We start from the raw sequence: 57,133 nt of genomic DNA on the forward strand, positions 1-57,133 counted from the left end.
GATATTCGAAACAAAAACAGCCGAAAACCTGTGTTTAGGTTTCGGCTGTTGGGGGAAAGGAATTTTGCAAAGGTCTCGGCCTGTGTATATCAGCCTTAAGCTTCCGTTGCTGGAGTAGCGGTTTCTTCCAGTTCGGCTGCTGCTTTGGCGGCTTCCAAAGCAGCCAACTGGGTGGCTACGCCTTGTTCGATTTGAGCGAGGCCGGCAGATTTGGCTTCGTGGTAGGCTTCTTCCAAAGCATAACGGAAGCCGACTTCGTCGGTTCCGCCATGGCTCTTAATCACGATACCGCGTAAACCAAGCAGGATGGCGCCGTTAAATTTGCGCGGATCCAGTTTGCCTTTCAAGCCTTTGAGTGCGGGCAGGGCGGCAATGGCGGCAAGTTTGTTGAACAGGGTGCTTTGGAATTCACGGCGGATGGCGCCGCTCATGAATTTAACCGCGCCTTCGATGGTTTTGAGCATAACGTTGCCAACAAAACCGTCTGCGACAACGACATCAGCTTCGCCATACAAAACGCTGTTGCTTTCGATATTGCCGATGAAGTTGAGTTTGCTGCTGCTCAACAGTTTAAAGGTTTGTTTGACGGCATCCGTACCTTTGATGTCTTCTGTGCCGACGTTCAAAAGAGCGACACGCGGACTGCCTTTTTCTGGATGCAATGCGTGTACCAGCTCGCTGCCGATGATGGCAAATTGAACCAGTTGTTCGGGCGTACAGTCAACGTTGGCACCCAAATCCAAAGCTAAAGTAACGTGTTCGCTGTCGGATGGCAGGAATTTGGCGATGGCAGGACGCTCAATGCCGGGAATGGTTTTGAGGACGAATCGGGCGGTCGCCATCAGTGCGCCGGTATTGCCTGCCGATACGGCGGCTTGCGCGTTGCCTTCTTTGACTTGGTTGATGGCGATGCGCATGGATGATTCTTTTTTATTTTTCAGCGCAGATTGTGGCGCTTCATCCATTTCGACGACTTGCGCTGCATGGCAGACGGTAATGCGGTCCATAGGCGCACCAGCAGAGCTTAATGCTTGGCGGACTGCTGCTTCATCTCCGACCATAATCAGATGTACGTCGGATTGTTGTTTCAGGAAATCCACTGCACCGGGGACGGTAATCGCAAGGCCTGCATCTCCGCCCATGGCATCTACGGCCAGTGTAATCATGTTGTTCTCCGGTTTGTGTGTTTCAGACGGCCTCAGACAATCGGACAAGCACGCTCATCTGATTTTCAGGAGATTGAATTGAAAATCAGATGAAAAGGTTTGTTGCGATGGTCGTACCAAATTTATTGGTTTTGCGCGGCCAATTTGTTGTGTTCGTCGATGTCCAGCGCGTCCCAAGGATAGTTGATCCACCAGTCTTCAACGGTAATGCCGCTGAAATAAGGGACACCTTCGGGAATTTTGCCGACTTTGGCTTTGATTTTTTCATGCAATACTGCCACGCCGATGGTGCCGAAATCTTCTTTCAACAATTCGTTCAGGCAGAACTCCATGGTAACGCGGCTGTCGTCCACTTCGTCAACAACCAGTACGTTTTTGCCTTTCAGTACATCGGGAACGGGATCGAGCCATTGGACTTTTTTCACTTCCTCGGTCACTTGACCTTCGTTATCGCTGTCGTAGTAGGCTGTGGTGACGGCGTAAATCGGAATTTCCAAGAAGCAGCGCAACATGCGGGCAGGGATAAAACCGCCGCCGCCAATGGCAATCATGGCATCGTATTTAGTGCCAGAGTTTTGGATTTTTTCCGCCAATCCTTTGATTACGCGGTGGATGTCGTCGTAGGTGTACCAGATTTTACGTTTCATGGTGTGCTTCCGAAGAGGAAAATACAGGGTGCAATGCAAAAAAGCCAGTCATTGCATGGCAATATTCTGGCTTTTTCAGTCAGACGAACGGATTATTCGCCTTTAGCTTTTACCACTTTACGGCCACGGTACATACCGTTTGGAGAAATGTGGTGTGGACGATGTACTTCGCCGGTTGCGCTGTCAACAGACAGAGAAGGCGCAGTCAGAGCGTCGTGTGAACGGTGCATACCGCGTTTAGAAGGGGATTTTTTGTTTTGTTGAACGGCCATTTCAAGCTCCTAGATAAATAAACTGTGTCCTAATTAACTGCTTTTCAAACCTGCTAAAACAGCGAAGGGGTTTGGTTTGTCCCGATTGACTTCGTCCAGTGTTCCATTGTTGCCGCAGTCTTCGTGTCGAGGGGAGAAAGGGAGCGACATCAGGATTTGGTCTTCAACCAGAGTCCGCACGTCAAGCTCTTTTTCGAGCAGCATGCCTTCCAATTCTTCATCGGCAAGCATGGCTTCGTCCAAACTCTCTTCATCGGCAAACAGGACGATACGGCTGGTTTCATCGAGTAGAAACGGCATGGGCGTAATGCAACGCTGGCAAATCAGGGGCATGTCGGCTTTGACGTTTAAATCGAGAAACAGACGGTGCAGCCGGTCACGACCGCCTTGCAGCGTAAACGACACGCGTGTCTGTTTGTCGGCCGGATAATCGTGCGAACTGACTCGTTCATCCAATTCTTCGAGCAGGAAGCTGCCTTGCAGATTCTGCCCTTCGGCGGCGAAAACTTCTGGGTCAATCAAATTAGGGTATGACATAAACGGAGTATGATATAATTTCAGCAGTCTAACGTCAATGTTTTTAAGTAAAAATATGGAAGTAAAACTGCCTTTGGTTTTAGGGTCGAGTTCGGTTTTCCGCTGCGGACAGCTTCGCCGTTTGGGTATCGATTTTCAGACGGCATCGCCTGATTTTGACGAAACGCCTATTGAGGGCGAGCATGCAGGCGAGACGGCGCTGCGTTTGGCGGAAGGCAAAGCCCGTTCATTGGCGGCAACTTTCCCTGCCGCGCTGATTATCGGCGCAGACCAAGTCGCATGGTGCGAAGGACGGCAGTTGGGTAAACCGATGAACGTCGCAAATGCACAACAGATGCTGGCGGACTTAAGCGGAAAACGGATTGAATTTTACAGTGCAATCGTGCTTTTGAATACTGCTACGGGCAAGGTTCAGCATCATGTCGATCATACGGCGGTTGCCATGCGACAGTTGACGCAGGCGCAAATCAGCCGATATTTGGAACGAGAGCCGGATGCGGTTTATTGTGCCGGTGCGGCGAAGAGCGAGGGTTTGGGAGCTGCTTTGTTGGAGCGGATTGAAAGTACGGACCCGAATGCTTTGATCGGTCTGCCGATTTTCCGTCTGATTGATTTTTTGAAAAACGAAGGTGTGGAAGTTTTATAGTTTGAAGCCGTCTGAATGTGTTCAGACGGCCTGAGATTTTTGGGAGTTGCAAGAATGAAACCGATTTTGTATTTGATTCCTACCCCTTTGGGTGTGCCTGATACGCCATGCCTGTTGCCGCATGAGCAACAGGCGATTGTCGGGCTGACGGATTTTGTCGTGGAAGCGGAAAAAACAGCGCGTGCGCATTTGAAACATTTGGGCGTGACTACGCCTATCCGCGAACTGAATTTGCAAACGCTGAATGAACACACGGATTTCAAGACTTTGCCGGAATTACTGAAACCTTTGCAAGAAGGGCGCAGTATGGGCATTGTCAGCGAGGCGGGTTGCCCGGCTGTTGCCGATCCAGGCGCGAATTTGGTGGCGTTGGCGCATAAACACGGTTTTGAAGTACGGCCTTTGGTCGGCCCGTCCAGCTTGTTGCTGGCGCTGATGGCTTCGGGTGCGAATGGGCAAAACTTTGCGTTTAAGGGGTATCTGCCGTCTGAAAAAAATGAGCGCATTCAGCGTTTGAAGGCTTTGGAGCAACGTTCGCGCCAGCAGAATGAAACGCAGCTGTTTATCGAAACGCCGTATCGCAACGATGCGTTGTTGGCTGATGCGGTGGAAAACCTGCATCCCGAAACGCGCTTGTGCGTGGCCACGGATTTGACTTTGCCGACACAGGAAATCATCAGCCAGACGATTGCGCAGTGGAGAAAAAGAAAAGAAATGCCGAATTTGAAAAAACGCCCGACAATTTTTGTGTTGCATGCCGCTTAAAACTGTATTGGGTTCAATCTCAAACTATATTAGTTTGAGGAAATAAAAAAGGCCGTCTGAACAACAGACGGCCTTTTTGTTGCCTAAACCTTTATCAAGAAACGACTTCGCCTTGGGCGCGTTGTTTTTCGATGCTGCGGTTGATGTGCCATTGTTGGGCGATGGTCAAGAGGTTGTTGACTACCCAGTACAGAACCAAACCGGCAGGGAAGAAGAAGAACATGATGGAGAAAACCAAAGGCATGATTTTCATCATTTTCGCCTGCATAGGGTCGGTTGACGGCGGATTCAGATAAGTTTGTGCAAACATGGTTGCCGCCATAATCAAAGGCAGGATGTAGAAAGGATCCGGACGGCTCAAGTCGGTAATCCAACCCAACCAAGGCGCTTGGCGCAATTCTACGGAGGCGAACAATGCCCAGTACAGACCGATGAAGACGGGGATTTGTAACAGCATAGGCAGACAGCCGCCCAGCGGATTGATTTTCTCGTCTTTATAAAGCTGCATCATGGCTTGTTGTTGCGCCATGCGGTCATCGCCGTATTTCTCTTTGATGGCTTGCAATTTAGGTGCGGCAGCACGCATTTTTGCCATAGAGCGGTAAGAGGCGTTGGTCAATGGATACAGTACGGCTTTGACGATGATGGTCAAAACGATGATTGCCCAACCCCAGTTGCCGATGATGTTGTGCAGTTGGTTCAAGAGCCAGAAGAGTGGGGAGGCGAACCAGTGTACTTTGCCGTAGTCTTTGGCCAGTTGCAGTTTGTCGGCGATGTTGGCGATAACGGAAGTGGTTTGCGGACCGGCATACAGGTTGATGGCGGTTTCAGCTTTTGCGCCGGCTTGGATGGCGGCTAAAGGCACGCTGACGCTTGCGCTGTACAGGTTGTCGCCGCGACGTTTGATGTCGATGTTGCATTCGCCTGCAGAGCATACGCTTTGGCCGTCTTTAGGCTGCAAAATCCAAGTGGACATGAAGTGGTGTTCAATCATGCCGAGCCAGCCGGTCGGGGTTTTGCGGATGTATTCGGCTTCGGATTTGCCGGATTTGGCATCGTCGTCCAAATCAGAGAAGCTGACTTTTTGGAAGCCGCCTTCAGGGGTGTAAACCACCGGGCCGACGTAAGAGCGGGTGAAGTAGCCTTGGCCTTCAGGTTCGCTGTGGTCGCGAACGATGCGGTAGTCTGCGCTCAGGTTGACGGGTTGGCCGTTGCTGTTGGTAATGTCAAAGCGGACGTTAACCAAGTAACTGCCTTTGGTGAAAGTATAAACTTTGTCGATTTTCAGGCCGTTGGTTTCAGGTGCGCTCAGGCGGACTTCAACTTTGTCGCCCTCCAAACTGTATTGTTTTTGCGGAGCGGTAAAGCTGATGCCTTTCAGAACGTTGTTGCCTTGTGCGTCTAAAAGCTCGGATTGGGCAACGTAGGTGTATTCTTTGCCGTCGTTAAACAGGACGAAAGGTTTGTGTTCGTCGCCGGTTGCTTTGTATTGCAAGAGGGTCAGCTGACGCAGGTCGCCGCTTTTTTCATCGATGACGGCTTTAACCGTGTCTGTGGTAACGGTAATGGGAGAGGCCGGGGCAAGCGCGGCTTCGGTAGCGGCTTTTGCCGGAGCGGCAGCCGTTTGCTGTTGCGCGGCTTGTTGCGCCGGATTAGGTTTGGGGCTGGGGAAAAAATGTTCCCAGCCGGCAAAGATTGCCACTGAAATGGCAAAAAACGCCATTAGTCTTTTAAAATCCATAAGAGATTCCTGGAATTGACGGATAGGTAATCGAGATGAAAACTGCTTCAGACGGCATTATATAGAAACCGACGGGAAATTAAAGGAAATCGTGTTCTTTAAATGGTTGACAGCAGCATTATGGAACAGGGTCATGTCCGTGTCCGCCGAAAGGATGGCATCGTGCGATGCGTTTGATTGCCAGCCATCCGCCTTTGAATGCGCCGTATTTTTTGACGGCTTCGACTGCATATTGTGAACAGGTCGGGGTATAGCGGCAGCGCGGCGGAATGAGGGGGCTGATGCAGTATTGGTAAAAGCGGATGAGTGCAAGGAAGAGCTTGGAAAGCAGGGTATTCATCGGCGTTTTTTCATCAGCTGGGCAAGTTGGTTTCGGGCTTCCGGAGCAGTTTCCCGATTAAACGCCTGACGCACGCGCACAACAAAATCATGCGGCGGCAGCTGGTGTTGATTCAGTCTGAACCAGTCGCGGATGACGCGCTTCATATAATTGCGGTCGTGGGCGCGTTTGGCGGTCTTTTTGCTGATGACCAGGCCAAGGCGCGGATGGCCGAGCGCGTTGTCTGCGGACTGGGAGACTTGCAGCAAATCGCGGCTGCGTCGGTTTTTCAACGCAAAAACGGATGAAAAATCATCCGTTTTTAATAAGCGATACTGCTTCGAGAAGCCGTAATTCAAAATTATACAGCCAGGCGTTTGCGGCCTTTGGCACGACGGGCAGCCAATACTGCGCGACCACCGCGGGTTTTGGAGCGAACCAAGAAGCCGTGGGTGCGTTTGCGTTTGGTAACGGAAGGTTGATAAGTGCGTTTCATGATGTTTCCTAAAAATTGGTAGATAATTAAACCGTGAATTACACTCCAATTTGCTGCTTTTGTCAATCGATATAAAAACTTTTCGTTGGCCAAAGTGTGACAACGGGTTTTATGCATTGATAGAATTTGTGGATAAAATTTTGCGGCGGTTGTGGATAAAAAAGAGCGGAATGGGTATAATCGCCCAACCTTCTTTTCACTGTGCGCAAGGCCGTCTGAAAGTAGCGGGAGTATCGTAAAAATTTGATTTTTATCGGATTGCCTGTCTGCTCTGCCTTCTTGTATTTCCCAAATCTTCCATTTTCCGAGCTTAATCTCATGACGTTAGCTGAATTTTGGCCGCTGTGCCTTCGCCGCCTTCACGAAATGTTGCCTGCCGGGCAGTTTGCGCAATGGATTGCGCCTTTGACCGTGGGTGAAGAAAACGGCGTATGGGTGGTGTATGGTAAAAACCAATTTGCCTGCAATATGCTCAAAAGCCAGTTTGCAGCCAAAATTGACGCCGTGCGTGCTGAGTTGGTACCCCAGCAGGCTGCTTTCGCGTTTAAGCCGGGCGTAGGTACGCATTATGAAATGGCGACTCAGGCTGTTGCGCCGGTGCAAGTGCAAGAAGTCATTGAAGTTGAAGAATTTGTAGAGCCTGTTCAAATGTCTTTGCAAACTGCTGCAATAGAAGAAGATAGGCCGTCTGAAACGGTTTCCAAGCCTGCCACTACCATGACGGCTGCCGAGATTTTGGCGCAACGCATGAAAAACCTGCCGCATGAACCTCAAGTGCAAACTGCTGCTCCGGCTGAGTCTAAAGCAGTTACCAAAGCCAAAATTGACGCGCAACACGATGCGGAAGAAGCGCGCTACGAACAGACCAATTTGTCGCGCGACTATACATTTGAAACTTTGGTAGAAGGTAAGGGCAACCGCCTTGCTGCCGCAGCCGCCCAGGCGATTGCTGAAAATCCGGGGCAGGGCTACAACCCGTTTTTCTTATACGGCAGTACCGGTTTGGGTAAAACCCACTTGGTGCAAGCCATCGGCAACGAATTGCTGAAAAACCGTCCTGATGCCAAAGTGCGCTATATGCACTCGGACGACTATATCCGCAGCTTTATGAAGGCTGTGCGCAACAACACTTATGATGTGTTCAAGCAACAATACAAACAATATGACCTGCTGATTATCGACGATATTCAGTTTATCAAAGGCAAAGACCGTACGATGGAAGAGTTCTTCTATCTGTACAACCATTTCCACAACGAGAAAAAACAGCTGATTCTGACGTGCGACGTATTACCTGCCAAAATCGAGGGCATGGACGACCGTCTCAAATCTCGTTTCTCATGGGGTTTGACTTTGGAACTCGAGCCGCCCGAATTGGAAATGCGCGTGGCGATTTTGCAGAAAAAGGCAGAAGCAGCCGGCATCAGTATCGAAGACGAAGCCGCTCTGTTTATCGCCAATCTGATCCGCTCCAATGTGCGTGAGCTGGAAGGCGCGTTCAACCGTGTCAGCGCCAGCAGCCGTTTTATGAACCGTCCTGTCATCGACATGGATTTGGCGCGTACGGCTTTGCAGGATATTATTGCCGAGAAACACAAAGTCATTACTGCCGACATCATCATAGATGCGACAGCCAAATACTACCGTATTAAAATCAGCGATATATTAGGCAAAAAACGTACGCGCAACATCGCCCGTCCGCGCCAAGTTGCCATGAGCCTGACCAAAGAGCTGACCACGCTCAGTCTGCCTTCTATTGGCGATGCCTTTGGCGGCCGCGACCACACGACTGTGATGCACGGTGTTAAAGCGGTGGCGAAACTGCGTGAAGAAGATCCCGAATTGGCGCAAGACTACGAAAAACTGCTGATTTTGATTCAGAACTGACCCAATGCAATATTCAGACGGCCTGATGTCAATGTGAGGCCGTCTGAAAACAAAAAATATTTTAAAATACCCAAATCAACCGATTTCAAATTCAAAGGAATGGAACATGCTGATTTTACAAGCCGATCGCGACAGTCTGCTCAAGCCGTTGCAAGCCGTTACCGGTATTGTCGAACGTCGCCATACTCTGCCGATTTTGTCCAATGTGTTGCTGGAAAGCAAAGACGGACAAACCAAACTTTTGGCAACCGACTTGGAAATCCAAATCAATACCGCCGGCCCTGAAAGTCAGGCAGGCGATTTCCGTATTACGACCAACGCTAAAAAATTCCAAGACATTTTGCGCGCCCTGCCTGACAGTGCGCTGGTGTCACTGGATTGGGCGGACAACCGTTTGACTCTGCGCGCGGGCAAATCCCGTTTTGCCCTGCAAACCCTGCCGGCTGAAGACTTTCCGTTGATGAACGTCGGCAGCGACGTCAGCGCGACTTTCTCGCTGACTCAAGAAACCTTCAAAACCATGCTTTCGCAAGTGCAATACAGCATGGCGGTTCAAGATATCCGCTATTACCTCAACGGCTTGCTGATGCAGGTTGAAGGAAACCAATTGCGCCTTGTTGCAACCGACGGTCACCGCCTTGCTTATGCGGCCAGCCAAATTGAAGCAGAACTGCCGAAAACGGAAGTAATCCTGCCGCGCAAAACGGTATTGGAACTCTTCAAGCTGTTAAATAATCCGTCCGAGTCCATCACCGTTGAGCTTTTGGACAATCAAGTACGCTTCCAATGCAATGGCACGACCATTGTCAGCAAAGTCATCGATGGCAAATTCCCTGACTTTAACCGCGTGATTCCTTTGGATAACGACAAGATTTTCCTCGTATCCCGTACCCAGCTTTTGGGTGCGCTCGAACGTGCGGCCATTCTTGCCAATGAAAAATTCCGCGGCGCGCGACTGTTCCTGCAGCCTGGTTTGCTGAGTGTCGTATGTAGCAACAATGAGCAGGAAGAAGCGCGCGAAGAGCTGGAAATCGCTTACCAGGGCGGAGAACTCGAAGTCGGTTTCAATATTGGCTACTTGATGGATGTGTTGCGTAACATCCACTCCGACGATATGCAGCTTGCTTTCGGCGATGCCAACCGTTCAACGCTGTTTACCGTGCCGAACAATCCGAATTTCAAATACATCGTAATGCCGATGCGTATTTAATTGGTGTGTGAACAAACAAAAAGAGCGTGTATGGTACACGCTCTTTTTTATAGGATTGAATCAAAAGGCCGTCTGAAAATTGTTTTTCAGACGGCCTTTTGATTAAACCGGGATGATTCGGTTAAATAGGAAAACTGGGATTAACGTGGACGTGGTTCGCAGTTTTTCACCAGGAATGAGCCGTTAGGGGCGTTCACGCCAACTACTTCAGAAGTAGTGTGGGTGTTTTTGTCGATGAAACCGGCAGACATTGCATAACCTTGACGGTTGGTGAAAGTAGTGCCAGTGCTGTCAGAACGTTTTTTGTTGACAACCAAAGAGGCTTTTTTGCCACCGGCGTTTACGTCAGCAGTAACTGCACGGCCGCTACGGTCAAAGCCGTACATCACGTTCAGTGATTTGCCACCGTCACAATGGTAAGAAACGAAGCCGGCAGGTGCAGCGGCAGCAGAGAAGGAAACAGTAGCCAATGCGGCTGCAGTGATAACAGAAAGTAATTTCATGATCTAAGCTCCATATGAGGGTTGTGTGTTATCTTGCAAAATGAGAAAGGGTTTCCGTTTGCAGATGAAGCGTATTTTAGGCGTTTTGTCGGTAGTGGCAATTAGGTAAATTGCAAAACAGTGTTTACTTATGCTTACCCGATTGTTTATTAATAGAAAGTTGTTTGTAATTTGGTGTTGCAAAGTGGTTATGCGGATTGTTGCGGAATATATACATTAATGATTCTTTAAGAAATATAGCAAAAGAATACAAAAAAGGCCGTCTGAATATTCAGACGGCCTTTGATATGAAGCGGTTTACAAGAAGAAAATTGAAGCGATAGTCACGGCGATGACACCATAGATGCTCATCGGGATGACAGTTTTCTTGATGATCGCGCCTTCGGCGTTGTTTACGTTCAACACGCTGCATACGGCGATGATGTTGTTGATGCAGACCATGTTACCCATTGCGCCGCCTACGGATTGCAGGGCGAGGATGAGGGTAACGGACAGGCCGGTATCAAGCGCGATTTGTTGTTGAATCGGACCAAAGGTCAAGTTGGATACAGTGTTGGAGCCGGAGAAGAATGCACCGATTGCACCCAGGTATGGGGAGAAGTACACCCAGTGTTCGCCAGCCATATTGGCAAATTCTTTACCGATGATTTTCACCATGGAGTCGTCGCCGCCAACCATCATCAGTTGAACCATAATCAGCGCACCCATCAGGGCAAGCAGAGGTTTTTTGGTTTGGTTGAAGGTTGCAGCGTAGAAAGACCACGCATCTTTGAATTTGGTTTTGTACAGCAGGATGCAAATCCAAACGGTGAAGACAAACGGAATCCAAGCCGGAACGTAGAGGGTTTGGTAGGAAGCGTTTACGCCTTGGCCGAAGATGTTGCCGAAGGTGATGGTCAGGGAGTCGCTGACGGTGATTTTGGACAAATCAAACGGCAGTTGGAAGCTGAACCATTCTTCTTTGCTGGTCAGCAGGCCTTTGATGCCCAGCTGTTTGATACGGGTTATCACCAGCATGCCGATCAGCATACCCAAAGGAGCCAGTGCTTTGGCAACTTGTGCGAAAGGTACTTTTTCTGCGTTCGGGTCTTTGGCGTAATCTTTGCTCAAGCCCCAGCCGCGGTTTGCGGCGAATACGGATACCATCAGGCCGATTGCGCCGGCAACCAGAGATGGGAATTCTTCATTGACCATCGCCAATGCAACGTAAGGAAGGGTACAGGAGAATACGGCGATACCGATGAAGCCCAAGTTTTTGCGGATTTCAGCCCAAGGTACGATGAAGCTCAAGCCGATCACAGGGATGATGAAACCAGCAAAGAAGTGCATTACGCCGGTTTGCATACCGATTTCCATAATGCTCTTTTGATCCAAGCCCAAAGGAGCGAAGCCGAACCAAGTCGGGGTACCTACTGCACCGAAGGATACGGGTACGGAGTTCATGACCAAAGTGAAGATGGCTACTTTTAATGGGTTGAAGCCCAAGCTCATCAGGATTGGCGCGGCAATGGCGGCAGGTGTGCCGAAACCGGATGCGCCTTCAATCATAAAGGCGAAAGACCAGCCGATGATCATCAACTGGGCAATCGGATTCGGGCTGATGGTGGCCAGCCATTTGCGGATGACATCGATACAGCCGGTGGTTTCCATCATGCGGTTAAACATAATGGCACCGAAAATTACGGTAATCGGGGTCAGGGTAGAGACGAGGCCGGACGCGGCTGTTGCGTTGAGCAACATGGCGTCGTCGCCGAAATAAAACAGTTTGATGGCATAAATCAGCGCGGCGGTAATCGGCAACGCGACGTAGGACGGCATACTGTTTTTCTTAACCATCAGCCAGATCAGCAGCACGATGGGAAAAATACTGAGAAAGAGAGCCATGGGATTATCCTCGGGGCAACAAGCATCATAACCGTCAATCAATGGCGGTTTGATGCGATGTGTTGAGTAGTTAATGTTTTTCGAATAAGGATTGCTATTTTTTTTAGATGCAACCAGTTATCAGGTAAATTGGTTTTACCAATTTATGAAAACTGTTGCACACTTTACGTAATCTTATGTAATCGGTCAAGTGGTTTGTAATAAAAAGGCCGTCTGAAATAGGGTTTTCAGACGGCCTGAGAGCTTTGCCAGTAGTTCATTTGGTCGAATATCGAATGGTATTTACATTCAATATTTTGTAAAGATTTTGTTTTTAATTGATTTCAAACGAATTATTCTATTCCTGCCCATTTATGCGTTTGTACGCTCAATTGCCAATGGACGGGGGCATCGGGTCGGCTGTTTAATACGCCGATTTGGCGGATGGTGTCGTAGATATTCATCACACCATCTTGCTCGCAAGGCGAGAGGTAGTAATGTTGGGCGCGGATTTTGCGTTCCATCTCTTGGCAAAACGCAATGACATCGCCGTCGGCAACAATGCGCACTTCGTCGGCTTTCTCAATGCAACTAGATTCATATTTGGCGGCATAGCAGGCCTTAGGGCTGGTAGCAACATAGTCGATTTGCGGCGGCGCATGGTTGAGGCCGTTGGTTTCGAGACACAGAAAATAGCCTTCGGCTTTGAGTGCATTGAGCAGGGTATCCAAATGCGGTTGGATGGTGGGTTCGCCGCCGGTAATGATGATGTTGCGCGCCGTGTAGGTTTTCAGACGGCCTAAAATATCGGACAGGCTCATCATGCCGAATTTGAGGTAGTCGGTGTCGCACCAGCTGCACGCGAGATTGCATTTGCCCAGGCGGATGAAAATGGCGGGCATGCCTGTATTCCAGCCTTCGCCTTGCAGGCTTTCAAAGATTTCGACAATGCGGTATTGGGGATTGTTCGGAGTGATTTGAATGGTCATGAATGTCGGGTGTGCGGGTTTTAATTGTTGTGGTGAAGCGTTTTGAGAAATCGGGTGAGGCAGCCATTCTTTCTGTTAGTTCGAGTGGAAAGAACGGCTGGTGTGTTTAAGCGGCAATGACGGCTGCGGCGGCCAAAAATGCCGGCAAGCCTTGTTTGAGCAAAATGCCTTTGTTGCCGGATGAAAACGCGCCCCATGCGGCGGCGATGAGGACAAAGCCGAGGAACAGGATGGTCACGCCGTAAACCGCGTTGTCAGGTGCGGCAAAGCGAGCCCATACCAAGCCGATGGCAAGGAAGCCGTTGTACAGGCCTTGGTTGGAAAACAGGGTTTGTACGCGTTTTTGTTCCATAAATTCGTAAGGCATATTGAACAGCTCTGACGCTTTTTCGCTTGGGATTTGCGTCATTTCGAGCCAGGCGATGTAGAAATGTTCGACAGCGACGAAGAGGACGAGGAGGGTGGAGATGATTTTCATGAAGATTCCTTTTGATGTTTAGCGGATGGGTGTGTTTGGGGAACAGGCCGTCTGAAAAATACAAAATGCCGGTTTATTCCCCTTCATATTCCGCACACGAAGTCGGCGTTTCCCATAGTTTCACGCTGCACACTTTGACACCGGCGTTTTTCAGACGGCCATACATTTCTACGCTCATGTTTTCGGCGGTGGTGCGGCAGGGCAGGCGCAGGGTTTTCATGTTCCAGCCTTCCAAAAGCGCGGCAATTTGGCTTTCGCGTTCGTTGTTGCCGTGATAGATGAAGGCATGGTCGAACGGGTCGGTAATATGTTGTTTGACGATGGCTTTCAGGTCGGTAAAGTCCATCACCATGCCGTCTTTTGCACCGCCTCGGATAACGGGTGCGGAGACGGTGATTTCGAGTTTGTAGGTGTGGCCGTGAAGGTTTTGGCACTTGCCGTCATGCCCGTCGAGCATGTGCGAGGAATCGAAGGTAAAGATTTTGGTGATTTTCATGAGATGAAGGAAGCCGATGAGGCCGTCTGAACGGTGTAAAACCTATTTCAGACGGCCTTAAGATTATTGTTCGGAAGGGAGTTTGAGGAAATGCTCACGATAATGGCGCATTTCTTCAATGCTTTCGAGAATGTCGTCCAATGCCTTGTGAGAACCGCGTTTGACCACGCTTTTGGCAACGGCCGGATTCCAGCGTTTGGCCAATTCTTTCAGCGTGGATACGTCTAAGTTACGGTAGTGGAAATAGGTTTCCAAACGCGGCATGTATTTGACCATGAAGCGGCGGTCTTGATGGATGGAGTTGCCGCACATGGGCGTGGATTTCTCGGGTATCCATGCGGACATGAAGTCCAACAGGTTTTGCTCGACTTCGGCTTCGGTCAGTTTGGATTCGCGCACGCGTTGGGTCAGGCCGGTGCGGCCGTGGGTGGCGGTGTTCCACTCGTCCATGCCGTCGAGCAACTCGTCGCTTTGATGGATGACGTAAACGTCCGACTGCGCCAGTACGTTCAAATCGGAATCGGTAATGATCATGGCGACTTCGATAATGCGGTCGTGTTCCGGGTTGAGGCCGGTCATTTCCATATCGATCCAGCAGAGATTGTTTGCGTTTTGGGTCATTTCAGACGGCCTTGTGTTTTCAGTTGGCAGTATTATAAAGGATAAAGGTTCGGGCCGTCTGAAAGCATTTGTAACAAGTTGTGCAATCTCTTGATATAATCGTCCGTTACACAAAAATTCACCGCCAAAAATCATGAACCCAAGCCCTTTGCTCGATATTATCGATACGCCTCAGGATTTGCGCCGTCTGGAGAAAAAACAGCTGCCGCAAGTCGCCGCCGAATTGCGCGAATTTCTGTTGGATTCCGTCGGTAAGACGGGCGGCCATTTCGCCAGTAACTTGGGCGCGGTCGAGCTGACGGTGGCACTGCATTATGTGTACGACACGCCCGAAGACCATCTGGTCTGGGATGTCGGCCATCAAAGCTATCCGCACAAAATCCTAACCGGCCGCAAAAATCAAATGCACACCATGCGCCAATACGGCGGTTTGGCGGGTTTTCCGAAACGCAGCGAGTCGGAATACGACGCGTTCGGCGTAGGACATTCTTCCACATCCATCGGCGCGGCATTGGGTATGGCCGTTGCCGACAAACAGTTGGGCAACAACCGCCGCAGCGTCGCCATCATCGGCGATGGAGCCATGACGGCAGGTCAGGCGTTTGAAGCCCTGAACTGCGCAGGCGATATGGATGTCGATTTGCTGGTCATCCTCAACGACAACGAAATGTCGATTTCCCCCAATGTCGGCGCGCTGCCGAAATATCTTGCCAGCAACGTCGTGCGCGATATGCACGGCCTATTGAGCACCATCAAAGCCCAATCGAGCAAAGTATTGGATAAATTGCCCGGCGCGATGGAGCTTGCCCAAAAAGTCGAAAACAAAATCAAAACCTTGGCAGGAGAAGCGGAACACGCCAAACAGTCGCTGTCTTTGTTTGAAAACTTCGGTTTCCGTTACACCGGCCCGGTTGACGGCCACAACGTTGAAAATCTGGTGGACGTATTAAAAGACTTGCGTGGCCGCAAAGGCCCTCAGTTGCTGCACGTCATCACCAAAAAAGGCAACGGCTACAAATTCGCCGAAAACGATCCTGTCAAATACCACGCTGTTGCCAAGCTGCCGAGCGAAGTGCCTGCGCCGGAAGTCAAACCTGCCGCGGCCAAACCAACTTATACGCAAGTTTTCGGCCAATGGCTGTGCGACCAAGCGGCGGCTGACGAGCGTTTGGTTGCCATCACGCCTGCCATGCGCGAGGGCAGCGGCTTGGTTGAGTTTGAACAGCAATTCCCCGACCGCTATTTCGACGTTGGAATCGCCGAGCAACACGCCGTTACCTTTGCGGGCGGTTTAGCATGCGAAGGCATTAAGCCTGTCGTGGCGATTTACTCCACTTTCCTGCAACGCGCTTACGACCAGTTGGTACACGACGTTGCCTTGCAAAACCTGCCTGTTTTGTTCGCTATCGACCGCGCCGGTATTGTTGGTGCAGACGGCCCGACCCATGCCGGTTTATACGACTTGAGCTTTTTGCGTTGCGTGCCGAACATGATTATTGCCGCACCAAGTGACGAAAACGAATGCCGCCTGCTGCTCTCAACCTGCTATCAAGCAAACTCTCCGTCCTCAGTCCGTTATCCGCGCGGTACAGGCACGGGCGCAACCATTTCAGACGGCCTGGAAACCGTTGAAATCGGCAAAGGCATTATCCGTCGCAAAGGCGAGAAAATTGCCGTTATCGCCTTTGGCAGCATGGTTGCCCCATCATTGACCGTCGCCGACAAGCTGAATGCGACCGTTGCCGATATGCGCTTTGTCAAACCGATAGATGAAGAACTAATCGTCAGTCTTGCCCGAAGCCATGACTACATCGTTACTGTCGAAGAAAATGCCGAACAAGGTGGCGCAGGCAGCGCGGTGTTGGAAGTGTTGGCGAAACACGGCATCTGCAAACCGGTATTGCTGCTGGGTGTAGAAGACAAAGTTACCGAACACGGCGACCCGAAAAAACTCTTAGCCGATTTGGGGCTGAATGCCGAATCCGTTGAAAAACGGATTGCCGGTTGGATAGAGGCCGTCTGAAAAATATTAAAACATCTCAATACATTGCGTAATTTATGGGAAAAAAATTAATCAGCATCAGTATGGTGCGCAACGAAAACGACGTTATCGAATCGTTTGTCCGTCATAATCTCGAGCTGATGGATGAAATGCACATCATCGATCACGGCAGCAGCGATGGAACAAGGGAAATCCTGATTCAATTGAAAGAAGAAGGTTTACCGGTATTTATCTATCAATATCAAGCGCTCAAGTTTAATCATGAGCAATTGGTCAACCAGCTGATGAAGCAGCTTGTAGCAAAAGATGAAGCGATAGATTTCGTTTTTCCGCTGGATGCGGACGAATTTATTTCATGTCCTAGCCGTACCATGCTGGAACAACTCTTGGATGTCATCGGCGAAAATAGGATCGGCATGTACCTTTGGCGCGGCTATTTGCCGACATCGTTGCAATACAATCCCGATTTCACCACTCAATTTACCGAGCAACGCCTCGAAACGCTCTTTACCCCTAAAGTCATTATTCCCAGATGGGCTGCCGAATCTTGCAGCGTGATTATCGGCTGCCATTACATGTTGGATAAAGATGGCAACAAGGTTGAATCAACCCTGTTTCATTCGCCGAATTATCGAGGTTTACATTCCTGGTTTATCGAGCAGTTTTCCGCACAATTTGCAGAGACCGATTTGTTGTGGCTGGGGCATTTCCCAATCCGATCCTTGAACCAGCACATCAAAAAAATCCTCGAAAAGTCCATCTTGATTGCCATTAAAGACGGAAGCAATGATATTGCCTGGGAAAACCAGTTGCGCGAATTGTTGGACAACGGCATGAAGATGGACTTGAACAATTTACGGCTGTTGGCATACAGATACCGCGCCGGTTCTACAAGTTTGGAAGACCCGCATTGTAAAGTCAGCCGTTACGAACCCTTGCGTAAAAAACCGCTGATGCTGAAATACACCTCGCTGGAAGCAGGTGATCCTTTGATGACTGTCGGACATCTGGTACTTGCATTGGCAAGCGGCGCACAAGATTCCTCTTTAGGCCTTAAGGCCGTCTGAAAAACACAGACCGCACACACAATAATAGGAAAATTATGATCAGCATCTTTGATATTTTCAAAATCGGCATCGGCCCGTCCAGCTCGCACACCGTCGGCCCGATGAAGGCAGCGGCCGCTTTTGCTGATTTGCTGAATGCCGAAAACTTGGATACACAAGTGGCGCGCATTGTCATTGAAGTGTACGGCTCGCTTGCTTTGACCGGTATCGGACACGGTACATTCGACGCATTATTGCTCGGTTTGGAAGGCAGCCTGCCGCACGATATCCCGCTTGCAGACATCCCTCAACGCTTGGAATGTATCCGCACGCAGCACGTTTTAAAGCTCAACGGCCGCGAAATGGTCTTCGATCCCGAAAAAGATTTGGATATCCGCGGCGACAAAGTGTTGCCCAAACATCCGAACGGTTTGAACTTTATCGCCTACCATTCAGACGGCCTGAAGCTGAAAGAGCAGATTTATTATTCGGTTGGCGGCGGTTTTATCGTAACAGACGAGGGATTTGCACAAGAAGCGCAGGAAAATTCGGACGTGCCATATCCTTACAAAAACTGCGACGAGTTGTTGGCACAATGCCGTCTGAACCAGTTGAATATTTCCGAAGTTGTGTTGGCCAATGAGGCGGCGTTGGCAGGTTGCGATGAGGTGGAAGTGCGCCGCCGTGTGGCTGCCGTGGCAGATGTGATGGAAAACTGCATCAAGCGCGGCTTGGGTGCGGAAGGGCAGTTGCCGGGCGGCTTGAACGTCCGCCGCCGTGCGCCGCAGTTGGCGGCCAAACTCAAAGTCCTGCGCGAGAGCGAAATCGTCAATACCCAACTTTGGCCGATGGTGTACGCCATGGCGGTCAATGAAGAAAATGCCGCCGGCGGACGTGTCGTCACCGCACCGACCAACGGCGCGGCAGGCATTATTCCTGCCGTATTGCACTATTTCCGCAAATTTAATCCGCACGCTAACCAATCGCGTGTCGAAGATTTCCTGCTGACTGCCGGCGCTATCGGTATTTTGTATAAAACCAACGCGTCGATTTCTGGCGCGGACGTCGGTTGCCAAGGTGAAGTCGGCGTGGCGTGTTCCATGGCGGCAGGCGCATACGCCGAAGTTATCGGCGGTACCCCGAAACAAGTGGAAAACGCCGCCGAAATGGCCATGGAACACCACTTGGGCCTGACCTGCGACCCTGTCGGTGGCTTGGTGCAAATCCCCTGTATCGAGCGCAACGGCATCGCCGCCGAAAAAGCCCTCAAGCTCGCTACCCTCGCGCTTTTGGAAGACGGCACAGACAAAAAAGTCTCACTTGATGAAGTGATTCAAACCATGCTGCAAACCGGCCGCGATATGAAGGCAACCTACAAAGAAACCTCACTCGCAGGCCTGGCCGTTACCTTGCAGAAAAAAGCCGTGCCGGTATCCGTGCGCGTGGTGGAATGTTAGAAATAGGGTAGGAGATCTGCCCAATAAAAAAGGCCGTCTGAAAAACTTTCAGACGGCCTTTTTTTGTATGAATCGAATCACTAACCGTTTTTTTGATAAGGGTTTTCCAGTCCGGCCATTAAGTCGCGGAAGTATTCGCGCAACTGTTTTTCGGAGCAACCCATCAGTAACGCGTCTTCAAATGCGTCCTGCGCTATTTGGTACAGTTCGTTCAAGTTTTCGGTCATGACTTTGACTTTTTCGGTGCAGGAAACAATCTGACCGTCGTCGTCATACCATTTGGGCATTTGCGGCATCGCCATCGTGCACCTCAATTCAAGAAACGGGATGGGTCGTTTTTCTTCACGCGGCGGGCAAAGGCGTATTTTCCGTTCCAATATTTGTGGCCGAGGCTGGTAATTTCGATACGTTTGCCCGTTCTCGGTGCGTGAATGAAATTGTTGTTGCCGATGTAAAGGCCGACGTGGGAAATACGGCCGCGGCCCATGGTGCGGAAAAAGACCATGTCGCCCGGCTGCAACTCGGAACGGTTCACGGCAACGCCCATTTGTGCCTGTTCGGCAGAGGTGCGCGGCAGGTTTACACCCATGGCGCGTTTAAAGATGTGTTGCATGAAGCCGCTGCAGTCAAAGCCGGTAGAGGCTGATGTGCCGCCGTAGCGGTAGGCCACGCCGAGCAAGCCCATGGCGCTGCCGATCAATTCGTCTGAATTACCTGAAGGTGCGCGCGTATTGTTGCTTGGGGCTGGACGTGTATTGACGGGGTGGACAGGGGTTGCCTGACGCGTATTGCCGTAAACGTTGGCGTTGTCGTTGAATTGGTTTAAAACATGCTGACGGGTGGTAATCAGGTTTTCCAAATCATCGGCGTAAGAAAAATTGACGCTCGCGAGCATGGCGACCGAAGTCCAAACTGCTGCGAGCCGGAGTAAAAAATTCATTATAAAAACTTCCGTTTCAGAAGGCATTCCCTGCCGATTGCAGGCACATTGCCGGTTTCTGAGATGTTATCCCGTATCATTCTCTTGTTATCTGCTTGATTGTATTCAAAAACCGTCTTTTTGGCAAAAAAACTGCTGTTATTTTGCGTTAAACCCTTGTTTCCAAACAAACTAGAAAAACATTAAACGCGGTTTCGCTTGATTTATCCGCCGCTGCAACCATATAAGCGGCATTCATTGATTTATTTTCAGAGACTGACATGACACAAAATCACAGCGATATCCGTACACGCTTTATCTTTGACGATATGCCTATCCGCGGTATGCACATCCGCCTTGAAAAGGTTTGGCACCACATCGTCAACCAAAAACATTATCCTGTCGCCATCCGTCGCGCATTGGGCGAATTGTTGGCCGCCGGTGCTTTATTGTCTGCCAACCTTAAAAATGAAGGCGCGCTGATTGTTCAGGTTCAAGGTCAGGGCCGTCTGAAAATGTTGGTGGTGGAAGCGACTTCTGAAAATACTGTCCGTGCTACCGCGCGTTGGGACGAAACTGCTGAAATCCGTGATGATGAAAGCCTGACTGCGCTGTTGGGCGAAAACAGCGTGTTCGTTTTGACCCATCAGCCTAAAGATGCCGACCCATGGCAAGGTGTTGTCCCTCTAGAAGGCGACAGCATTGCGCAAATGCTGGTTAACTATATGAAACGTTCCGAGCAGCTCGATACCTATATTACGCTTGCTGCCGATGACCAAGCCGCAGGTGCATTATTGCTGCAACGTCTGCCGGAAGAAGAATTGGATGATGCCGCGTGGGAGCATGTGACTACGCTTGCGCAAACGCTTACTCCGCAAGAATTGACCGGTTTGGATGCGCATCACGCCCTTTACCGCCTTTACCATGAAACCCCGCCCCGTGTTTTTGAACCGGAAGCCATTGAATTTGCCTGCACCTGCTCTCGCGGCAAAGTCAGCGATATGCTACTGATGCTTGGAGGTCAGGAAGTCGGCGGCGTGGTGGCAGAACAAGGCAGCATTCAAATCGATTGCGATTTCTGCCATAGCAAGTATGTGTTTGATGAAACCGATGTCAACGCTTTGTTTGGCGCGGATGTGGTGAATGCCGTCCGTCAGGAAAATGAGCGTTTGCAGTAAGCACGGGATAAAAGTTTCTTAAGGAAATTGGCTTAATAGAAGGGCAGGTGCAAAACCTGCCCTTTCTTTTTGGGAAATTGAATACCATCAATAGAAAAGGCCGTCTGAAAAAAGCGTGGCTGATTTCAGACGGCCTTTTGTTTTTAAACGATGCGTTTAAAGATTATTTCCAAACCAACAAAGCATGGTTGCGTTTGCCGCGGCGGACGATGGTGTATTTACCGAAACGTTTGTGTTCGTCGGTCAGCATGTAGGCATCGTCAGGTTTTTCAGCGGCATGGTTCGGATTATTGGCTTCAGCAGGTTTGCCGTTGAGCAAAACCGCTTTGCTGTTTACAAAACCGCGCGCTTCTTTGTTGGAAGATGCCAAACCGGTTTTCACCAAAGTCTCAACCACGTTGAGGCTCTCGGAAACTTCAAAAGTCGGCAGGCCGTCGAGTGCCAGCTGCTCGAAGTCGCTTTCGGTGAGATGGCTTTGGTCTTCGGCAAACAGGCTTTCTGAAATACGTTGGGCGGCGGCAAGGGCTTCTTCGCCGTGAATCAGGCGGGTCATTTCTTCGGCGAGAATGCGTTGCGCTTCTGGCTTGGTACCGCTGGCTTTGTCTTTGGCTTCGATGGCATCGATTTCTTCGATAGACAGGAAGGTAAAGTATTTCAGGAATTTATACACATCGGCATCGGCCACTTTCAGCCAGAATTGGTAGAACTGGTACGGAGAAGTTTTCTTCGCGTTCAGCCATACCGCGCCGCCTTCGGTTTTGCCGAATTTGGTGCCGTCGGATTTGGTTACCAAAGGCAGGGTCAGACCGAATACTTGTTTTTGGTGCAGACGGCGGGTCAAGTCGATACCGGCAGTGATGTTGCCCCATTGGTCGGAACCGCCGATTTCCAAAACTGCGCCATGGCGTTTGTTCAATTCGGCAAAGTCGTAGCCTTGCAGTAGGGAATAGGCGAACTCAGTAAAGGAAATACCCACATCGTCGCGCTCGATACGCTGTTTGACGGATTCTTTATTCAGCATGGCATTGACGGAGAAATGCTTGCCGATGTCGCGCAGGAAGTCGAGGCAGTTCATGCTGCCGAACCAGTCGGCATTGTTGGCCATAATGGCTGCGTTATCGCCGTCAAAGCTTAAGAAAGGGGTCAGTTGGTTGCGGATGCTTTCTACCCATCCGGCAACGGTTTCGGCAGAATTCAAGCTGCGTTCGGCGGCTTTAAAGCTTGGGTCGCCAATCATGCCGGTCGCACCGCCCACCAGAGCAATCGGCGTATGGCCGGCTTGTTGGAAACGGCGCAATGCCAATACAGGCAGCAAGTGGCCGATGTGCAGGCTGTCGGCTGTCGGGTCAAAACCGCAATAGAGGGAAATTTTTTGTTCGTTTAGCAAAGCGTCTAAGGCTTCGATGTCGGTAGTTTGCGCGATTAAGCCACGCGATTGTAGGTCTTTGATGACGCTCATTGTTATCTTCCAAAAAAATTAGCAGTTTTACAAACTGCTAATTGTAACAAATTTCATCGGATGAATGGCTATGGCTTACTGAAGAAGCGTGTGTTTTTCAGAAAAACGCTTGGCCAGTTCTCTGCCGCCGTAAGGGTTGATGTGGTCTCTATCGGAATAAACCGGCAATCCGTTGATTTTGAAATTTTCCGGAATATAGGCAGTGGCATCGATAATGTGCACATTGGCATATTTTTCTGCCAATTCTTTGATGCGTTCATTTCCTTTTGAAGTGACTGTTTCATCAATGGCAAGATTCTGACTAAATCCCGGTATGCGGTAAGACAGAATATAGGCGCGCAAGCCGTTGTATGACAGATTAGGGTTGTCTATCATCAGGTAAACCGCTTGTTTTTCCGAAGAAAGTTTTTGCAACATGAGGTCGAATTTTTTGAAAAAATCGGCATCGTAAGCAAGGGAGTTGCTGTTTTCAGGCATTTGGCTGCCCCAGCGCATGGCCAAAAGCACTTTTGAGTATTGGGGCAGATGCTCTTTGGCATACTGATAAACGGCACGGCAGGAGGCGTTTTTCTTGAATACGGGTGCGGCATAATCTTCTACATAGGCGCAACTGTCCGCAGAAACCATCGTTGCCGACCATTTTTCTTTTTTGCCGACGGTATCAAAAAACGTTTTATATTGGTCGGCATGCGAATCGCCTAGAATCAGTAATTCCGGCTGTTTGTCTGTATCGCCCCAAATACATTGTTTGTCGGTATTGTTGTGACAAGAAGTGTAGGAACGTGCCAATCCCATACGGTCGTATTGCTGCATAAACGGGAGCTTCATGGCAAGAAAAGGCGTAATGGCCAAAACAAGCATGGGGACGGCATAAACCCATGTCACAGATTGTGCAAAAGAGCCTTTCCAGTTTTTAAACGGCTTCTCGACAAAATAATAAGAAAGCAGGGAGAGTGCAAACATTAAGACAATCGCGGCTGCAGTCGAATAAGAAGGCAGATTGTTTGAACCGATGTATCTCATAAAAGCCAATACAGGCCAATGCCACAGATACAGTGAATAGGAAATCAAGCCTATACCGACAGTAATCTTCCATTGGAAAAATTTTTTCAGCCGGTGTTCAAATTGATTGAAATAAATGAATGCGGCGGCGGCCAAACAAGGAATCATGGCGGCAGGCCCCGGGAAATAGGCAGTTTTTTCTGTATAGGTAAACAGGCAGGCAAACAGTACGCATAAGGAAAGTAATGCGCCTGCCGCCGCATATTGTTTGCCGGTATCCAGCCCTTGTTGTTGCCGATATTGCATCCACACTGCCGTCAACGAGCCGATCAGCATTTCGCAGGCGCGCAGATGGGGAAGGTAATATTTATCCAGCGCAGTCGGCATAAAAGAAGCCAAAATACTGAATACGCATAGCGTGATGAGGAAAGCAAACTGGGTGCGCCAGCTTTTGCGGACAACCAATAACAGCAATATCGGGAAGACGAAATAATATTGTTCTTCGACCGATAAAGACCAAATGTGAAGCAAAGGTTTTTCTTCTTGTATGGGATCGAAATAGCCCTGACCCTTGGCAAAAAAGATATTGGAGATGAACCCCAAGGTGGACAGGGCTGTCCTCCATAAAAGGGAAAAATCATCTTTGGTGAATAAAAGAAAGCCGCATATCAGCGTTACCGTCAATACGGTAAAAAATGCGGGCAGTATCCGCTTGATACGGCGGATGTAAAATTTTTTGAACGAGAAAATCCCGCTGCTCATTTCACGATGAATAATCATCGTGATCAGAAAGCCGGAAATGACAAAAAAGATATCGACACCAAGAAAGCCGCCAGGCAGCCAGTTTTTTTCAATATGGAAAACGACAACGGATAGAACAGCAACGGCACGCAATGTATCAATATCTGGGCGGTAAGATAAAACTTTGCTCATAATATTTTGATTTTAATTAGTTTATTTTAATGGCGCCGTCTGAAAAGTGATTCCTGCCGAGAGTGGGGGCATTTCGGAGGTCGGCCATCGTTTGTCAGTACTGGGCAGTTTGTTTGCCTTCTTAGAATGATTGCTGATGATATGTGTTTGAATAGTAATAGATTAGAGTAGGAATACGGTTGATAGTTTCAACATAATGTTTAATATGTTGTTTTTATAATGAATCAATACGATGTGGTATTGTTTAATTGTTTATTGTCATATCAATGGTATTGTTATTGATGATGTAACCTTGCGCTATTTTTAGGTAAGGCGTCGGTAAGAAATGAGAGATTTTAAGAGAGAAAAATTACGGGCCATGCCCGCATTTATTATGGAGATGATGTTTTGTTTTGTTGATATTTCAAGACATGAGGCCGTCTGAAAATAAATTCAGACGGCCTTAATCTTAGAAAAGGCCGTCTGAAAAAGCGTTACGCTGGGTTTATACGTTAAAGAGGAAGTGCATCACATCGCCGTCTTGTACGACGTATTCTTTGCCTTCCACACGCATTTTGCCAGCTTCTTTGGCTTTTGCTTCGCCGCCTAAAGCGATGAAGTCTTCGTAGGAGATAACTTGGGCACGGATGAAGCCGCGTTCAAAGTCGGTGTGAATCACGCCGGCGGCTTGTGGCGCGGTGTCGCCTTTGTGGATGGTCCAAGCGCGGACTTCTTTGACACCGGCGGTGAAGTAGGTTTGCAGGCCCAAGAGGTCGTAGCCGGCACGAATGAGGCGGTTCAGGCCCGGTTCTTCCAAGCCCATTTCGGCGAGGAATTCGGCTTTTTCGTCGTCTTCCAATTCGGCGATTTCGCTTTCCATCGCGGCGCAAACGGCCACAACCGGTGCGTTTTCTTTTGCAGCTAATTCTTTCAGACGGTCGAGGTGCGGGTTGTTTTCAAAACCGTCTTCGGAAACGTTGCCGACGTACATGGCAGGTTTGGCAGTCAGTAGGAACAGCGGTTTGAGCATGGCAAGTTCTTCTGCGTCCAACCTGAAAGCGCGTACAGGCTTACCTTCGTCTAGATGAGGCAGCAGTTTTTTGCACAGATCGACCAGCTTTTGCGCGTCTTTGTCGCCTGAGCGTGCGCGTTTTTCTTCGCGGACGATGGCTTTTTCGACGCTGGCCAAGTCAGCCAGTGCCAACTCGGTGCCGATGGTTTCGATGTCGGCAATCGGATCAACTTTGCCTGCAACGTGGACGATGTTGTCATCGTCAAAGCAACGTACAACGTTAACAATCGCGTCAGTCTCGCGGATGTTGGCGAGGAACTGGTTGCCCAAGCCTTCGCCTTTGCTCGCGCCTGCAACCAAACCGGCGATGTCGACAAATTCGACGATGGCAGGCTGCATTTTTTGCGGATTGACGATTTTTGCCAATTCGGCCATACGTGGATCGGGGACTTCAACGATGCCGACGTTGGGTTCGATGGTACAGAAAGGATAGTTTGCCGCTTCGATACCCGATTGGGTCAGCGCGTTAAAGAGGGTGGATTTGCCGACGTTGGGCAAACCGACGATGCCGCATTTCAAGCTCATGGTTTTTCCTGAAAAGATAAAAGTTTAACGGCGAATTATAGCATATTGTGGAGGTACTCAAAACAGCCGCAATGCTGGTGTGTTCTTATAATAAAAGGCCGTCTGAAAAAAGAGGGGCAGGCATTCAGCTTATTGTGCTTCCGAAGAATGAGTAAATGAATAAAGCCGTTAAATAAAACAATTTTTCAGACAGGAGGCTTAAGATCAAACCCAAAAGAATGCCCAGTACCCAATAAATCATCTGCCGGTATTTCGGGTCGGATGTGGTACGCAACATTTTAAAATACAAAACTAGACAGCCGAACATGCAGATTGTTTGAAACAGAATGAGGGGGAGGCTGTTAATGGCTTTGGAAATCGAATCATGAACGATGATTGTCCCTATGCGTATGCATAAATAAATTAAAGCCGAGCCTACCGCCGAATGCCCAAAAGGGACGGGCGTGTCGGATGAGTCGGGTGTTTTGTGGGGCTGAAGCCTGCCGAATAACAAGATAAATACAATGTCAAACATAATGATAGTTGCCTTGGCGTAAGATGTTTTCGTTTTTCAGACGGCCTCAGGGTGTCTGAAAGCTTATTGTGCGGCGATATGGGGTGGTGCCGCAGTAAGGTATGTCAGTAGGCCGACCATCCATCATGCTGAAGTGGTTGTCATGCTTAAGTGAACACTTTGATTTAGCAGAGGGTTATCTGCTATTTCTCCAAATAGTCTGAAATACAGGGTAAGTTAAATGAATAGGGTCAGAGTGGCAAGCAGGTTGAGAAACAGTATGGAGTTTGTGGGTAAAACCTTTGCCGCGGTTCGCAGTTAGTTTAAAGGCCGTCTGAAAAACTGTTTCAGACGGCCTTTTTTCCGTACTGACTTAACCGGTATTACGCAAACCTTGCGCCACGCCGTTGATGGTCAGGTGAACCATCAGCAGTGCGTGCGGATTATCGGGCTCTTTGCGCAGGCGTTTGAGCATGGCGACTTGCAGGCCATTGAGGGCGTTCAGGTATGGAATCCTCAAGGCAAGCGAACGGGCGAGGCTGCGGTTGTCGCGCAGGAGCTCTTCGGTTTGCAGCAGGTCGAGCAGTGCTTTGCGGCTGCGTTGGTATTCTTCCTTGATCATGCCGAAGATGACTTTTGCTTTATCGGGCGATTCACTCAAGCCGGCATAGTTTTCCGCCAAGGTGATGTCGGTTTTCGCCATCACTTGTTCCATGTTGGAGAGCATGGCTTGGAAGAACGGGTTGCTTTGGGCGTGTTCGCGCAGGGCGGCCAGTGTGTCGGGTTTGCCTTCGCACAAGGTTTCCACTGCGCTGCCGAAACCGTACCAAGCCGGCAGCATGAGGCGGTTTTGCATCCATGAGAATACCCACGGAATTGCGCGCAAGTCCTGAATCCGCGCCAGGGTTTTGCGGCTGGCGGGGCGGCTGCCGAGGTTGAGGGTGGCGATTTCCTGAATCGGGCTGGTTTGCAGGAAGTAGTCGATGAAGTCGGGGTGGGTAATCAGTTCGCGGTAGTATTTGAACGATACGTCCGACAAATCCTGCATCAGTTTGGCATCAGGGTCTTTTTTGTCCGGCAGGATGCTGGCTTCCAAAGTCGCGGCAACCAAGGTTTCCAAGTTGCGTTGGGCATTGCCCGGGTCAGCGTATTTGGCGGTAATGACTTCGCCTTGCTCGGTAATGCGGATTTGTCCGGCAACGCTGCCTGCAGGTTGCGCCAAAATAGCTTGGTAAGATGGGCCGCCGCCGCGACCTACGCTGCCGCCGCGGCCGTGGAACAGGCGCATGCGGACATCGTATTTTTTGAAGAGTTCGACCAAGCCCAACTCTGCCTGATACAGACACCACGAGCTGGTAACGTAGCCGCCGTCTTTGTTGGAGTCGGAGTAGCCCAGCATGATTTCTTGGATATTGCCGCGGCTTTCGAGCAGGGCATCATACCAGTCGAGGCGGAACATGGTTTCCATGACCGGACAGGCGTTTTCGAGCGCTTCGATGGTTTCAAACAGAGGCACGATATTGATGCGGCTGTGCGGTTTGCCGTTTTCCACCACCAGCAGGCCGCTTTCTTTCAGCAGCAATGCCAAGGCGAGCAGGTCGCTGGGTTGTTCGCAGTTGGAAATAATGCTTTGTGTAACGGCATCTTCGCCGAATTCGTCTTTGATTTTGCGCGCTTCGTTGAAAATCGCCAGTTCGTGACGGGTATGGTCGCTGTATGTGATGAACGGGCTGTACAGCGGGCGTTGATGGCTCAATTCGCGCAACAGGGCGGCTTGTTTTTGCTCTTCGTTCAGGCTGTTGTAGTCTTCCAAACCTGCGTGTTGGAAAAGCTCGGCAACCACATCGGCGTGTTTGCCTGCGTGTTGGCGCAGGTCGAGCGGCATCATGTGGAAGCCGAACACGGACACACTGCGGATAATGTCGGCCAGACGGCCTTCTGCCAGCAGTTGGCTGCCGTTTTCGTGGAGCGAGCGTTGCAGTTTTTTCAGGTCGTTGAGGAACTCTTCAACCGTGGCATAAGGCTCGAGGAAGCCGAATTTGCAGCCCATGCCCAAACCGAGTGAACGTGCCTTGCCCATAGCGCGTGCCATGATGTAGGCGATGGCGCGGCGGTAGGGTTCTTCAGTGCGGGCGATTTCTTCATCGGGAGACTGGGCGGAAAGTGCCATTACATCGTCGTTGACTTTGACGCGGCGGATGGAGAGCGGCAATTCGCGGTAGAGTTTGTCGAGTTCGCCGCGATAGAAACGGAATACGGCGTCGGCATGCCGTCTGAACGCAAAACGCAAGGTTTCGGCAGAAACGAACGGGTTGCCGTCGCGGTCGCCGCCGATCCAGCCGCCGATTTTGAGAATATTCGGAACGCGGACACCGGGATAGGCCGTCTGAAAATCGCGTTCCATTGTGCGGTAGAGTTTAGGCAGGGCTTCAAAGAAGCTCATCGGGAAGATGGATACACCGTTGTTGATCTCGTCGTTGACGCTGAGTTTGTGGCGGCGCGTTTCGCTGGTCTGCCACAAGCCCAAAAGGACTGTGTCGATTTCGCGGCGCAATTGAGCCAGTGCATCAGGATTAGTGCAGCGTTCGCGTTGCGGCAGTAGCGCGCGGATGCGGCGGTTGAAGCTCAAGACGGTTTGGCGTTGCACTTCGGTCGGGTGCGCGGTCAAAACGGCGGTAACGACCGTGTTGTCCAGTTGTTGTTGCACCGCTTTGCCGTTGACTTTTCCGGCTTTGAGCTTGCGCACGGTTTCCGTCAGGCTGCCTTCGGCGCTGTTGTGTCCTGCCTCTTCGTGGATTTGGCGGCGGCGTTCGTGGTGCACGTCTTCGGCGATGTTCAGAATTTGTGCGAACAGGCCGCAGGCCAGGGTTAAATCGTGGGTTTGCTGTTCGTCCAGTTGCGGCAACACCTTCTCAATCAAGGCGGCGCTGTCGTCTGAAGTCGATAACAACTTAACGGTTTCGACCACTAAAGGCGATGCTTCCTCATGCAGCAGATTGAACAGAGACTGTTTTAAAAATTCCGCATCCGCTGCCAAAGCGGCATCTTTGGGATTGTTTAAGATATGCAGTTGCATGATTTTTCTCTTATTTAAATGTTAATTTGGGTTTGTCCTGAATCCATTGTATAGCAAATTTTTGTAAACTGCCAATGCTGCCGTCCGATACATTTCAAACCGGAAAACAGCCGTCCGTATCCGCCGCGTGGCCGGTGTCTGTAAAATGCTGTAAAATATTGACTATCCAAACAGAGGCGAGAACCCCATGATCGAATTCCCCAACCAGCCCGATTTTCCTGAACAACACACCGCCGTCGCCGTCGGCACCGTCAACATGAGCCAGCAGGCGATACGGGTGTTGATAGAGAATGCCACCGAAAAGGCAAGTATCCTGACCATCGCCCGCGTTGCCGCCATTCAGAGCATCAAACAGACCGCCAACCTGATTCCGCTGCACCTGCCCGGCCGCATCATCGGCGTGCAGGTTGATTTCGATATTAACGTCGAGCTGGCCTGCCTGAAAGCCACATTGACCGTCCAAGCGAACAGCAACGGCAGCATTGCCACCGAAGCCCTGACCGGCCTCAATTTGGCACTCTTGAGCGTTTACGACATGATGAAAGACGTTGACCGCAATATGATGCTCAGCGGCATCCGCCTCGAATCCGAAACCAGCAGCGAAGGCCGTCCTTTCCTGTTTGACAACGCATACGAAAATATTAATTTCTAAACCACTCAGGCCGTCTGAACGTTGGGTTTTAGACGGCCTTATTGTTATGATGAACGATCAACAACTCTTGCGGTTCAGCCGCCATATCCTGCTTGACGAAATCGGTATCGAAGGCCAAGAAAAACTTTTGGCCGCCCATGCGCTCGTTGTCGGTTGCGGCGGGCTGGGTGCGGCGGCCTTGCCGTATCTTGCCGCCGCCGGTATCGGCCGCCTGACGATTGCCGATGCCGATACCGTCGACGAGACCAACCTTCAACGCCAAATCACGTTTACCGAAGCCGACATCGGCAAAAACAAGGCTTTGGTCATGCAAGGCCGTCTGAAACAGATCAGCAGCCAAACACACATTACCGCCATGGCCGAATTTCTCGATGAGGCCAAGCTTGTCGAATTGGCAAACGCCGCCGACATCATCCTTGATTGTTCCGACAACTATCCCACGCGCCAGGCGGTCAACCGCGCCGCCGTTGCCACGCGCACGCCTTTGGTTTCCGCCGCGGCCGTCCGCTTCGACGGACAAATCGCCGTGTACCGCCCCGACCTTCCCGATACGCCTTGTTATGCCTGCCTGTTTGACGGCGAACAAGCCGACGACGGCGCTTGTGCATTGTTCGGCGTTTTTTCGCCCTTGGTCGGCGTTATCGGAACGACCCAAGCCGCCGAAGCGCTCAAAGTGCTGCTCGGTATCGGCACGCCGTCGCACGGCAAACTTTCCACCTACAACGCATTGAGCGGACAATGGCGGCAATACGGGGTAAGGCGCAATCCCGAATGTCCGGTTTGCGGCGGCCGTTAAAGACAAAAGCAGGGCAAAGGTTTCACTACTCCGAAGCCAATCCGCCGGAGCAATCATGCTTATCTTTCATTAAACTTGAAAGAAGGCGTTTCTTCCCTTTTCAGACGGCCTGTGACACGATATGATTCAATGATTAATAAATTTTTTGAGGCCGTCTGAAAAAGGATAAGGAGAAACCGGCTTAATGAATATTATTCGTGCCTTATTGGTGGTATTGGGTTGCTTGGCTTTGGGCGAGGCAACCGTTTGGATTTTGGGGTTGAAGCTGCCGGGCAGCATTGTCGGCATGGGTTTGCTGTTTGCCGCGCTTCAGGCTGGCTGGGTCAAATTGTCTTGGGTGGAAGAGCTGGCGGACATTTTGATGGCGAACCTGACTTTGTTTTTGGTGCCGCCTTGCGTGGCCGTCATCAGCTATTTGGATGTGATTGCAAACGACTGGTTTTCGATTTTGACGGCCACAATCGGCAGTACGATCTGCGTATTGTTGGTGACCGGCAAAGTGCATGAGTGGGTCAGGAGGCGGATGTGATGAATATAGACGGGCTGTTGCGCATGCCCTCGGTCATGCTGTTCCTGACTTTGGCAGTATATGCTTTGGCGGTGCAGATTCGGACGCGCACGGGGAATGTGCTGTGTAATCCGGTATTGATCAGTACGCTGGTGTTGATGGGGTATTTGAAGGTATTTGCCATTGATTACGAGCTGTACCATTCTGCCTCGCACTTTATTGATTTTTGGTTGAAACCGGCAGTCGTTTTGCTGGCGGTGCCGCTTTATCGAAATTGGGACCGTATCCGCAGCCAGTGGTTGCCGGTGGTGTTGTCGCAGTTGGCGGGCAGCGTGACAGGCATTGTTACGGGCGTGTATTTTGCCAAATGGCTGGGCGCTTCTCGCGAAGTGATTTTGTCGCTGGCTTCCAAATCCGTGACCAACCCGATTGCGATTGAAATCACGGCGTCTATCGGCGGTATTCCGGCGATTACGGCGGCAACGGTGATTATTGCCGGACTTTTTGGACAGATGGCCGGATATAAAGTGTTGAAAGGGGCGTTGTATATGCCTTCTTCAGTGGGAATGTCTTTGGGTACGGCCTCACATGCGATGGGTATTGCGGCGTCTTTGGAATACGGCCGCCGTATGGCCGCATATGCCGGCTTGGGCTTGACGCTCAACGGCGTGTTGACGGCGATATTGGTGCCTATCTTGATTCCCTTATTGGGCGTATAGCGTTTGGGCCGTCTGAAAATAGTGTAAACAGGAGAAAATGATATGGCTGTAAATTTGACTGAAAAACGTGCAGACGAATTGTTGGAAATCGACGGCATCCGTCTGTTTACAGGACGTGCCGGCATCAAGCAACAAGACCGCGACGATTTGACGCTGATGGTGTTGGGTGGCGGACATACGGTGGGTGCGGTGTTTACGCAAAACCGTTTCTGCGCCGCGCCGGTGCATATCGCCAAGTCGCATCTGTTTGACCAAGACGGCGTGTGTGCCTTAGTCATCAATACGGGTAATGCCAATGCGGGTACCGGTGCACAAGGCCGTCTGGACGCGATTAAAGTGTGCGCGGCCGTGGCGGAACAGGTCGGCTGCCAATCCAATCAGGTGATGCCGTTTTCGACCGGCGTGATTTTGGAGCCGCTGCCTGTGGATAAAATCGTGGCCGCTTTGCCGCAAGTGCGCCCTGCATTCTGGTCGGACGCGGCGCGTGCCATCATGACGACGGACACTGTACCGAAAGCCGCTTCGCGCCGAGGCTTGGTCGGAGAAAAACACACAGTCCGCGCCACCGGCATCGCCAAAGGTTCGGGCATGATTCATCCGAACATGGCGACCATGTTGTCGTTTATCGCCACCGATGCCAAAGTGTCCCAGCCGATTTTACAGCTGATGACGCAAGAAATCGCAGACGAAAGTTTCAATACGATTACCGTGGACGGCGATACCAGCACCAACGACAGCTTCGTGATTATGGCGACAGGCCGTTGCGGTCAGAGCGAAATCGACAATACCGCCGATCCGCGTTATGCGCAGCTCAAAGCCTTGCTCGGTTCGCTGGCTCTGGAACTGGCGCAGGCGATTGTCCGTGATGGCGAGGGTGCGACCAAGTTCATCACGGTTGAAGTGCAAAACGCGAAAATCCGCGAAGAGGCGCGCAAGGTGGCTTATGCCGTTGCCCATTCACCTTTGGTGAAAACCGCTTTCTTTGCCTCCGACCCGAATTTGGGCCGTCTGTTGGCAGCCGTCGGCTATGCCGGTATTGAAGACTTGGACGTCGATGCTTTGAAAATGTGGCTGGATGACGTGTTGGTGGCCGAAAATGGCGGCCGCGCGGAAAGCTATACCGAAGAAGCAGGGCAAGCCGTGATGAACCGTCCGGAAATCACCGTCCGCATCGATTTGCAACGCGGCGATACGACGGCGGTCGTTTATACCTGCGATTTGTCGCACGAGTATGTGTCGATTAACGCGGATTACCGTTCTTAAAAACCTTTATCCTTGTTTTCAGACGGCCTTTGAGAAAAGTATCAAGGCCGTCTGAACACATTGACTGCGTGTTTATTATGAAATTTCCCCAGACTTGGGCGGCGCGCCTTGCCCACAAAATCCGCCAAACCAAACGCCTGTCGAAAAAGAGCATTGCCCTTCTGTTTTTGCTGGCAGGCTCGGCACTGGTTGCCCTGACGGCTTTGATGTTTGCGTACTTGGCGGATTTGGCTTTGGAATGGAACGCTTTGCTGGTGGGGAAATATCCGTGGTTTGCGTGGGTGGCTTTGCCGTTGGGTTTGCCGCTTTTGGCATGGTTTACGCGTAAATTTGCGCCGTACACTTCCGGCAGCGGTATTCCGCAGGTCATCGCCTCTTTGTCTTTGCCTTATGGTGCGCAGAAAACCCGTTTGATTCGTCTGGGCGAAACCTTTTTCAAAATTCCGCTGACGTTTTGCGCCATGCTGTTGGGTGCGTCTGTCGGTAGGGAAGGGCCGTCTGTGCAAGTGGGCGCGGCGGTGATGAACGCTTGGGGCGCGTGGTGTAAAAAGCACGGGCTGGCGTTTAGGGGCATGCAGGAAAACGATTTGATTGCCGCAGGCGCGGCAGGCGGTTTGGCGGCGGCGTTTAACGCGCCTTTGGCCGGCGTGGTGTTTGCCATCGAAGAATTGGGGCGCGGCGTGCTTTTGCGTTGGGAGCGTCAAATCCTGATGGGTGTGTTGGCGGCCGGTTTCATTCAAGTGGCGATACAGGGCAATAACCCGTATTTTTCAGGTTTTCAAGGGCATGAGCTGCCAAATATGCTGATGTGGGCCGTGGTGTCGGGCATTGTCTGTGGCGTGGCAGGCGGATTGTTCGGCAGCTTTTTGTATCGTGGCGCGGCGGCATTCGCACCGGTACGCTGGCGCAGTTTCATCCGCCGCCATTTGTTGGTGGTCGCCTTTACAATGGGTATTTTGCTGGCGCTGCTCGGTACGTTTTATCAAGGTAAAACCTATGGCACGGGCTATCACGAAGCCGCAGCCGCACTCAAAGGCGCGTATGAAGCGCCGTTCGGCTTGGCAGTCGCAAAATGGGCGGCAACCGTGTTCAGCTACTGGGCAGGCATTCCCGGCGGTATCTTCACGCCGTCGTTAACCATCGGCGCGATGATAGGCGAACACATGGCTTCTTTCGCGCAACTGGGCGACGCGTCCAATGTCGCGGTTTTACTCTGCATGGCCGCATTCCTTGCCGCCGCGACCCAATCGCCGTTGACCGCCGCCGTGGTAGTAATGGAAATGACGGGTGGACAGAATTTACTGTTTTGGATGCTGCTGACTTGCATCTTCGCTTCGCAAGTCTCGCGCCAATTCTCGCCGCATCCGTTTTACCATGCTGCAGGTTTGCGCTTCAGACGGCATATCGAAGCCGAAAGCGGACATGTACAGCACGAGAAAAAAGAATAGGTTGGTATATAAAAGGCCGTCTGAAAACTAAATTTCAGACGGCCTTTGTTATGTCGTTTAAAGCTGTATTACAGCTTACTTAAACAGCAAAATCAGCAGCAAAACAACCGCAATCACAGCCAGCCACAGGCTTTGGCGTTGCTGTACTTTGACCAAATGCACATAGGCATCGCGCATTTCCTGTTGGCGGTTTTCATCAACCAACGCATTGATTTTGCGCGGCAAGGAAGGGATGATTTGCGCCCAGTCGGGGGCTTCGTTTTTGAGGTTGCGCCAAAGGGCTTTGGGGCCGACCTGTTCGTTCATCCAGCGCACCAAAAACGGTTTGGCGGTTTTCCACAAGTCCAAATCGGGATCAAGCTGCCGTCCCAAGCCTTCGATGTTGAGCAGCGTTTTTTGCAGTAATACCAGCTGCGGTTGGATTTCGACATTGAAGCGACGGCTGACTTCAAACAGGCGCATCAGCACCAAGCCGAAGGAAATCTGCGAAATCGGTTTGTTGAACACAGGCTCGCACACGGCGCGGACAGCAGCTTCCAATTCTTCCGCGCGCGTGTCGGCAGGCACCCAACCCGATTCGATGTGGGCAGTGGCGACGCGGTGGTAGTCGCGGTTGAAGAAGGCGAGGAAGTTGATGGCGAGATAGCGTTTGTCGTAATCGGTCAGCGTGCCGACGATGCCGAAATCGAGGGCGATGTAACGGTTGTCGGCGGCGACCAAAATATTGCCGGGGTGCATATCCGCATGGAAAAAGCCGTCACGGAAAACTTGTGTGAAGAAGATTTCCACGCCGTAATCGGCAAGTTTGTGCAAATCGATGCCGTCTGCTTTGAGTTTGGCGATATCGGATACCGGTGTGCCGTCCATCCATTCGATGGTCAGTACGTCGCTGGTGCAGTAGTCGTAAAACACCTTCGGCACAATCAGCATATTGCTGTTTTGGAAATTGCGTCCGAGCTGGCTGGCATTGGCGGCTTCGCGCATCAAGTCCAATTCGTCGTGCAGGTATTTGTCAAATTCGGCCACCACTTCGCGTGGCTTCAAACGCTTGCCGTCTGAAAACAAACGCTCTACCCAGCCTGCACCAAAGCGCATCAGCGACAAATCCTGTTCGATAACAGGCAAAAGGTTGGGGCGCAAGACTTTTACTGCGACTTGTTCGCCCGAATGCAGGCGGGCTTTGTGTACCTGGGCGATGGACGCGCTGGCGACAGGCTCGGTTTCAAATTCCGCGTATAAAGTGTCGATGGATTGTCCCAAAGATTTTTCGATTTGCGAGCGTGAAAGCTGCGCGTCAAACGGTGGCACTTTGTCTTGCAGCCTTGCCAGTTCGACCGCGTAATCGTGCGGAATCAAATCGGGGCGCGTCGACAATACCTGTCCGAATTTGATGAAAATCGGCCCCAGGCTTTCCAACGCCAAACGCAGGCGTACGGCAGGCATCTCGTGTTTGAACTTGGACGACTGCGGCAGCATATTGAGGAAAGTCCGCGCCCAACCCGGACGGACCAGCGAGGCAATCAGCTCGGCAAGGCGGTAGCGGTAGAGCGTGCAGAGGATGGTTTTAATGCGTTTGAGGCGGTTCATGATGGACGCAGATAAATCGAAAAAACAGAATTATATAGGAAAAACGGGTAAGGGCTTCAGACGGCCTTGAGACTTTTGCAAAAACATTTGCCGCATGGCTAACAATTTTATAAAGGCTCAGGTTTTGCTGCCTCAATAAAAAGACGAATATTCACATCATAAATATTCGTCGGCTACTTGCCCAAACCGCCGATTCAAGACATAATCGGGAAATGTGCAGGAGAGTGTTACACCCAACTACAATGTAACCACCGAAGGCGCAGACACCCTTAAATCGCTCAGGTATCAGGGACTGCACATTGAAACAAACAATCTGGAGAGCGGCGTTAGAATAACGTCCACCGAAGGGGAGAAGGCCGTCTGAACCACCATTCAGACAACCGCGCAAAGCAGTGAGCAGACTGGTTTGCCATCATGCGGATACGGCCGAAAATCTCAGGTTCAAGGACAGATAGGGTCATCCGCGCATAGGTGCGCGGGCGGCATCTGAACAAAAAATCCGGAGAAACTTGAGAATGACTGCTCTGAAAACCACCCCATTTCATCAAGCCCATCAAGATGCAGGCGCAAAGCTGGTAGATTTTGCCGGCTGGGAGCTGCCCATCCATTATGGTTCACAAATCGCCGAACACGAAGCCGTGCGCACCGACGCCGGTATGTTTGACGTATCCCATATGCTCGTTACCGACGTAGCAGGCGCAAATGCCAAAGCCTTTTTCCGCAAATTGATTGCCAATGATGTCGCCAAACTCGCTTTTGTCGGCAAAGCCCTTTATTCCGCTTTGCTCAACGACAACGGCGGCGTGATTGACGACTTGATCGTTTACCGCACCAACGAAGCCGAAACACAATACCGTATCGTGTCCAACGGCGCGACCCGCGAGAAAGACACCGCCCAGTTCCACAAAGTTGGACAAGAATTCGGTGTTGCCTTCAATCCGCGCTACGACCTCGGCATGCTTGCCGTACAAGGCCCGAAAGCCATCGAAAAACTCCTGACCGTCAAACCCGAATGGGCGGATGTCGTCCATAATCTCAAACCGTTCCAAGGCGCGGATTTGGGCAACGACTGGTTTGTTGCCCGCACCGGCTACACCGGTGAAGACGGCGTCGAAGTCATCCTGCCCGGCACCGAAGCCGTCGCATTCTTCAAAGCCCTGCAACAAGCCGGCGTACAGCCTTGCGGCCTCGGCGCACGCGACACCCTGCGCATGGAAGCCGGTATGAACCTCTACGGCAACGATATGGATGACAATACCAGCCCGCTCGAAGCAGGCATGGGTTGGACCGTTGACTTAAAAGACGAAAGCCGCGACTTCGTCGGTAAAGCCGCCTTGCTGGCATTGAAAGAAAAAGGCGTTACCGTGAAACAGGTCGGCCTGTTGCTCGAAAAAGGCGGCATCCTGCGCGCGCATATGGAAGTGTTGACCGACAAAGGCCAAGGCGAAACCACCAGCGGCGTATTCTCGCCAAGCCTGAAACAATCCATCGCCATCGCGCGCGTACCGAAAGATTTTGACGGCGATACCGCCAAAGTCCTGATTCGCGGCAAAGAAGTAGACGTACGCGTGCTGAAGCTGCCGTTCGTCCGCAACGGTCAAAAACAATTTGATTAATATCGGTTCAGACGGCCTTTATTTGAATTAAGGCCGTCTGAAAGCAGGTTTTAATTGTCGTCCGATACGGACATTTTTAGAAAGCATTGAACAAGGCATCTGTGGATATTGATTCATGCAGATGCCGTCTGAAAATAACCCTCTATCAATGGAGTATCAAACCATGAGCAACATCCCAGCAGAACTGAAATACGTTGCCAGCCACGAATGGCTGCGCCTTGAAGAAGACGGTACCATCACCGTCGGCATTACCCATCACGCGCAAGAGCTGTTGGGCGACATCGTGTTTGTCGAGCTACCTGAAGTCGGTGCAAACCTGGCTGCCGAAGAGCAAGCTGGTGTGGTTGAGTCTGTAAAAGCCGCATCTGACGTATACGCTCCGATTGCAGGCGAAATCGTTGCCGTCAACGAAGATTTGCCAAGAGCTCCGGAAACTGCCAATAGCGATCCTTACGGCGCAGGCTGGTTCTTCAAAATCAAACCTACCAACCCTGCCGATTACGACGGTCTGCTGACTGCCGAACAATACGCAGGCGAAGTAGCTTGATTTTTGCAAACATCCAAACAGGTTTTGCGCCTGTTTGATATTGCAGGTCTTAGGTCGTCTGAAAAATGCTTTCAGACGGCCTTTGTTTCAATTTTTCCTCAGCAAACATGAATTACTGCGAATTTGTCGCCACGCTTCCCGACGATACGGACAACCCCAACAAACATTATCACGACACGCAATACGGTTTTCCGATTGAGGACGACAATGAATTGTTTGAGCGGCTGGTGTTGGAAATCAATCAGGCAGGATTGAGCTGGACGCTGATGCTGAAGAAGCAACGGGCATTTCAGACGGCATTTAAAGGTTTCGACATCGATACGGTCGCCGCATTTGACGAAGCCGAAATTGAGCGGTTGCTTGCCGATGCAGGCATCGTCCGCAACCGCCTGAAAATCAACGCAGCCATCTATAACGCGCGACAAATCAAACAAATACAGCAAGAATACGGCTCATTCAAAAACTGGCTGGATGCGAACCATCCGCTCGACAAGGCTGAATGGGTGAAGCTGTTTAAAAAACATTTCAAATTTGTCGGCGGCGAAATCGTCGGCGAATTTCTGATGAGTACAGGCTACCTGCCCGGCGCGCATGTGGAAACCTGTCCGGTTTATAGGGAAATATTGGCATGTCGTCCAAAATGGGCGGAGGCCGTCTGAAACAACATCTGCAAGAAAAAACAGTGTTGATATCGATAACACCGAAGGAGTAGAAATGAAACTATCTGAATTGTTCAACCCGAACGAATTTGCCGCGCGCCATTTGAGCTTTGGCGACGAGGCTGCGCTTTTGGAAGCGCTCGGCGAGAAGAGCATGGACGATTTTGTCGGCAATACCGTGCCGCAAAGCATCTGTATGCCGTCCGAACTCGATTTGCCCGAGGCTTTGACCGAGGCGGACGCGTTGGCGAAATTGAAAGGCATTGCGTCGAAAAACGTGATCAACAAGTCCTATATCGGTTTGGGCTATTACCCGACCCGCGTGCCGAATGTGATTTTGCGCAACGTGTTGGAAAATCCAGGCTGGTATACCGCCTACACCCCATATCAGGCGGAAATCGCGCAGGGTCGTTTGGAAGCGTTGTTAAACTTCCAACAAGTGTGTATCGATTTGACCGGTTTCCCTGTGGCAGGCGCGTCTTTGTTGGACGAGGCAACTGCCGCGGCCGAAGCGATGGCGATGGCGCACCGCGTGGGCAAAGTGAAATCCGAGCGTTTCTTTGTGGATGCGCGCGTGTATCCGCAAACTTTGGACGTGATGAAAACCCGCGCCAAATATTTCGGCTTTGAACTGGTGGTCGGTGATTTTGCCCAAGCCGACGATGGCGAATACTTCGGCGCGCTGTTCCAATACGTCGGTAAAGACGGCGACGTGCAAGACTTGCAGGACGTTATCGGCCGTCTGAAAGCAAAAGGCACGATCGTGGCCGTTGCCGCTGATATCATGAGCTTGGTTTTGCTGAAATCTCCTGCCGAGTTGGGTGCGGATATTGCCTTGGGCAATACCCAACGCTTCGGTGTGCCGATGGGCTTCGGTGGTCCGCACGCTGCTTATTTCGCGTTTAAAGACGAGTTCAAACGTTCCGCTCCTGGCCGCATTATCGGCGTATCCAAAGATGCATCGGGCAAACCTGCCTTGCGCATGGCGTTGTCTACCCGCGAGCAACACATCCGCCGCGAAAAAGCGACATCCAATATTTGTACGGCACAAGCATTGCTGGCGAACTTGGCCAGTATGTATGCCGTTTACCACGGTCCTGAAGGCGTGAAACGCATTGCCAAACGTATCCATGCGCTGGCTTCTACCTTTGCCAATGTGCTGGTTTCAGACGGCCTGAATGTGGTTCACAAGGTCTTCTTCGATACCGTTACCGTCGATTTCGGCAGCAAAGAGAAAGCAGACCAAGTGTTTGCCGCTGCTTTGGAATCGGGTTACAACCTGCGCCGCGTTAACGATACTCAAGTTGCGGCTGCATTCCATGAAACGTCGGCATACGAAGATTTGGTCGATTTGTACCGCGCGTTTACCGGCAAAGATACGTTCACATTTGCCGATGACGTCAAAGGCCGTCTGAATGCAGAATTGCTGCGTCAGGACGACATTCTGCAACATCCTGTGTTCAACAGTTACCACACCGAACACGAAATGCTGCGCTACCTGAAAAAACTCGAAGACCGCGATTTGGCAATGAACCGCAGCATGATTTCATTGGGCAGCTGCACCATGAAACTCAACGCGACTGCGGAAATGTTGCCGATTACTTGGGCAGAGTTCACTGACATCCACCCTTACGCTCCCGAAGCGCAAACTGCCGGCTACCGCGAATTGCTCGCCGATATGGAAAACAGCCTGAAAGCCATCACCGGCTTTGACGCGATTTCCTTCCAGCCCAACTCCGGCGCGCAGGGCGAATACAGCGGCATGCTCTCCATCCGCCGCTATCAAGAAGCCAACGGCGAGGGACACCGCAACATCTGCCTGATTCCTAAATCCGCCCACGGCACCAACCCTGCGACTGCCGCTATGCTGGGTTTGAAAGTCGTCGTTGTCGATACCGACGAACACGGCAACGTCAACATCGACGATTTGAAAGCCAAAGCCGAGCAATACCGCGACGCTTTGTCCGCCATCATGATTACTTACCCGTCCACCCACGGCGTGTACGAAGAAGGCATCCGCAACATCTGCCGCATTATTCATGAAAACGGCGGACAGGTTTACATGGACGGCGCCAACCTCAATGCCCAAATCGGCATCATGCAGCCTGCCGAAGTCGGCGCGGACGTGTTGCACATGAACCTGCACAAAACCTTCTGTATCCCTCACGGCGGCGGCGGTCCGGGCGTCGGCCCTATCGGTTTGAAAGCCCACCTTGCCCCGTTTGCACCGGGACACGCTTTGACCGACACCCACAGCGCCAGTGCCGACCAAACCGCCGTTGCTGCTGCGGCCTTCGGTTCTGCGTCTATCCTGCCGATTACTTGGATGTACCTGACCATGATGGGCAAACAAGGTATGGAGCAGGCAACACGCTGGGCATTGCTCAACGCTAACTACGTTGCCAAACGTCTGAGCGAAGACTATCCGATTCTGTATACAGGTAAAAACGGCCGCGTCGCGCACGAATGTATCGTCGATTTGCGTCCGCTCAAAGCCGAAAGCGGCATCACCGAAACCGACATCGCCAAACGCCTGATGGACTATGGCTTCCACGCGCCGACGGTTTCCTTCCCTGTTGCCGGCACGCTGATGATCGAGCCGACCGAGAGCGAAAGTAAAGCTGAACTCGACCGCTTCATCGCCGCCCTGAAACAAATCAAACAGGAAGTGCTGAAAGTCGAGCGCGGCGAATGGCCGAAAGACGACAATCCGCTGGTCAACGCCCCGCACACCGCCGCCGACGTAACCGGTGAATGGGCGCACCCGTATTCCCGCGAAGAAGCTGTCTTCCCGTTGCCGTTTGTGCGTGAAAACAAATTCTGGCCGAGCGTGAAACGTTTGGATGAGGTCTATGGCGACCGCAATCTGGTTTGCTCCTGCTTACCGATTGACGCATACGAAGAATAAGCCTGAATAGGTTTAACATTGAACAGGCCGTCTGAAAATGAAAATAGTTTTCAGACGGCCTTTTGTTTGTTAAGATATTCCGCCCGAGAACGTACGTTTGTTTTGGGTAAAACAACAAATAAGGCTTTCGGAAAGATAGACGGCGCATGACTTGTTTGCGGATAAAACCAAAACGGCTTTCAACAACGATAAGTAAAAGGCCGTCTGAAAAACAGGAGGACACGATGGACGAACTTTTTATTCAAACGCTGACGATTGCCGGCTCCGATTCCGGCGGCGGCGCAGGCATACAGGCGGATTTGAAGACGTTTCAGATGCGCGGCGTGTTCGGTACCAGCGTACTGACCGCGGTTACCGCACAAAATACTTTGGGCGTATCGGCAGTGCATCCGATACCGACCGACATGATTGCCGCGCAAATTACCGCGATTCAGGAGGATTTCCACATCCGTGCTTATAAAATCGGCATGCTGGGTACGGCGGAAATCATCGAGTGCGTGGCGGAACAAACCGCCGAATGCGACTTCGGCAAACGCGTGTTGGATCCGGTCATGATTGCCAAAGGCGGCGCGCCGTTGTTGGAAAACTCAGCCGTCGAAGCCATGAAACGCCTGCTGCTGCCGCATACGGACGTCTTGACCCCCAATCTGCCCGAAGCGCAGGCCTTGACGGGCATCAATATTGAAAACCGCCAAGATGCGGAACGCGCCGCCAAAATTCTTCAGGATTGGGGCGTGAAAAATGTGGTGATTAAAGGCGGCCATCTTGCCGACAGCCAAAGCGAATATTGCACCGACTGGCTGTTTACGCCATACGAAACCATCGAGCTGAACAGCAAACGTTTCCCAACGCCGCATACGCATGGCACAGGCTGCACGTTTTCAGCCTGTATTGCTGCCGAGCTGGCAAAAGGGTTTAGCGTGTCCGAGGCGGTTCAAACGGCAAAAAACTATATTGCCGCCGCCATTTCCCACCCTTTGGGCATCGGGGCAGGGCACGGGCCGGTCAACCATTGGGCGTATCGGGACGAATAATGCGTTTAGGCCGATTGTAATTGATTGTATTTTTCAGACGGCCTGACTAGGTTTATCACTTGAAATTGTTTACAATATCGGATTAATGCTTTTACGGATAAAAAAGACACCATGCAAGTTACTTCAAAATGGATAGATGGAATGTGCTTCGTCGGTACAACGGCAAACGGACACAGCGTTGTGATGGAAGGCGCGGCGGCTGAAGGCGAAGTCAAACGCGGCCCCAGCCCGATGGAAATGCTGTTGTTGGGTGTAGCAGGCTGTTCCAGCATCGATGTCGTGATGATTGCCGAGAAACAACGCCAAAAAATCACCGACTGCCGTGCCGAAGTGACTGCCAAACGCGCCGACACCGCGCCGCGCGTGTTTACCGAAATCCATATCCATTTCAAAGTGTATGGTCGGGATTTGCAAGAAAGCGCGATTGAACGCGCCGTACAGATGTCTGCCGAAAAATATTGCTCCGCATCGATTATGCTGGGCAAAGCGGCAAAAATGAGCCACAGCTTCGAGATTGTCGAAACAGAATAGGGCGGTTTCAGGGTAGGAGTGCCGGAGCGTGAACCGGTTACCCACAAAAAAAGCAGATATATTCACGCATTAACATGAATATATCTGCTTGCTTTTTATTCCTTTTTCTCTCTCTCTATCAGCCTTTATAACTTGGCTTGTTGATCTCATTGTGCAAGTTTCGTTTAACATTGTCAACAATTTTTAATTATATTTTAAACAACCCCGAAAGCTGCAGGTTTGTAAACGCTTGCGCCTTAATACGGATACTGGGGAAACAGTATGGATTACGAAAATAATACCAACATTGCGCCTGCAACTTCATCGCTTATTTTGGAAGAGCGTCACGATTCGGAACTCTTCCGAGTGTACGCATTGATTTTGGACGGCATTACCGACCATCTGCTGTTGCCGGGTAAAAAACTGACCGAGTCCGAGCTTTGCCGACAAATGGTTTGCTCGCGCAATACCGTGCGTGGCGCATTGTCGCTTTTGGCGCACGACAAAATCGTCGATTTGCAGCCCAACCGCGGCGCATTTGTCCATGTGCCGGACTTGAAAGAAATGAAAGACGTGTTCAACACGCGTATCGAAATGGAAAGCATGATTCTGAGCGTCCTCATTGATATGCCTGATTTGGAAACGCGTCTGCAACCGCTTTACGCCATGATTGAGCAAGAGGGCGCAGCCTCCGAAAGCGGCGACCGCGTGGGTTGGAACCGCCTGTCCAATGCCTTCCATGTCGAATTGGCGCGACTGTTGGACAACGATGTCCTGTTTGAAATCATGAATACCTTGTGTGCGCGCTCTTCATTGATTGTGGCCGTTTCCGATCCGCTTCGCAAAGAAAAGCGCAACATCGATTCCAATTCGCACCATGAACACCGAGAAATCCTCGATTTGTTGCTGGCAGGCAAGCGCAACCGTGTGACTAAAGTCATACGCCGCCACTTGGGCGCGTGTATGGAACGCTTGGAACAGAAACTCGAGATGTAATCGGTTTGACAATAACAAGGCCGTCTGAAATATTCAGACGGCCATTGGTTTATCCCTATAAAACGAAACGCCATGAAACCCAAAATCCAAAGACACGAACATATCCTCACCCTTGTCCGCGAACATAATTTTATGACGGTGGAAGAGTTGGCGGCAAATTTGGATGTTACGCCGCAAACCATACGCCGCGATGTTCAAGAGTTAAGCGAGACCGGACAGCTTAAACGCTATCATGGCGGCGCATCTTTGGGCGACGTTTCAGTCGTAACGGCAGGGCAGGAGCGGCGTAACCATCAGCAGCAGGAAAAAAACGCCATTGCCCGTCTGATTGCTTCCACCATTCCCGATAATGCCTCGCTGTTTATCAGCATCGGCACCACCATGGAAGCCGTTGCCGCCGAATTGGTCAGACAGCGTAAAAACCTGCGGATTATCACCAACAACATCTACGCCGCCTCCATCACTGCGGCGCGTACCGACTACACGGTCATCATCGCTTCCGGCGTGGTCCGCCCCTTGGATGGCGGCATTACCGGCGTGGCGACCGTCGATTTTATCAACCAATTCAAAGTTGACTATGCCATCATGAGTACCCACGGTATAGAAAACGACGGCTCGCTTTTGGATGACGATTACAAGGAAGTCAGCGTCATGCAGGCGATGGTGAACAATGCCCGCGTGCGCTATCTTGGCGTCGACCACAGCAAATTTAACAGCAATGCCTTGGTCAGGCTGGGCGATATCGGCGCATTCGATAAGCTGTTTACCGACCGCACACCATCCGTCGCCATGCAGAAAACCCTAAACGAGCGCGGCGTAGCGTGGCAGGTTGCCGACCCTGTATCAAAGTAGCCAAGTCGGGTACAATTGAGCCATCATTCCATTCCTTTCAGACGGCCTGATTGAATGCTCAGGCCGTCTGAAAACAGAAAATCATTTTCCCATCAAAGAAATATTATGTTGAATAAAGACCAATTCGCGGACAACCACTTTATCCGCACCATTATCGATGAAGACCTCAAAAGCGGTAAACATACAGCCATCCAAACCCGTTTCCCGCCCGAGCCGAACGGCTATTTGCACATCGGCCACGCCAAATCCATCTGCTTGAACTTCGGTTTGGCTTATATTTACGACGGCTTGTGCAACCTGCGTTTTGACGATACCAACCCTGAAAAAGAAAACGACGAATACGTCAACGCCATCAAAGAAGACGTCGAATGGTTGGGTTTTCATTGGGCGGGCGAGCCGCGTTTCGCTTCCAACTATTTCGACCAGCTTTACGACTACGCCGTCGGTTTAATCAAAGACGGCAAAGCGTATGTCGATGATTTGACGCCCGAAGAAATGCGCGAATATCGCGGTACGCTGACCGAAGCGGGCAAAAACAGCCCTTACCGCGACCGCAGCGTCGAAGAAAACCTCGACCTGTTCACACGCATGAAAAACGGCGAATTCCCCGACGGCAGCAAAACCCTGCGCCTGAAAATCGACATGGCTTCGGGCAACATCAATATGCGCGATCCGGTCATCTACCGCATCCGCCGCGCCCATCACCACAACACCGGCGATAAATGGTGCATCTACCCGATGTACGACTACACGCATTGCATTTCCGATGCCATCGAAGGCATCACGCATTCCTTGTGTACGCTCGAATTTGAAGCCCACCGCCCGCTGTACGACTGGGTGTTGGACAACATTCCTGCGCCGCACGCCACCCGTCCGCGCCAATACGAGTTTTCCCGTTTGGAGCTTCTGTATTCCATCACGTCCAAACGCAAGCTGAACCAACTGGTTTCAGACGGCCACGTTGCCGGCTGGGATGACCCGCGTATGCCGACCATTTCCGGTATGCGCCGCCGCGGTTACACGCCCGAAGGCTTGCGCCTGTTTGCCAAACGCGCCGGTATTTCCAAATCTGAAAACATCGTCGACATGAGCGTGTTGGAAGGCGCGATTCGTGAAGAGTTGGAAAACTCCGCTCCGCGCCTGATGGCGGTTTTGAATCCGCTCAAAGTGACCCTGACCAACTTTGAAGCCGGCAAAACCCAAAGCCGCCGTGCCGCGTTCCACCCGAACCACGAAGAAATGGGCGATCGCGAAGTACCTATTTCACAAACCATCTATATCGAAGCCGACGACTTTGCCGAAAATCCGCCTAAAGGCTTCAAACGCCTGATTCCCGGCGGCGAAGTGCGTTTGCGCCACGGCTATGTGATTAAGTGTGATGAAGTAGTAAAAGACGAGGCAGGCAATGTGGTTGAACTCAAATGCAGCATCGACCACGATACCTTGGGCAAAAATCCCGAAGGCCGCAAAGTTAAAGGCGTGATTCATTGGGTTTCTGCCGAACACGCCGCCGAAATTAAAGTCCGCCTGTACGACCGCCTCTTTACCGTCGAGCGTCCTGATGCCGTGCGCGGCGAAGACGGCAACTACCTGCCGTTTACCGATTTCCTCAATCCAGAATCCATCAAGGAAATCACTGCCTACGCCGAACCTGTCGCAAAAGATCTGCCGGCAGAAAGCCGTTGGCAGTTTGAACGCATCGGCTACTTCGTAACCGACCGCAAAGACCACAGCAAAGACATGCCGGTGTTTAACCGCACGGTGACGCTGAAAGATTCTTGGCAGCCTAAGTAATCTGTTTGCAGTCGCTAAATTGAAGGCCGTCTGAAAACGTGAAATCCGGTTTTCAGACGGCCTTTGTCGATAAAAGGGATGAGATGGAACGTTATTCTGTACATTTGAAACTGCTGGGAATGGCGGTGTTGTGGGGCGCATCCTGGCCGATGGGGCGGATGTTGGGGCAGTCGTTGCCACCGCTGACTGGTGGAGCGGTTCGGTTTGTACTGGCTTCGGTTTTGTTGCTGGGCTGGTTGTTTGCGCGCAGCAGGTTTGCAACTTTGGTGGCTTTGTCGGCACGGCAATGGCTGGGTTTGACGGCAGCCGCTTCTGTTGGCGTGTGCGGTTATGCGGTGTTTTTTATGCTGGGTTTGCAGACTATGCCGGCAGGCAAGGCGGCGGTGGTCGTGGCGGTAAATCCCGTGCTGACACTGCTGTTGGCAACTTGGTTTTTCGGCGAGCGTTTAAACGCGAAGATTTTGGCGGGTATGCTGCTTGCGGTTGGCGGTGCCATTATGGTGGTAACGCAAGGGCAGCCGTTGACGGTATTATCGGGTGGCATCAAGGCGGGGGAGTGGCTGATTTTCGGCTGCGTGGTCTGTTGGGCGGCTTATACCTTAATCGGTCGCGCGGTTTTGCGCGGGATAGATGCGCTGACGGTAACGACGGCAACTTCGTTCATTGGTGCGTTGATGTTATCGGCGGTGGCGTTATGGACGGATGGAATACCGTTTGAGGCGATAGCGGCAATGGATGGACATGGCTGGACGGCCTTGGCGTGGCTGGTCATCGGCGCGACGGTATTGGCCTATGCGTGGTATTTTGAAGGGGTAAAGACTTTGGGTGCAGGCAGCGCGGCGGCGTATATTACGCTTGTGCCGATTTTCGGTGTACTGTCTTCGGCGTGGTTTTTGGGCGAACCGCTGCATATTTCGCTGGTTGCAGGTTGTGCGGCGGCGGTCGGCGGCATGACGCTGATGCGGTATGGGCAGAAGGCTGTCTGAAGTTGGGTAAATACTCGGATTTTGGTCGATAGGGTTGCGATTGCCAAGCTGTTGCCGGCCATAATCTTATTGCATGGTAAGATTATGGTCTCGGCTCAGTGTTCGATTTAAAAATTTGACACCCTGCCTCCAACTGCCTAAAATTCAACTTTCTCAAAAATCTACCGTATCCTGCGGCACGATTTCATACTTTCAGACGGCCTTTGTGCCATCTCTCTGATACCATTCAAAATATATCAATACTATGCACGTTTCAGAACTCCAAACCCTCCACATTTCCAAACTCTTGGAAATGGCAGAAGAACATGGCATTGAAAACGCCAACCGTTTCCGCAAACAAGACCTCGTTTTTGCCATCGTCCGCCAGATGATGAAGCAGAATGTCAGCTTTACCTGTTCCGGTACACTCGAAATCCTGCCTGACGGCTTCGGTTTCTTGCGCAGCGCAGATACTTCTTACCTTGCCGGCCCTGACGATATTTATGTTTCGCCCACGCAAATCCGCCGCTTCAATCTGCACACCGGCGACACCATCGAAGGCAGCGTGCGCGTGCCGAAAGACAACGAGCGCTATTTCGCGCTTGTCCGCCTCGATACCATCAACGGTGATCAGCCCGAAGTCTGCAAACACAAAATTCTCTTTGAAAACCTCACGCCTTTATTCCCAACCGAACAATTCAAACTCGAGCGCGACATCAAAGCTGAAGAGAATCTGACCGGCCGCGCCATCGACTTGGTTTCCCCAATCGGTAAAGGCCAACGTGCATTGTTGGTGGCCCCGCCTAAAACCGGTAAAACCGTGATGTTGCAAAACATTGCCCACGCCATTACCGCCAATTATCCCGATGTCGAGCTGATTGTCCTGTTGATTGACGAGCGTCCGGAGGAAGTGACCGAGATGAGCCGTTCTGTACGCGGCGAAGTGGTTTCCTCTACGTTTGACGAGCCAGCGCAACGCCATGTACAAGTGGCCGAGATGGTGATTGAAAAAGCCAAACGCATGGTCGAACACAAAAAAGACGTGGTGATTCTGCTGGATTCGATTACCCGTTTGGCGCGCGCCTACAATACCGTCGTGCCGACTTCGGGCAAAATTCTGACCGGCGGTGTCGATGCCAACGCTTTGCACCGTCCGAAACGCTTTTTCGGCGCAGCGCGTAATGTGGAAGAGGGCGGTTCGCTTACCATTATTGCGACAGCGCTTGTTGAAACCGGCAGCCGCATGGACGACGTGATTTACGAAGAGTTCAAAGGCACGGGCAATATGGAATTGCACCTTGACCGCCGCATGGCAGAAAAACGCCTGTTCCCGGCGATCAGCATTAATAAATCCGGTACGCGCCGCGAAGAATTGCTGGTGCCGAACGATCAGTTGCAACGTATGTGGCTCTTGCGCAAATTCCTGCATCCTATGGACGAAATCGAAGCGACCGAGTTTTTGGTGGGCAAACTCAAAGACTCCAAAAACAATGACGATTTCTTTGAATTGATGCGCGGTAAATAAGCATAAGGCCGTCTGAACATGTTTCAGACGGCCTTTACTTTGCTTGAGGAATCTTTATGACCATCCGAATGAATTGGCAAAACTTATTGTCCACCCAACGCTTCCGTACCAAAAACGGCGAAATCGTGCCGACCGTTACCCCTTCGACTCAGGAAGGTGCCGATGCCTTGCGTACGGATTTTCACATCGATTACGACCGGGTCGTTTTTTCCGGAGCCTTCCGCCGCCTTGGCCGTAAAACGCAGGTACATCCGTTGGCGCAACATGACTTGACGCACAACCGCCTGACGCACAGCGTTGAAGTTGCCAGCGTGGGCAGGAGCTTGGGCAACCGCGTGGGCGTGATGTTGCACAACGGCGGTTTTTTGCCGCAGGGCAATACGCCCAGCGATATTGGTGCCGTAGTGCAGGTTGCCTGTTTGGCACATGACTTGGGTAATCCGCCATTTGGCCATACCGGAGAAGACGCTTTGCGTGATTGGTTCAGACGGCCTGAACATCAAATTTATCTGAACACATTAAACGAAGCGGAGCGCAACGATATTCAAACCTATGAAGGCAATGCGCATAGCCTGCGTATCGTCGCCAGCCTTGAAATGTATCCCGAGGCGGGCGGAATGCGCCTGACTGCGGCAGCCATTGGCGCATTATTGAAGTATCCGTGGACAACGCAACATCCAAACGGCAGAAAGAAATTCAATATTTATCAAACTGAGTTGCCGTTTATCCGTCAGGTTGCCGACGAATTGGGGCTGGTTTCCGCAGGAGCAGACAGCTGGGCGCGTCATCCTTTGTCTTATTTGATGGAGGCCGCCGACGATATTTGCTATGCCTTGCTGGACTTGGAAGATGCCGTCGAGTTGGATTTGCTCACGGATACGGAAGTAGAAAGTATTTTGTCCGAGCTGACTTTTGCCGAAAGCGCATGGCACGCCAGCTCCAGTCGTCAGCGTTGCGCCATGTTGCGCGGCATTGCGATTGGCAAGGCGATTGATGATGTCGCGCAAACCTTTATGCTGCATCAGTCCGACTTGTTGGACGGAACATTCAAAGGCAAAGACTTGCTTGCTCTGTGTAGCCCGCAAGTGCAAAACACTTTGGCAAAAGCGAAAGAATTGGCGCAAACACGGATTTTTCGTCATCACACCAAGCTCTTTACCGAGATTGCCACGTTCCCATGCTTAGGCTCCATCTTGGATTTGCTCGTCCCTGCCGCCTATGCCCTGATTGCAGAAAAACAGTTGGCAACGCGTCAGTCTTTGGCGTTGGAGTTGTTGAAAAAGCACAATCCGATTCTTCCTGAAGACAGTCTGTATCAGGCCTATATGAAAATCTTGGATTTTGTCGGCGGCATGACCGATAACTCCGCCGCCAAAATGGCGCAGGATTTGTCAGGAGTAGGGATTTTACGTTAATTTTATATTGTTTAATTTCAATTAGTTAAATAAAAATATAAAAAATATCTGCGAAAAGAGTAGACAGGTTTCAGTAAAACCTATATTATTCGGTCTTCTTGATTCACAACGCACTTGCGAAGTGATGAGGATGCACCCGTAGCTCAGTTGGATAGAGTATCTGGCTACGAACCAGAGGGTCGGGCGTTCGAATCGCTCCGGGTGCGCCACAAGATTTATCCGCGCCCATCGTCTAGCGGTTAGGACATCGCCCTTTCACGGCGGTAACCGGGGTTCGATTCCCCGTGGGCGTGCCAGTTTTCAAAAAAACGCAATCTATTTTAGATTGCGTTTTTTTATTGCATTTGCTGTGTGTGTTTAGGCCGTCTGAAATGCTCTGCAAATCCAGAGACAGAAGTATGTAAAATAAATTGCCCAGACTTTTGTCATCTATATGCGCTTTTCAATCTCATTTTACCATTGTCAAAACCCAATTTATTGACAACAGTATTCATCTTAAAAATTCCCAAACCTGAATTTACATGATTTCATATTTATAATTATTTGATTTTAGAAAATAAAAATATCTATTTGAACTTTTCTTAAAAAATGCCGTCTGAGATAAAGACAAGACGGAATATCTCTGTTAATGTGTAAATGTCAGCCGGCCTTTGCTGGTTTTTTATTGAAACCATTTGGGAGTCAATTATGAATATGAATGTTAAATTAATCGTTCCTGCCGTTTTGGCGGCTGTTGCCCTGACTGCATGTAGCAGCGGTTCTAAAGCCAAACCTGAAGCCAAAGCTGCGCCTACTGCGCAACAACAAACTCAAGCTCAGGCTCAACAAGCTCAAGCTCCAGTACCTAATACTTTGAAAGTAGACTCTATTGACGGTAAAAAAGAAGTTCACTACAAATGCGGTAAAGACGGCAAAGAGCCTTTGAGCGTAATGTACGGCTTCAAAGGCAACGAAGTTGTTGCTGCCCAAGTAAAATACAAAGGCCAATTAACTGAAAACCTGTTCCGTATCACTGACAGCAGCAAAGATGTAAACGCATTCTGGGGCGGTAATGTTGCTTGGGTTGCTGAAGCTGCCACTGCAGCCAACGTAGACAAAGTTGATGGCAACATGCTGACTATCCGCGGTACTACCGAAGTAAACGGCAAACAAGAAGTGGTTGATCAAATCGTTACCCGCTTCTGCGCATTGGACAAAGGCGCGAAAGCTGCTGCTAAAAAAGCGAAAAAATAATTTTTACCGACAGCTTTAAACGCTGAGTAAAATAAAACAGGCCGTCTGAAAAGTTTTCAGACGGCCTGTTCTTTTGAGTGGTTTAACCCAAGAACCAGAATTTCAATGCCCACAACACGGCGACAATCCATACCATAGGCGGTACGTCTTGGGTGCGGTTGCACAAGAGTTTGATGAGTGCGTAGCTGATAAAGCCAAACGCAATACCGTCGGCAATCGAATAGGTAAACGGCATGAAGACGATGGTCAGGAATGCCGGTGCGGCTTCGGTCATGTCGTCCCAATCGATTTCGCGCGCGCTACGCAACATTTGCGCGCCTACATAGAGCAGGGCGGGTGCGGTAGCGAATGCAGGGATGCTTTGAACCAGTGGGGAGAAAATCAGACAGGCCAGCATCAGTACGCCGACGGTAACGGCAGTCAGGCCGGTGCGGCCGCCGGCAGAAACGCCTGCCGCGCTTTCAACGTAAGGGGTAGTGGAAGAAGTACCCAGGGCGGCGCCTGCGATAATGGCGGTAGAGTCGGCAAGCAGGGCGCGTTTCAAACGCGGCAGTTTGCCGTCTTGCAACAGGCCTGCGCGGTGGGAAACGCCGACCAATGTGCCGGTAGAGTCAAACAAGTCAACCAGGAAGAATACAAAAATCACGCTGACCATGCTGACGGTGAACAAGCCTTTGAAGTCCATCTGCATAAAGGTTGGCGCAATGCTCGGAACTTCACCGACCACGCCTTTGAACTCGCTCAAGCCCAAGACGGTGGAGACGGCGGTCAGCGTCAGAATGGTAATGATGATGGAGCCTTTGACGCGGAAGTGGCCAAGTGCAACCACCATGACAAAGCCTGCCATTGCCAGCAGGGCGGTAGGCTGGTGGATGTCGCCCAAGCCGACCAATGTGGCAGGATTGGCTACAATCACGCCTGCGCCTTTGAGCGCAATCAATGCCAAGAAAAGGCCGATGCCTGCGGCAATCGACATTTTCAAGCCCATAGGCAGGGCGTTGACCAGCATTTCACGCACTTTAAAGAAGCTGAACAGGATAAAAATGATGCCGGAGATGAAGACGGCACCCAAAGCCACACGCCAATCCACGCCCATGCCTTTGACGACGGCAAAGGTAAAGTAGGCGTTTAAACCCATGCCCGGGGCGAGGGCGATCGGGTAGTTGCCGACAAAGCCCATTACGAAACAGCCGATGGCGGAGGCGATACAGGTAGCCACAAATACTGCGCCCATATCCATGCCGGTTTCGCCCAAAATCAGGGGATTGACGATGATGATGTAGCACATGGCGAGGAAGGTTGTCACACCGGCCATAATTTCAGTGCGGACGTTGGTCTGATTGGCGTTGAGGTTGAATAATCTTTCCAAAACGCTTTGATTTGAAGAACTCATTCGAGATATTCCTTTGGGAAAGCCGTTCGAGGACGGCATCAGCGGGTTTAGCTGCCGGAAGCTCGGATTTTGGCCTTAACTTCTCAACAGATAAGGGAATTTTCGGGCGGTATTATACTGAAAAGCCTTTTGTTCGGGTAATAAAAATACATGAATCAGATAATGCCGTGCCGAACCAAGATAAAGGCCGTCTGAACAGTTTCAGACGGCCTTTGTTTGTGTGTGCTTATACCGGTTTGCCTTTCAGGGAGAAGGTGTAGGCTTCGGTGATTTCCAAATCGATCATTTGGTTGATCATGTCGGGTGTGCCGGTAAAGTTGACCACGCGGTTGTTGGCGGTACGGGCTTGCAGTTGGTCAGGGTCTTTTTTGGAGATACCTTCAACCAAGCAACGTTGAACCGTGCCGACCATGGTTTGGTTGATGCGCGCGGTTTCGGCTTCGATGACTTCGTTCAAAGCTTCGAGGCGGCGCACTTTTTCTTCATGCGGCGTGTCGTCGTGCAGGTTGGCGGCAGGCGTGCCAGGGCGCGGACTGTAAATAAAGACGAAGCTCAAGTCGAAGGCGATGTCTTTGACCAGTTTCAAGGTTTGCTCGAACTCGCGCTCGGTCTCGCCCGGGAAGCCGACGATAAAGTCGGAGCTGAGGCACAAATCAGGACGGATGGCGCGCAGTTTGCGGATGATGGATTTGTATTCCAAGGCGGTGTAGCCGCGTTTCATCGCGCTCAATACGCGGTCGGAACCGCTTTGAATCGGCAGGTGCAGGTGGGAAACCAGCTTCGGCAGGTCTCGGTAGCACTCGATAATCGCGTCGGTAAATTCGCGCGGATGACTGGTGGTAAAGCGCAGGCGTTCGATGCCGGGGATTTCGTGGACGATGCGCAACAAAGTGGCAAAGTCGCAGATTTCGCCGTTTTCCATTTCGCCGCGATAGGCATTGACGTTTTGGCCTAAGAGGTTGATTTCTTTAACGCCTTGTTGCGCCAAACCGGCAATTTCAGTCAATACGTCGTTAAGTGGGCGGGAGAATTCTTCGCCGCGGGTGTAAGGGACGACGCAGTAAGAGCAGTATTTGGAGCAGCCTTCCATAATGGAAATAAATGCCGAACCGCCTTCTACGCGCGCAGGCGGCAGGTGGTCGAATTTCTCGATTTCGGGGAAGGAAATGTCGATTTGAGACAGGCCGGTGGTTTCTTTGTCGACGATGAGTTTGGGCAGGCGGTGCAGCGTTTGCGGACCGAAAACCACGTCCACATACGGAGCGCGTTTGACGATGTTTTCGCCTTCTTGAGAGGCAACGCAGCCGGCAACGCCGATGATGAGGTCGGGATTTTTTTCTTTGAGCGGACGTACACGGCCCAAGTCGGAGAAGACTTTCTCTTGCGCTTTTTCACGTACGGAGCAGGTGTTGAACAAGATGATGTCGGCGTCGTCTGGCTGGGTAACCTGTTCGATGCCGCCGTGTTCTTCGGCGAGGACGGACAGCATTTTTTCGCTGTCGTACTCGTTCATTTGGCACCCGAAGGTGCGGATAAATACTTTTTTCATGGTTTGTTTTGATTGATTTGCTTGTTGTAAAAGGGTTCAGACGGCCTTTGAATACCAGGGCCGTCTGAAAGTTATTCTTCCGCCTTTTTCTGCTTTTTGGCGTGTTCGATGAACCTGTCGGTCTCGGCGTCGGTCAAAATCCAGATTTCGCGGACGAGGCGGCTTTCTTCGTTGTATTTGAACGCGACGGCTTTGCCGGTTTGGTTCAGCAGGCGGCCCATGGGGATGAAACGGTCGTTTTCATCGTGGATTTTGGTAAAGCGCGTGATTTGCAGTTTGGCCGCGTTGCCGTCCACAATGCCCAAGGTTAGCAGGCGCGTCCAAGAAAAACCGCCTTTGCTGACTTTCAGATAAGGCAAATCGACAGTCTTTAAAACGGCCACGTCCATATCGTCAGGCAGGCTGCGTTGTGCATGGACGAGGGAGGACGCCAAAAGGGCGAGGCTGAGTATGAATCCGCGTAACATGATGCTTTTCTTTTATTGTTTCAATAGGTCGCGGATTATAGCACAAGCAGGAAAAATGTGGATAGAGTGTTTGTTTTTAAAGAATAATTTTGATTTTGTGCCCGATTCTTATTTTGAAGCTTGGGCCGTCTGAAAAGGATTTGGTGTTAAAATGGCATCAATTTGATTTTCAGACGACCTCTTACGAAAGAATTGACCATGAACCGTAATGAAAGCTTGTTCAACCGCGCCAAAGCCATTATTCCCGGCGGCGTGAACTCTCCTGTGCGCGCATTCGGCAGCGTCGGCGGCGTACCGCGCTTTATCAAAAAGGCAGAAGGCGCGTATGTTTGGGACGAAAACGGCACGCGTTATACCGACTATGTCGGCTCTTGGGGCCCTGCGATTGTCGGCCATGCCCATCCTGAAGTCATTGAAGCCGTGCGCGAAGCAGCATTGGGCGGTTTGTCGTTTGGTGCGCCAACTGAAGGCGAAATTGTCATTGCCGAGGAAATCGCCAAAATCATGCCGTCCGTCGAGCAGCTGCGCCTTGTCAGCTCCGGTACGGAAGCAACGATGACCGCCATCCGTCTGGCACGCGGTTTTACCGGCCGCGACAAAATCATCAAGTTTGAAGGCTGCTACCACGGCCATTCCGACAGCCTGTTGGTTAAAGCAGGCAGCGGTCTGCTGACGTTTGGCAATCCTTCTTCCGCCGGTGTGCCTGCCGATTTTACCAAACACACTTTGGTACTCGAGTACAACAATATCGCCCAACTGGAAGAAGCCTTTGCACAAAGCGGCAATGACATCGCCTGTGTGATTTTGGAGCCTTTTGTCGGCAATATGAATCTGGTTAGGCCGTCTGAAGCCTTTGTCAAAGCCTTGCGCGAATTGACTGAAAAACACGGTGCCGTGTTGATTTACGACGAAGTGATGACCGG

The 57,133-nt window shown here is 51.1% G+C and carries 52 protein-coding genes, 2 tRNA genes and 1 riboswitch (1 of these 55 cut by a window edge); of the genes, 30 read left to right on the forward strand and 24 right to left on the reverse strand.

Annotation, left to right across the window (positions count from 1 at the left end; genetic code table 11):
* Positions 1-95 precede the first annotated feature (95 nt).
* The 4 genes from plsX to ACTHR7_RS08565 all read right to left on the reverse strand — a co-directional run bounded on the left by plsX (position 96) and on the right by ACTHR7_RS08565 (position 2,622).
* Positions 96-1,166, reverse strand: coding sequence for a phosphate acyltransferase PlsX (plsX, locus tag ACTHR7_RS08550; RefSeq protein ID WP_293203710.1), 1,071 nt, complete (start codon positions 1,164-1,166; stop codon positions 96-98).
* 122 nt (positions 1,167-1,288) lie between these two features.
* On the reverse strand, positions 1,289-1,813 hold the full coding sequence (locus ACTHR7_RS08555; RefSeq protein ID WP_293203711.1) for a phosphoribosyltransferase: 525 nt from the start codon (positions 1,811-1,813) through the stop codon (positions 1,289-1,291).
* A gap of 92 nt (positions 1,814-1,905) precedes the next feature.
* Positions 1,906-2,085, reverse strand: coding sequence for a 50S ribosomal protein L32 (gene rpmF / locus ACTHR7_RS08560; protein WP_002240035.1), 180 nt, complete (start codon positions 2,083-2,085; stop codon positions 1,906-1,908).
* A 33-nt stretch (positions 2,086-2,118) separates the two neighbouring features.
* Complete coding sequence (locus tag ACTHR7_RS08565; RefSeq protein ID WP_070713613.1) at positions 2,119-2,622, reverse strand: YceD family protein; 504 nt, start codon at positions 2,620-2,622, stop codon at positions 2,119-2,121.
* A 55-nt stretch (positions 2,623-2,677) separates the two neighbouring features.
* Between ACTHR7_RS08565 and ACTHR7_RS08570 the strand changes: the two genes are divergently transcribed.
* Positions 2,678-3,268, forward strand: coding sequence for a Maf family protein (locus ACTHR7_RS08570; protein ID WP_440370677.1), 591 nt, complete (start codon positions 2,678-2,680; stop codon positions 3,266-3,268).
* Between the two features lie 54 nt (positions 3,269-3,322).
* On the forward strand, positions 3,323-4,033 hold the full coding sequence (locus tag ACTHR7_RS08575) for an SAM-dependent methyltransferase (RefSeq protein WP_440370659.1): 711 nt from the start codon (positions 3,323-3,325) through the stop codon (positions 4,031-4,033).
* A 94-nt stretch (positions 4,034-4,127) separates the two neighbouring features.
* On the opposite strand, the gene yidC is transcribed toward ACTHR7_RS08575, so the two are convergent.
* The 4 genes from yidC to rpmH all read right to left on the reverse strand — a co-directional run bounded on the left by yidC (position 4,128) and on the right by rpmH (position 6,589).
* Positions 4,128-5,774: a membrane protein insertase YidC gene (gene yidC, locus ACTHR7_RS08580; protein WP_440370660.1), complete on the reverse strand. Its 1,647-nt coding sequence runs from the start codon at positions 5,772-5,774 to the stop codon at positions 4,128-4,130.
* Positions 5,775-5,892: 118 nt separating this feature from the next.
* Entirely contained in the window at positions 5,893-6,114 is a 222-nt protein-coding gene (gene yidD / locus ACTHR7_RS08585; RefSeq protein ID WP_003684591.1) for a membrane protein insertion efficiency factor YidD, read from the reverse strand.
* Entirely contained in the window at positions 6,111-6,452 is a 342-nt protein-coding gene (gene rnpA, locus ACTHR7_RS08590) for a ribonuclease P protein component (protein WP_049332631.1), read from the reverse strand. The genes yidD and rnpA overlap by 4 nt, the downstream gene beginning before the upstream one ends.
* A 2-nt stretch (positions 6,453-6,454) precedes the next feature.
* Positions 6,455-6,589 (reverse strand): 50S ribosomal protein L34, encoded by a 135-nt coding sequence (gene rpmH, locus ACTHR7_RS08595; protein ID WP_002214728.1) that lies wholly within the window; start codon positions 6,587-6,589, stop codon positions 6,455-6,457.
* A 318-nt stretch (positions 6,590-6,907) separates the two neighbouring features.
* On the opposite strand from rpmH, the gene dnaA reads away from it, so the two are divergent.
* Both dnaA and dnaN read left to right on the forward strand, forming a co-directional pair.
* On the forward strand, positions 6,908-8,473 hold the full coding sequence (gene dnaA / locus ACTHR7_RS08600) for a chromosomal replication initiator protein DnaA (RefSeq protein ID WP_440370661.1): 1,566 nt from the start codon (positions 6,908-6,910) through the stop codon (positions 8,471-8,473).
* A gap of 106 nt (positions 8,474-8,579) precedes the next feature.
* Positions 8,580-9,683, forward strand: a complete 1,104-nt coding sequence (gene dnaN / locus ACTHR7_RS08605) for a DNA polymerase III subunit beta (protein WP_004520410.1) — start codon at positions 8,580-8,582, stop codon at positions 9,681-9,683.
* A 140-nt stretch (positions 9,684-9,823) separates the two neighbouring features.
* On the opposite strand, the gene ACTHR7_RS08610 is transcribed toward dnaN, so the two are convergent.
* From ACTHR7_RS08610 to orn, 6 genes are all read right to left on the reverse strand, one after another.
* Positions 9,824-10,186 carry an ACP-like domain-containing protein gene (locus tag ACTHR7_RS08610; protein ID WP_070460395.1) on the reverse strand — a complete coding sequence of 121 codons (363 nt, stop codon included), beginning with the start codon at positions 10,184-10,186 and terminating at the stop codon, positions 9,824-9,826.
* Between the two features lie 297 nt (positions 10,187-10,483).
* A complete protein-coding gene (locus ACTHR7_RS08615) occupies positions 10,484-12,070 on the reverse strand; it encodes an L-lactate permease (RefSeq protein WP_070460394.1) in 1,587 nt (528 codons plus the stop codon).
* Between the two features lie 332 nt (positions 12,071-12,402).
* Positions 12,403-13,038, reverse strand: coding sequence for a 7-carboxy-7-deazaguanine synthase QueE (locus ACTHR7_RS08620; protein ID WP_070625179.1), 636 nt, complete (start codon positions 13,036-13,038; stop codon positions 12,403-12,405).
* Positions 13,039-13,144: 106 nt separating this feature from the next.
* A complete protein-coding gene (locus ACTHR7_RS08625) occupies positions 13,145-13,516 on the reverse strand; it encodes a DUF1304 domain-containing protein (protein WP_107867804.1) in 372 nt (123 codons plus the stop codon).
* A gap of 73 nt (positions 13,517-13,589) precedes the next feature.
* Positions 13,590-14,012 carry a 6-carboxytetrahydropterin synthase QueD gene (gene queD / locus ACTHR7_RS08630; protein WP_107867803.1) on the reverse strand — a complete coding sequence of 141 codons (423 nt, stop codon included), beginning with the start codon at positions 14,010-14,012 and terminating at the stop codon, positions 13,590-13,592.
* A gap of 63 nt (positions 14,013-14,075) precedes the next feature.
* Positions 14,076-14,633 carry an oligoribonuclease gene (orn, locus tag ACTHR7_RS08635; protein WP_293203717.1) on the reverse strand — a complete coding sequence of 186 codons (558 nt, stop codon included), beginning with the start codon at positions 14,631-14,633 and terminating at the stop codon, positions 14,076-14,078.
* 133 nt (positions 14,634-14,766) lie between these two features.
* On the opposite strand from orn, the gene dxs reads away from it, so the two are divergent.
* From dxs to ACTHR7_RS08650, 3 genes are read left to right on the forward strand one after another with little or no spacing between them, the layout of a single operon-like run.
* On the forward strand, positions 14,767-16,656 hold the full coding sequence (gene dxs, locus ACTHR7_RS08640; RefSeq protein ID WP_107867801.1) for a 1-deoxy-D-xylulose-5-phosphate synthase: 1,890 nt from the start codon (positions 14,767-14,769) through the stop codon (positions 16,654-16,656).
* 35 nt (positions 16,657-16,691) lie between these two features.
* Positions 16,692-17,702: a glycosyltransferase family 2 protein gene (locus ACTHR7_RS08645; protein WP_440370662.1), complete on the forward strand. Its 1,011-nt coding sequence runs from the start codon at positions 16,692-16,694 to the stop codon at positions 17,700-17,702.
* A gap of 35 nt (positions 17,703-17,737) precedes the next feature.
* A complete protein-coding gene (locus tag ACTHR7_RS08650; RefSeq protein WP_440370663.1) occupies positions 17,738-19,138 on the forward strand; it encodes an L-serine ammonia-lyase in 1,401 nt (466 codons plus the stop codon).
* Positions 19,139-19,218: 80 nt separating this feature from the next.
* Here ACTHR7_RS08650 and ACTHR7_RS08655 read toward each other — a convergent pair whose 3' ends face one another.
* Positions 19,219-19,440 carry a hypothetical protein gene (locus tag ACTHR7_RS08655; protein ID WP_004519529.1) on the reverse strand — a complete coding sequence of 74 codons (222 nt, stop codon included), beginning with the start codon at positions 19,438-19,440 and terminating at the stop codon, positions 19,219-19,221.
* Between the two features lie 8 nt (positions 19,441-19,448).
* Positions 19,449-20,078, reverse strand: coding sequence for a C40 family peptidase (locus ACTHR7_RS08660; protein ID WP_070646619.1), 630 nt, complete (start codon positions 20,076-20,078; stop codon positions 19,449-19,451).
* A 260-nt stretch (positions 20,079-20,338) separates the two neighbouring features.
* Between ACTHR7_RS08660 and hslO the strand changes: the two genes are divergently transcribed.
* Entirely contained in the window at positions 20,339-21,235 is an 897-nt protein-coding gene (gene hslO / locus ACTHR7_RS08665; RefSeq protein ID WP_070646620.1) for an Hsp33 family molecular chaperone HslO, read from the forward strand.
* A gap of 163 nt (positions 21,236-21,398) precedes the next feature.
* Here hslO and tyrS read toward each other — a convergent pair whose 3' ends face one another.
* The 4 genes from tyrS to ppc form a co-directional block, all read right to left on the reverse strand.
* Positions 21,399-22,694 carry a tyrosine--tRNA ligase gene (tyrS, locus tag ACTHR7_RS08670; protein WP_070713573.1) on the reverse strand — a complete coding sequence of 432 codons (1,296 nt, stop codon included), beginning with the start codon at positions 22,692-22,694 and terminating at the stop codon, positions 21,399-21,401.
* A 75-nt stretch (positions 22,695-22,769) separates the two neighbouring features.
* Positions 22,770-24,629, reverse strand: a complete 1,860-nt coding sequence (locus tag ACTHR7_RS08675) for an acyltransferase family protein (protein WP_440370664.1) — start codon at positions 24,627-24,629, stop codon at positions 22,770-22,772.
* A gap of 484 nt (positions 24,630-25,113) precedes the next feature.
* Positions 25,114-26,205, reverse strand: a complete 1,092-nt coding sequence (gene ychF / locus ACTHR7_RS08680; protein ID WP_371459806.1) for a redox-regulated ATPase YchF — start codon at positions 26,203-26,205, stop codon at positions 25,114-25,116.
* 866 nt (positions 26,206-27,071) lie between these two features.
* Positions 27,072-29,774: a phosphoenolpyruvate carboxylase gene (gene ppc, locus ACTHR7_RS08685; RefSeq protein ID WP_440370665.1), complete on the reverse strand. Its 2,703-nt coding sequence runs from the start codon at positions 29,772-29,774 to the stop codon at positions 27,072-27,074.
* Positions 29,775-29,961: 187 nt separating this feature from the next.
* Between ppc and ACTHR7_RS08690 the strand changes: the two genes are divergently transcribed.
* The 6 genes from ACTHR7_RS08690 to ACTHR7_RS08715 all read left to right on the forward strand — a co-directional run bounded on the left by ACTHR7_RS08690 (position 29,962) and on the right by ACTHR7_RS08715 (position 35,160).
* Positions 29,962-30,426 carry a cyclic pyranopterin monophosphate synthase MoaC gene (locus ACTHR7_RS08690; protein WP_004519536.1) on the forward strand — a complete coding sequence of 155 codons (465 nt, stop codon included), beginning with the start codon at positions 29,962-29,964 and terminating at the stop codon, positions 30,424-30,426.
* A gap of 49 nt (positions 30,427-30,475) precedes the next feature.
* Complete coding sequence (locus ACTHR7_RS08695) at positions 30,476-31,222, forward strand: HesA/MoeB/ThiF family protein (RefSeq protein WP_440370678.1); 747 nt, start codon at positions 30,476-30,478, stop codon at positions 31,220-31,222.
* Between the two features lie 184 nt (positions 31,223-31,406).
* The gene (locus ACTHR7_RS08700; protein WP_293203725.1) at positions 31,407-31,751 is read left to right on the forward strand and encodes a CidA/LrgA family protein; all 345 of its coding nucleotides are present in this window, start codon (positions 31,407-31,409) and stop codon (positions 31,749-31,751) included.
* On the forward strand, positions 31,751-32,449 hold the full coding sequence (locus ACTHR7_RS08705) for an LrgB family protein (RefSeq protein ID WP_440370679.1): 699 nt from the start codon (positions 31,751-31,753) through the stop codon (positions 32,447-32,449). Before ACTHR7_RS08700 ends, ACTHR7_RS08705 begins: the two co-directional genes overlap by 1 nt.
* Before the next feature lie 42 nt (positions 32,450-32,491).
* On the forward strand, positions 32,492-33,712 hold the full coding sequence (gene argJ, locus ACTHR7_RS08710) for a bifunctional glutamate N-acetyltransferase/amino-acid acetyltransferase ArgJ (protein ID WP_293203726.1): 1,221 nt from the start codon (positions 32,492-32,494) through the stop codon (positions 33,710-33,712).
* A 77-nt stretch (positions 33,713-33,789) separates the two neighbouring features.
* Positions 33,790-35,160, forward strand: coding sequence for a chloride channel protein (locus ACTHR7_RS08715; protein ID WP_440370666.1), 1,371 nt, complete (start codon positions 33,790-33,792; stop codon positions 35,158-35,160).
* Between the two features lie 75 nt (positions 35,161-35,235).
* On the opposite strand, the gene ubiB is transcribed toward ACTHR7_RS08715, so the two are convergent.
* On the reverse strand, positions 35,236-36,747 hold the full coding sequence (gene ubiB / locus ACTHR7_RS08720) for a ubiquinone biosynthesis regulatory protein kinase UbiB (RefSeq protein WP_107867795.1): 1,512 nt from the start codon (positions 36,745-36,747) through the stop codon (positions 35,236-35,238).
* 207 nt (positions 36,748-36,954) lie between these two features.
* Positions 36,955-37,052, forward strand: a riboswitch (glycine riboswitch).
* A gap of 210 nt (positions 37,053-37,262) precedes the next feature.
* Between ubiB and gcvT the strand changes: the two genes are divergently transcribed.
* The 15 genes from gcvT to ACTHR7_RS08795 all read left to right on the forward strand — a co-directional run bounded on the left by gcvT (position 37,263) and on the right by ACTHR7_RS08795 (position 52,801).
* Positions 37,263-38,363: a glycine cleavage system aminomethyltransferase GcvT gene (gene gcvT, locus ACTHR7_RS08725; protein WP_107724076.1), complete on the forward strand. Its 1,101-nt coding sequence runs from the start codon at positions 37,263-37,265 to the stop codon at positions 38,361-38,363.
* A 148-nt stretch (positions 38,364-38,511) separates the two neighbouring features.
* On the forward strand, positions 38,512-38,910 hold the full coding sequence (gcvH, locus tag ACTHR7_RS08730; RefSeq protein ID WP_159068474.1) for a glycine cleavage system protein GcvH: 399 nt from the start codon (positions 38,512-38,514) through the stop codon (positions 38,908-38,910).
* A gap of 107 nt (positions 38,911-39,017) precedes the next feature.
* Entirely contained in the window at positions 39,018-39,569 is a 552-nt protein-coding gene (locus ACTHR7_RS08735) for a DNA-3-methyladenine glycosylase I (protein WP_070713533.1), read from the forward strand.
* Between the two features lie 55 nt (positions 39,570-39,624).
* Complete coding sequence (gene gcvP / locus ACTHR7_RS08740; protein WP_440370667.1) at positions 39,625-42,477, forward strand: aminomethyl-transferring glycine dehydrogenase; 2,853 nt, start codon at positions 39,625-39,627, stop codon at positions 42,475-42,477.
* A gap of 224 nt (positions 42,478-42,701) precedes the next feature.
* Complete coding sequence (thiD, locus tag ACTHR7_RS08745; protein ID WP_440370668.1) at positions 42,702-43,511, forward strand: bifunctional hydroxymethylpyrimidine kinase/phosphomethylpyrimidine kinase; 810 nt, start codon at positions 42,702-42,704, stop codon at positions 43,509-43,511.
* Between the two features lie 111 nt (positions 43,512-43,622).
* Entirely contained in the window at positions 43,623-44,042 is a 420-nt protein-coding gene (locus ACTHR7_RS08750; protein ID WP_003679886.1) for an OsmC family protein, read from the forward strand.
* A gap of 261 nt (positions 44,043-44,303) precedes the next feature.
* Complete coding sequence (locus tag ACTHR7_RS08755; protein ID WP_070460353.1) at positions 44,304-45,017, forward strand: GntR family transcriptional regulator; 714 nt, start codon at positions 44,304-44,306, stop codon at positions 45,015-45,017.
* Between the two features lie 72 nt (positions 45,018-45,089).
* Entirely contained in the window at positions 45,090-45,869 is a 780-nt protein-coding gene (locus ACTHR7_RS08760; RefSeq protein ID WP_049352062.1) for a DeoR/GlpR family DNA-binding transcription regulator, read from the forward strand.
* Positions 45,870-45,974: 105 nt separating this feature from the next.
* On the forward strand, positions 45,975-47,663 hold the full coding sequence (locus ACTHR7_RS08765; RefSeq protein ID WP_293203729.1) for a glutamine--tRNA ligase/YqeY domain fusion protein: 1,689 nt from the start codon (positions 45,975-45,977) through the stop codon (positions 47,661-47,663).
* An 83-nt stretch (positions 47,664-47,746) separates the two neighbouring features.
* A complete protein-coding gene (locus tag ACTHR7_RS08770) occupies positions 47,747-48,649 on the forward strand; it encodes a DMT family transporter (RefSeq protein WP_440370669.1) in 903 nt (300 codons plus the stop codon).
* 244 nt (positions 48,650-48,893) lie between these two features.
* A complete protein-coding gene (rho, locus tag ACTHR7_RS08775; protein WP_003680905.1) occupies positions 48,894-50,153 on the forward strand; it encodes a transcription termination factor Rho in 1,260 nt (419 codons plus the stop codon).
* Positions 50,154-50,209: 56 nt separating this feature from the next.
* Positions 50,210-51,568, forward strand: a complete 1,359-nt coding sequence (locus ACTHR7_RS08780; protein WP_440370670.1) for a deoxyguanosinetriphosphate triphosphohydrolase — start codon at positions 50,210-50,212, stop codon at positions 51,566-51,568.
* Positions 51,569-51,700: 132 nt separating this feature from the next.
* Positions 51,701-51,777 (forward strand) — tRNA-Arg (locus ACTHR7_RS08785).
* A 12-nt stretch (positions 51,778-51,789) separates the two neighbouring features.
* Positions 51,790-51,864, forward strand: a tRNA-Glu gene (locus tag ACTHR7_RS08790).
* Positions 51,865-52,255: 391 nt separating this feature from the next.
* Complete coding sequence (locus ACTHR7_RS08795; protein WP_293203732.1) at positions 52,256-52,801, forward strand: hypothetical protein; 546 nt, start codon at positions 52,256-52,258, stop codon at positions 52,799-52,801.
* An 82-nt stretch (positions 52,802-52,883) separates the two neighbouring features.
* On the opposite strand, the gene ACTHR7_RS08800 is transcribed toward ACTHR7_RS08795, so the two are convergent.
* The 3 genes from ACTHR7_RS08800 to ACTHR7_RS08810 all read right to left on the reverse strand — a co-directional run bounded on the left by ACTHR7_RS08800 (position 52,884) and on the right by ACTHR7_RS08810 (position 56,210).
* On the reverse strand, positions 52,884-54,194 hold the full coding sequence (locus ACTHR7_RS08800; RefSeq protein WP_107867787.1) for an NCS2 family permease: 1,311 nt from the start codon (positions 54,192-54,194) through the stop codon (positions 52,884-52,886).
* A gap of 226 nt (positions 54,195-54,420) precedes the next feature.
* Positions 54,421-55,743 carry a tRNA (N6-isopentenyl adenosine(37)-C2)-methylthiotransferase MiaB gene (miaB, locus tag ACTHR7_RS08805; protein ID WP_036492978.1) on the reverse strand — a complete coding sequence of 441 codons (1,323 nt, stop codon included), beginning with the start codon at positions 55,741-55,743 and terminating at the stop codon, positions 54,421-54,423.
* 71 nt (positions 55,744-55,814) lie between these two features.
* Positions 55,815-56,210, reverse strand: coding sequence for a hypothetical protein (locus tag ACTHR7_RS08810; RefSeq protein WP_107697154.1), 396 nt, complete (start codon positions 56,208-56,210; stop codon positions 55,815-55,817).
* 198 nt (positions 56,211-56,408) lie between these two features.
* Here ACTHR7_RS08810 and hemL point away from each other — a divergent pair, with 198 nt between their 5' ends.
* On the forward strand, positions 56,409-57,133 hold the 5' portion of the coding sequence (hemL, locus tag ACTHR7_RS08815) for a glutamate-1-semialdehyde 2,1-aminomutase (protein ID WP_107697155.1). Its footprint extends 559 nt past the window's final position; the window shows 725 of its 1,284 coding nt (coding positions 1-725); it begins with the start codon at positions 56,409-56,411; the stop codon falls past the right edge of the window.

This window comes from Neisseria sp. P0007.S010 (genome assembly GCF_051962875.1).
GTDB lineage: Bacteria > Pseudomonadota > Gammaproteobacteria > Burkholderiales > Neisseriaceae > Neisseria > Neisseria subflava_A.

Bases quoted from the DNA above. Each gene is read 5' to 3' on its own strand.
- ACTHR7_RS08660 (WP_070646619.1), bottom strand. From the start codon at position 20,078: ATGAATTTTTTACTCCGGCTCGCAGCAGTTTGGACTTCGGTCGCCATG.
- ACTHR7_RS08615 (WP_070460394.1), bottom strand. From the start codon at position 12,070: ATGGCTCTCTTTCTCAGTATTTTTCCCATCGTGCTGCTGATCTGGCTG.
- gcvH (WP_159068474.1), top strand. From the start codon at position 38,512: ATGGAGTATCAAACCATGAGCAACATCCCAGCAGAACTGAAATACGTT.
- yidC (WP_440370660.1), bottom strand. From the start codon at position 5,774: ATGGATTTTAAAAGACTAATGGCGTTTTTTGCCATTTCAGTGGCAATC.
- ACTHR7_RS08690 (WP_004519536.1), top strand. From the start codon at position 29,962: ATGATCGAATTCCCCAACCAGCCCGATTTTCCTGAACAACACACCGCC.
- gcvT (WP_107724076.1), top strand. From the start codon at position 37,263: ATGACTGCTCTGAAAACCACCCCATTTCATCAAGCCCATCAAGATGCA.
- ACTHR7_RS08575 (WP_440370659.1), top strand. From the start codon at position 3,323: ATGAAACCGATTTTGTATTTGATTCCTACCCCTTTGGGTGTGCCTGAT.
- ACTHR7_RS08810 (WP_107697154.1), bottom strand. From the start codon at position 56,210: ATGTTACGCGGATTCATACTCAGCCTCGCCCTTTTGGCGTCCTCCCTC.
- ACTHR7_RS08650 (WP_440370663.1), top strand. From the start codon at position 17,738: ATGATCAGCATCTTTGATATTTTCAAAATCGGCATCGGCCCGTCCAGC.
- dnaA (WP_440370661.1), top strand. From the start codon at position 6,908: ATGACGTTAGCTGAATTTTGGCCGCTGTGCCTTCGCCGCCTTCACGAA.
- ppc (WP_440370665.1), bottom strand. From the start codon at position 29,774: ATGCAACTGCATATCTTAAACAATCCCAAAGATGCCGCTTTGGCAGCG.
- ACTHR7_RS08565 (WP_070713613.1), bottom strand. From the start codon at position 2,622: ATGTCATACCCTAATTTGATTGACCCAGAAGTTTTCGCCGCCGAAGGG.
- ychF (WP_371459806.1), bottom strand. From the start codon at position 26,205: ATGAGCTTGAAATGCGGCATCGTCGGTTTGCCCAACGTCGGCAAATCC.
- ACTHR7_RS08800 (WP_107867787.1), bottom strand. From the start codon at position 54,194: ATGAGTTCTTCAAATCAAAGCGTTTTGGAAAGATTATTCAACCTCAAC.
- ACTHR7_RS08625 (WP_107867804.1), bottom strand. From the start codon at position 13,516: ATGAAAATCATCTCCACCCTCCTCGTCCTCTTCGTCGCTGTCGAACAT.
- yidD (WP_003684591.1), bottom strand. From the start codon at position 6,114: ATGAATACCCTGCTTTCCAAGCTCTTCCTTGCACTCATCCGCTTTTAC.
- tyrS (WP_070713573.1), bottom strand. From the start codon at position 22,694: ATGAGCGTCATCAAAGACCTACAATCGCGTGGCTTAATCGCGCAAACT.
- ACTHR7_RS08755 (WP_070460353.1), top strand. From the start codon at position 44,304: ATGGATTACGAAAATAATACCAACATTGCGCCTGCAACTTCATCGCTT.
- plsX (WP_293203710.1), bottom strand. From the start codon at position 1,166: ATGATTACACTGGCCGTAGATGCCATGGGCGGAGATGCAGGCCTTGCG.
- dnaN (WP_004520410.1), top strand. From the start codon at position 8,580: ATGCTGATTTTACAAGCCGATCGCGACAGTCTGCTCAAGCCGTTGCAA.
- ACTHR7_RS08675 (WP_440370664.1), bottom strand. From the start codon at position 24,629: ATGAGCAAAGTTTTATCTTACCGCCCAGATATTGATACATTGCGTGCC.
- ACTHR7_RS08735 (WP_070713533.1), top strand. From the start codon at position 39,018: ATGAATTACTGCGAATTTGTCGCCACGCTTCCCGACGATACGGACAAC.
- rpmH (WP_002214728.1), bottom strand. From the start codon at position 6,589: ATGAAACGCACTTATCAACCTTCCGTTACCAAACGCAAACGCACCCAC.
- ACTHR7_RS08705 (WP_440370679.1), top strand. From the start codon at position 31,751: ATGAATATAGACGGGCTGTTGCGCATGCCCTCGGTCATGCTGTTCCTG.
- miaB (WP_036492978.1), bottom strand. From the start codon at position 55,743: ATGAAAAAAGTATTTATCCGCACCTTCGGGTGCCAAATGAACGAGTAC.
- ACTHR7_RS08780 (WP_440370670.1), top strand. From the start codon at position 50,210: ATGACCATCCGAATGAATTGGCAAAACTTATTGTCCACCCAACGCTTC.
- ACTHR7_RS08645 (WP_440370662.1), top strand. From the start codon at position 16,692: ATGGGAAAAAAATTAATCAGCATCAGTATGGTGCGCAACGAAAACGAC.
- ACTHR7_RS08795 (WP_293203732.1), top strand. From the start codon at position 52,256: ATGAATATGAATGTTAAATTAATCGTTCCTGCCGTTTTGGCGGCTGTT.
- ACTHR7_RS08770 (WP_440370669.1), top strand. From the start codon at position 47,747: ATGGAACGTTATTCTGTACATTTGAAACTGCTGGGAATGGCGGTGTTG.
- ACTHR7_RS08700 (WP_293203725.1), top strand. From the start codon at position 31,407: ATGAATATTATTCGTGCCTTATTGGTGGTATTGGGTTGCTTGGCTTTG.
- ACTHR7_RS08610 (WP_070460395.1), bottom strand. From the start codon at position 10,186: ATGAAATTACTTTCTGTTATCACTGCAGCCGCATTGGCTACTGTTTCC.
- queD (WP_107867803.1), bottom strand. From the start codon at position 14,012: ATGAAAATCACCAAAATCTTTACCTTCGATTCCTCGCACATGCTCGAC.
- ACTHR7_RS08765 (WP_293203729.1), top strand. From the start codon at position 45,975: ATGTTGAATAAAGACCAATTCGCGGACAACCACTTTATCCGCACCATT.
- ACTHR7_RS08555 (WP_293203711.1), bottom strand. From the start codon at position 1,813: ATGAAACGTAAAATCTGGTACACCTACGACGACATCCACCGCGTAATC.
- ACTHR7_RS08695 (WP_440370678.1), top strand. From the start codon at position 30,476: ATGAACGATCAACAACTCTTGCGGTTCAGCCGCCATATCCTGCTTGAC.
- ACTHR7_RS08655 (WP_004519529.1), bottom strand. From the start codon at position 19,440: ATGGCGATGCCGCAAATGCCCAAATGGTATGACGACGACGGTCAGATT.
- ubiB (WP_107867795.1), bottom strand. From the start codon at position 36,747: ATGAACCGCCTCAAACGCATTAAAACCATCCTCTGCACGCTCTACCGC.
- dxs (WP_107867801.1), top strand. From the start codon at position 14,767: ATGAACCCAAGCCCTTTGCTCGATATTATCGATACGCCTCAGGATTTG.
- argJ (WP_293203726.1), top strand. From the start codon at position 32,492: ATGGCTGTAAATTTGACTGAAAAACGTGCAGACGAATTGTTGGAAATC.
- gcvP (WP_440370667.1), top strand. From the start codon at position 39,625: ATGAAACTATCTGAATTGTTCAACCCGAACGAATTTGCCGCGCGCCAT.
- ACTHR7_RS08570 (WP_440370677.1), top strand. From the start codon at position 2,678: ATGGAAGTAAAACTGCCTTTGGTTTTAGGGTCGAGTTCGGTTTTCCGC.
- ACTHR7_RS08750 (WP_003679886.1), top strand. From the start codon at position 43,623: ATGCAAGTTACTTCAAAATGGATAGATGGAATGTGCTTCGTCGGTACA.
- thiD (WP_440370668.1), top strand. From the start codon at position 42,702: ATGGACGAACTTTTTATTCAAACGCTGACGATTGCCGGCTCCGATTCC.
- ACTHR7_RS08760 (WP_049352062.1), top strand. From the start codon at position 45,090: ATGAAACCCAAAATCCAAAGACACGAACATATCCTCACCCTTGTCCGC.
- orn (WP_293203717.1), bottom strand. From the start codon at position 14,633: ATGACCCAAAACGCAAACAATCTCTGCTGGATCGATATGGAAATGACC.
- ACTHR7_RS08620 (WP_070625179.1), bottom strand. From the start codon at position 13,038: ATGACCATTCAAATCACTCCGAACAATCCCCAATACCGCATTGTCGAA.
- rpmF (WP_002240035.1), bottom strand. From the start codon at position 2,085: ATGGCCGTTCAACAAAACAAAAAATCCCCTTCTAAACGCGGTATGCAC.
- rho (WP_003680905.1), top strand. From the start codon at position 48,894: ATGCACGTTTCAGAACTCCAAACCCTCCACATTTCCAAACTCTTGGAA.
- ACTHR7_RS08715 (WP_440370666.1), top strand. From the start codon at position 33,790: ATGAAATTTCCCCAGACTTGGGCGGCGCGCCTTGCCCACAAAATCCGC.
- hslO (WP_070646620.1), top strand. From the start codon at position 20,339: ATGACACAAAATCACAGCGATATCCGTACACGCTTTATCTTTGACGAT.